Here is a 57,671-nt window from a genome sequence, read left to right on the forward strand (position 1 = left end):
ATTAACAGGCTTTCAGATACGAGTGACCTCGATGATACGGAGAACTATAACTTCCAGTCGTCGTTCGGATTAAGTCCATTCAAAGGGAATTATCTCAGGGTTACGGGAGGTTATTCTTTCAGACATGGTCCTTCCCCGTTCGGCGTTTTTACTGCACCGACAATAATACTCGTAACAAACAACAGGAGAGACTATTCAAACATAATCGATGACTGGGAGATCACTCCTAAACTTAAATACAGCCTTAAGATAGGCCTCGCAAAACAGACTGATATTGCTGACATGTTCTTTGCATCAAGCAACTATACAACAGTGCATACAGGTGGTTATCTGGTGAAACACGGCATAGACCCGCAGGATGACATAGATTTCTATGGAGCTACAGGCGTGCCGCTTAACCCTAACCCTTTCCATTATTATTCCAAAACATGGAGCATGGATAATTCGTTGAGTTACAGCTCGGACATATTAGAGCCCGACGGGAACGGTTTGACAATAGGCCAGCAGTACAGATGGGAAAAGGTTGATCTTCCTCCTTCAAAGAATCTCGGGCTTCAGCAGTTTGACAGAACGCCAATTCACAGAAAATTCACATCCCTCTATTTTCAGGATGTCCAGAAGTTCGGGCCATTAAACCTTAATGTTGGCGGCAGATGGGAACAGATTACATCTTTTTTTGATGATTGGGATGACGAGTTCTCGCCGAGGGTTGCAATCAACTATGAAATTGCCCCGGGTACATCATTCAGGGCTTCAGCCGGAAGGGCTTTCAGGGCGCCTGAATATAGCCACATACATTTTCTTGGCGGCGAAAATAACAAATATTATGGCAACCCTAATCTGAAATATGAAACAACATGGTCATACGAAATGGGGCTTAAGTTCCTTACAAAGTATTTAAGCGGAGATATAGCATATTTCTACTCTGATTATTCAGATGCGGAAATACCGATTCCATTCCTTGCAACCAATCCCAAGTATATAGACCTCAGAGATCCCAGCAATCTGCAGTTCTTCAAGATTTATCAGAAGAACAGGGAAATTATAGGAAATGATATTGCAAGGGAAATAGACCGCATCGTTGAATACTACACTAAGAAGAAATTTGTGCGTGCAGACGGTACTGTAATTGATAAAAAATTCTTAATTGAGAACTCGCAGAGGGGCTTTACATGGGTTAACAGAGGCAGTTCCGCATATCAGGGCTTTGACACTAACTTTGATGTTTCAAACCCGTGGCTTCCTGACCTTATGCTGAGCGTAAGTTATCTTTTTACCAGGGCAGTTGCAGGAAACCCCAATCCATTTGATTTTTCTCAGGGGTCTGCTCCAACGCCGACATTGGGTGCCAATGCGACCGGCGGAAAAAGAAAAGCCGTTCCTCTTGATCTTCTCGAAAGGCCCGGCGAGAAGCTTGTAGATGTTCCTACTCATACGGCAAGAGTCGGTGCTTCCTACAAATTCCCCTTTGGTCTTCTTGCCAATGTGAGCGGCAGATTCAAAAGCACTACATTATACAAGACTCCTTACGGGGTTGGCGGCGCCATAAAACAGCCTGAACACTGGGTTTGGGATTTATCGTTTGTACAGTCATTGTATAATGAAAAAATGAAACTGAAATTTGCAATAGAAAATGTTTTCAGCAAAAGTTACTATGAAGTGGGGCTGATTCCATCAACGGTTGCCCGGTATGAGCTGGGATTATCATGGAATTTCTAATCAATAATATAAAGGTGACAGGGATAGTTTTGGCTGCTAAAAAAAATAATGTGGAGAGCATTATATGAAACTAAAAGATTTTAAAAAACTCATATGGTTAATTCTATTGTCAGTCTTAACAGGGGTTGGGATGCTTATCGCTGCAGCGCCTTCAGATGCGGCAAAGAAGAGCGAAAACCTTTTGTTCAGGGTAGGGGAGAACAGCCTTAGCATTGGTTCGCTTGGCGGTGAAGTTGCAATTTCTGACCCGACTAACCCTCTGTATGGAGCAGGAATAAGTTTTGGTGCAAGCGATTTTCTTGGTAATAAAAATACTGGTTCTCTTGACGACAGGAGCTTTACTCTTTACCAGATAGATAATGCGATAAAAATTAAAAAAGATAAAGATGGCAATCCGAGGATTCTTGAAGTTATGCCGTCAAAGAATACAACAAGTATCCTCATGGGAACTGTGGCGTTTAAACCGAAAAAAAAGAAGGGGACTATTTTTAAAGATATCGTATTCCCTTCTGAGAACACCTATGCCTCAATGATAACAGCCAATGAACAACATGATAATATTATTGTTTTGCATATAGATACAGATGGTGTTCAGGACAAGTATGGAGTACTTCATGGAGAAAAATTTCCAACATATTTCATTAAAGACGTAAAATTTAAAAACTATAAACTGTCAAAAGCCTATGGAGCAAAAGGGGTATATTTTAAGAATATACGGCTTCCTGTTTTTACCACTTCTGCAGACCTTCCTGAGAATCTCCCGAATGGCGCTCAAGTAGTCCTTATTCAGGTTCTTCAGGTTCCGAGGGTTTCTGTAAGCCTTAATGCACCGTCAAATTTTAAAGCAAAAAATAGTCCGGTAGTTGCAGTTGGACCTGCGGTTACATTTTCTGCTACTAACACTTTACTGGGAGTTTCAAATAACCCAACTGCCCCCGGTTCTTTTGCCGGCACGATAGAAGTACCCTATTACACTGGTGTGGTAAGTGCACTTGGAATAAACATCGACGATCTTCTTTTATATAAACAAAATGGCAAGAACTTTGAACCTGTTATCACTGCAACCATTTCTAATAATTTAGATACTGCAACGATTTCTGCCAAAAATCTTGTTGAGGTTGAGGTTATTACCACAGGGGAAGACGTTGTTACCAAGACCAAGACCTATTCACTAGATTTCGGAACCTATCTGGTTGTTGCACCATCTTCTAGCGAGACAAATTCTCTCCCGGCGATTCTGAGTCTAAGCGCTGAAAATAAAAAAAGCGGCAAAGTAGAAATTAAATATATTCTTTCCGATGCGGAAAGTGATCCGTGTGATGTAAAGATCGAATACAGAAAAAGCCCTGTGACTGATAACACAGGATGGACAGAGATCGAAACACTAACTGGCGTAAAACCAAATTCAAAAAAGAGCAAGACATTTACATGGGATTCATCTGCCGACCTTTCGGATTTTACAGGTTTTTTACAGGTAAGAGTAACTCCGAGCCAGCAAATAGATTCAACATCAGTCAACGGAGCATGGAGAGTAAGCAGCACTTTCAGCGTAGATAATGGAGGAATAACAATCAGCGCTCCCACAGGTCTTAAGGGAACTGTTGTAAACTTTGTTGAAGATGTAATTTCAAACGACATAGATACTCCGCCTCAGGTCGTTTTAAACTGGAATGCAGTAGATACTGCATCGGGCTATAATATTTACAGACAGGCGCGTTTTAAGAACGGGATAGAAGATGCTCTTAAGGTAATCAAGACTATTGATAGCTCTGCAACTACCACTTTTACAGACAGCAAAGACAATGGTACTCTTGATGCGGCTTTCTTTGAGGCATTTTATAGTATAACGGCTTTCGATGCTGAAGGAAATGAGAGCAAATATGCTAAGAAGCTGCATGTTGCAAGTATAGTGTTTGGAAGCTATGGATATTACGGTACGGAATAACGAACCGTAGTTTTTTTCTTACAGGGAGGTGAAACGTTAATCCGCTTCACCTCCTTTTTTTATGGCTTTAAAAAATATTTTAGTTGATTATTTTTTCCTACCAAGTACAAACCTGCTTGATATAAGGAAAATATAAATATCTATGAAATCAATTTATTCCAAAATACGGAGCAGATTTATTCTGACGGCATTGATATATGTTTTAATGGCGGCAATGAGTACGGTCCCGCTTTATGGAAAAATATATAAAAAAGGAGAAAACAGTCTCAGAATAGGCGGCCTGGGCGGAGAGGTCCTGATTTCCGACCCTACAAGCCCGCTCTACAAGGCAAGTGTTAGTTTTGGAGAAAATGGGCTTCTAAACAGCGAGAAGGAAAGAAAGTTCATTCTGCTTCAGATCGATAATGCCGGAGAGATTAAGAAAGATCAAAACGGCAACCGCAGGATACTGACAGTCAAACCCACAAGCGACACTACAAAGATCATTAGAGGACGTGTGACTCTTCTGCCTTCAGAAAGTAAAAAGAAAGCCCTGCCATTTGTTTTGACAAGGCCTTCGCTTAGAGCGAACAAGACACATTCCAATATACTTACTCTTTATATCGATAGCGATGAAGATGGTATTGCTGATAAATTCCCAATTTATTTTATAAAGCACCTGAAATACAAAAATTATACACTTCCAAAAAAATTCGGGGCAAAGGGGTTTTACTTCAAAAAAGCAAGATTACCCATAATCACTACATTTACAGATATTGAGATAGATGATAACTGGAAGATAATTAAAGTAAAGGTCGAGGAACCGCCCAATGTGTCCATAGACATGAAAGCGCCTTCCAGAACAAAGCTTGATAAAGTTAACTCGAAAGTAACTGTAATTGCCGTTGGACCTCCTGTGACAGTGGATGCAGTGTCATCGCTGAGTGCGAACGCTCCTAAGAGCTTTACCGGCACATTAACAGTTCCTTATTATGCGGATGCAGTGGACGCTTTGGGTGTTAGCGCTACGGATTTGCAGCTATATAAAATAGAAAAGAACAAGAAAAGTAAAAAGTACGAATTCATTTCCGCAACAGATGATCTTTCTGTCAACGGTGATGATACTATTTCTGCAAATGGAACTTTGCCCTTTACTACCTATCAGGCGGTGGTTGTATCTGACACCAGCATGACAGTTCCGGAAATACTGGACGTGAAAGTTGTTCCTGAGAACAATGGGAAAGTTTCCGTGAAATATAAACTTGCAGATGCTAAAAAGAAAAACCATTCTGATGTCAGGATAGAATACCGGAAAAATCCTACTACTGATCCTGATGCAGGATGGACTGTAATAACAACAACGACCGGAGTTAAACCTAAGGCAGGTACGTTTAGAACAGTTGTATGGGACACTTTATCTGATACTGCGACAGAAAATTTTTCAGGACACGTGCAGGTGAAAGTAGTTCCAGAATATGAGATTACAACCGGGGAAAAGATAGACGGGGCAGGGAGAGTATCCGAGACATTCCGGATAGATAATTCCGGGGTAACCATAAGCGCACCGGAAAATCTTCACGCGACTGTTACTAATTTTTCGGAGAATGAGATTTCAGGAGGAATAGAAACCAATCCTCCTGTGGTAACTCTTACATGGGATGTTTCCTCCGGAGATATAGCAGGCTATAATATTTACAGGAAGGCACGCTACAGAGCCGGAATAGATAATACATTCACCATAATCAAATCCATTGATGATCCTGCCACAACTGCGTTTACTGACAGCAAGGATAATGTGACTCTTAGCTCTTCTTTTTACGAGGCAATCTACAGAATCACAGCCTTTGATTCCGAAGGAAATGAGAGCAAGTTTTCAAATGAAAAGAAAGTCACAAGCATAGTTTTGAACTAATAAGAAACATTCTCTTCTCAAAGATTTTCCCTTTCTTTTTTATCACACAAAATAAACATTTTTTTGTTGATTATTTTTCTAAAATGTTCAAATTAGTTTCTATCCTTGGTAAAGTATTTTTTTCACACATCAATTCATAGAGTTATTAAATAGAGCCATTAAATTTTTTTCAGGGAGGTGCCATGCAGGAGATAAAGCAAGATTTACAGAGAGTAAATGACGCCCTTGTAAACAAGATAAAAGTCAGGGGAAATCCTGTTGCCATTTCATTTATAAAGGACAAGCCCTTTCCCGGTTATGAACCGGTGCAGGACTGCCCCTGCTCCATAGTCCGCTATGCCATGGATGAAGGGAAGATGGTTTACTTTGATGAAACCCACAACGACTGCCTTGTAGGCGTGCACCATGCGGGGATTTTGCCGGGGAAATCTGAGATAACAACCGGGCATTATCTTTCCGGAACAAGCAACTTCTTTACTGAAGAAGCCGCGATGCGGAATAAAGGCGCATCATATTCTTTACCTCAAGGCCTTGTAAAAGGGATTGCTGCTGCGCCTCTTTTAAAAGTTCCGGAAGATGTGAAGATAGAATGGGTGGTAGTTGTCTGCACACCTTTTCAGGCTAATAATGTAGCAGGCTCTGTGACATGCCGCGACGGAGCCTTTCCTTACGGCGAATTAGGCGCATCTCTATGCGCATCCCTTTTTGCAACACCATGGTATGAGCGCAACATAGTTTATACGCCCGGGGATTTTGGCGGGAGAATGCACAACAGGATAAAAAAGGAAGAGATGCTAGTGATAGTTCCCTACAACATGCTCCATTATATTGTTGAGCTTATGGATGACATGCGTATGGATATCAAGCTTTCAAGGGAGATGACAAAGCCTTCCCATTCTGATTTCTGGAAAGGAAAAAAAGGGGAGATTGTTATTGAAAAAGCCCCTCAGGAAAAGGCTGACCTTGAAGGGGTGAAGTTCACGATGGAATGGGATGATGAGGCAAAGGCGATGATGAAAGATGTTCCTGATGGAATATTGGAAATGGCAGTTGGCAATGCAGAAGAATATGCAAGGGAGCAGTCCTACCCAAAAGTCAGCAAAAAATCCATTGATGAACTTATGAAAAAGCTGGGGTTCGAATTTTAATGATTTAAAGGAGCGCATGATGAAATTTTACAAACTTATAATGCCTGTTTTATGTCTGTGTTTGATTTCAGCCTTTCAGGTACCCTGTCATGCAGAGGAAAGACATGCTAAGGAAATCGCGAAAGGGGTATATGTAATACCTGACTTCGGGTTTTCGAACTGCGGTTTTATCGTTACAGACGAAGGTGTTGTCGTGGTGGATACAACTCTTTCCCCATATTTTGGGAGCGAGATACTAAAGGAGATAAAGGCGGTAACTGACAAGCCTGTAAAATATGTAATAAACACCCACTGGCATACTGACCATGTGGGGGGGAATGAAGTATTTGTTCCTCAGGCACACATAATAGCCCATGAATTTACTGCAAAGGTAATAGCCCAGAGGAAAGCAGACCAGGATGCGGGAAAAGTTGATGAACAGCTAAAGGCATTGGGAGAATTCAAGTTCACCCCTCCGGATATAACCTTTGATAATGAAAAGACGCTCCAGATGGGAGATAAGACAATTGAGCTTAAATTCTTCGGCGGCGGCCATACGGCAGGAGACATCATCGTTTATCTTCCAAAAGAGAAAGTGCTTTTCAGCGGAGACCTTTTCATAAAAGGTTCGGGGCTTCCTGATTACAGGGATGACGGCAATATTGACAGGCAGATAGCATCGCTAAAAAAAATGCAGGAACTCGATATAGACAAGATGGTCTGCGGACATCTGGCAGCAATGGGTTCAACGGTTTATACTGCTAGTAAAAAAGACATTCAGGACTCAATAGATAAGCTTGTCGCATTCAGGGCAAAAGTAAAAAGTTACGTTGACCAGAATATCCCGCCTGAAAAAGCAGCAGAAGAAATAAAATTTCCTGCCGGCGAAAATCCATTTTACAAGCAGAAGTTCAGCAAGGTTGTGATCAAAGCCTACAATGACATAAAAAATGCGCAACAATAAGGCACAATAATAAAGCGCAATAAAAGGAGCATATATATGAAAGAAGATATGAATGAAAAAGATAAAAAGGTAAGCCTTGATTCTCCTCTTTCAAGAAGGACATTCCTCAAAACATCAACCGTTGCTGCAGCCGCACTTTCTTTAAATCCTATGGGACTGCTTTCCCGCGCCGGAGATGTTGCGGGTGCTGCCCCTTCAAAGTCCATAGTATCAGTTATAAAAGACACGAAGTCTATTACTGATGGTTTTGTAATAGATGGTGTCCGGGTAAGAGCCATGGTGGATGAGGGGATAAAAGCGATAACCGGTACAGGTTCAATAAAAGAAGCATGGCTTAAGATATTCCCTGATTTAAAAGAAAAAGAGGTTATTGGGTTAAAGGTCAATACCATCAACAAGAGAATACCGGCGCATCCGCAGGTGGCTCTCGCGATTGTCGACAGCATGGTAGATGCGGGTATCAACAAGAAGAACATACTTATCTGGGACAACCTTGAAAAGTGCCTTACCGATGCAGGCTACAAGATTAATACCACTGATGAAGGATACCGCTGTTACGGTACATATCATGGTTTGGTGGGACCCAACAACCGGATAAAAGTCCAGCCGGCCGACCCCATGGATGTGTACAGGCAGTGCCTTGACATGGATGCCAAGGTTTACATCAAATCCGAGAACATCGAGCGACATCACAGCAAGATACTTTCCCAGCAGATAGACTATCTCATAAATGTTCCGGTGCTTAAATCTGCCGAGTTTACAGGGGTGACGCTTTCGCTAAAGAACATGTACGGCACAATCAATCTTTCAGAGCAGGCTACATTTGGCATATTTCAGGCTGACATGCCTTCTGTGGTGGAGAAGATGCATGCGCATCGCGCAGACCCACAGATTGCCGAGGTAAATTTCAGCGAGCAGCTTATGAAGAAGACCAAGCTTGTTGTCCTTGATGCGTTGATGGGAATCTACGAAGGAAGCGCCCATGTGGATCCGCAAGGAGTAAACCACAAAATCATAATGAGCACTGACAGGGTTGCCGCAGATTTTACAGGCTACAATCTCATCAATGACAGGAGAAAAGAAAAAGGACTTCCGGCAATAACGACAGAACATGCAGGTCATATATGGTCTGCGGAGAAAATGGGAATAGGGAATGCTGATCCGGCAAAGATAGATGTCAGGAGTTCAGTTTTACAGGCTTAATGTTAATAAAGGGATAATTGAGACAGGCTTGGCTGTCCCGCTCTGGCACTAAACAGCAGGTGCCTAACGGGGAAGCTACCAGTCATGTGAATATGATTTATAATTAGAGAACGCAGGTTTGGCAGTTCCGCTTAGGCTTAAAACTACATGCGCCTGCCGCGGAACTGCCAAACCTGAAAACTAAAAAAAGAATAAGGGGATTCCATGGGTCCTGAAGAATTCAAGCACAAATTTGCAAGCCTATTCGAAGATGTACTGAGAATGATGAAGAGTGAAGAGGTTGTGGTCGCTGAAAAGAATAATGAGAAGCTGAGGCTTAGAATTTACACGAGTAAAAGTTCTTCCATTCCTCTGGAAAAAGTGACTGTCATGTCGCTTGAAAATGGATGGGTAAAAAACATCAAAAACAAGAGTATCGTAGATGAATGCGAATTTATCGTAGCTGCCTTCAGGCCTTCATCGAATATCCCGCTTCCTGTTTTTGCAATGGAGGCTTCATTCCATTGTGGAAAATATGACCACCTGAATGCCGATCTTTTCCTCCTTTCAAAGGATCCCGCTTACAGGGCTGTGTTCTGCGAGCCTGTGATGAAGTTGCGGAAAAAGCATGACGGACTTGAAGGACTGCTTTCGGGTGTGAGAAACCCGATGCTTGGCGATTATACATCAGGGGGAATGATGGCAGGAGATTTTTCTGAGTCATCAAGGAGTATAACATTACCCTGGGTACTTGATTATTGCGCGCTTTACAGGGAGTTTGTGAGAAGCTTTGAAAGCATCCCAGTTTTAAAGGAAAAGGCAATAATCGAAGAGGGGAAACAGGTCGGGGAGATGTTCCGTTCCATGTTTAAGAAGGCAACACCGCGCATACTTTCTGACATACCTAACCTTTGCAGTGAGGAAGCGGGAAACAAACTTGGGAAATTATTGTTTTAAGAAATCACAATAAGGAGAATGGTTATGGATTCTATCTCAAGAAGAGGTTTTACTGAGAAAGCATTGAAAGGCGGGGGAGCGCTCGCAGTTTTGACTGCGCTGGCTTTGCCTGAAAAGGTGATGGCGAACAAGATGAAGTTTTCATTGAAAAATGAGAGATTCTTAAACCGTAATGATCTCAGTGATGCGCTCAAATCCCTTTATACCACCTATGACAGTACAGCCCCCTATCCGCACAAGTTCAATGAAACAATAACCAAGGCAGTGCTTTCAGCCCTTGATTTCTGCATTCCCCTGGGGATAGAGAAGGACTACGTTGACCATTACCTTATGACCATGGCCCCTGTTTTCAAGGGAATTAAGCTGGCGGTTGAGAAGGATGGTCCTGAAAAGGCATTGCGCGGATTGTTTGAAGAAACTACCACCTCCTATCAGCTTTTTGAAAGGATAAACGTAAAGCCGGGAGAGCGTTCGTTCCCATGTCCCTATAAAGGGAAGCTCGATGATTGCAAGGAATGGATTGGCAAATATAACGGAACATTCAAATACGAGTGGAAGGATGTCTGCAACAAGTGGTGCGTTCCCGCATGGAACGGCGCAGCAAAAGATATAGGTGTGAAACTTGAAATCATTCCCGGCGAAGAATGTCGCGTTAAGTTAGCGTAATAAAGGAGAAAAATCATGAATATTGATAATAATAAATCCGTATCGCGCAGGAGTTTCACAAAGAAGGCTTTAGGCATAGGATTTCTTTCTTCGCTCGCAATTATGAATCTTCCCGGCAGTGCTGATGCCTGGCTTGATGAGAAGATAATGGAGAGGGACGACCTTGCAGACGGGATAAAGGAGCTGATCAAGACCTATGACACTACAAGCCCATACCCTGTAAAATTTTATGACGGGCTTGTGAGGGTTCATTTGAGGAACCTAGACTTTGCCGTGAAAAAAGGGCTTGCCAAGGAACACGCAGACCACTACTCTTCGACACTTGCCCCGATGATAGAAAAGTATGTGAAAAATGCAATTCCCATAATGGGGAAAGATATTTTCCTATGGGCTAATTTTGAGAGAACAAGCTGTTCATACCAGCTCTATGAGCATATAGACATAAAGGAAAACGAACGCTCTGTCCCATGTCCATTCAAAAGTATCCTGGAATACCAGAACAGCACCGTGGGGACTTACAGCATTAAATGGGGTGATGTCTGCAATAAATGGTGTATCCCGGTGTGGGAGAATTTTGCCAATATGGTACAATTGAAGATTAAAGTTGAACCGGGTGAAACATGCAGGATAACGCTTGTTTAGACTTTAAATAAGAAAAATTGTTATGGACGCCAGAGAATTATTGTCTGCCAATATCATAGCAGTGGGCAATGAAGTTTTAAGCGGCAGAGTTCTTGACAGAAACTCCCACTGGCTTTCAGGGATGCTTTCAAAGAAAGGCTTTGAGATAACGCACCGTTCTACGGTTAAAGATGATCTTGATGCCATATCTAAAGAGATAAGGCTTTCGCTAAAAGGCTCACCCTCTCTTCTTATAATAACAGGAGGACTTGGCCCGACTTTCGATGATAAGACATCAGAGGCGTTGTCTCTGGCATTAAAAAGAAAGCATGCAATTCACAAAGATGCCCTGGCACAGGTTAGAAAAAGTTACAGGAAATTCTTTGAAGAAGGAGCTGTAAGCTCTCAGGGTTTAACTTCAGAGAGAAAAAAGATGGCATTTATGCCTCTGGGTGGAATACCGCTTCCAAACAATGTAGGAGCAGCTCCTGCAATTTTGGTGCGATTTGGAAAAACAACCATAGTTTCGCTTCCCGGAGTACCAAAAGAGATGAAAGATATAATGGTGAATTCTGTTTTGCCTTTGCTCAAGGAAAAGACTTTAGGAGCTGCAATCGTTGAGAAAACGATATTAACTCCATTCAGGGATGAGTCAAAACTTGCACCGCTTATCGAGCGAGCCATGAAAAAAATCCCGCGAGTTTATATCAAGTCCCGCCCGGATAAATTTTCAAAGGATACGAAAATAAAGGTCACTATCTCTGCAAAGGCATCTGATAAAAAAAGAGCTTCCCTGCTTATTGAAAAAGCTGTAGAAATGTTGAAATTGTGATGGCAATAAATCATATGATTTATTGCGGAGGTGAAAGAAGATAAGTACAAAAGTTTATGGCAACACCACAGGTCTTAAAGCAGCAACAGTAAATGAGCTTGAAAAACTATACAGGCGCAGAACCCCTCCTGATAAAATAGTATCTCCTGAGCTTGCAAGGGCTATCTCCGAAATATCATTTGAATTACGCCGGCAGGTTGGTGTCCTCATTAACCGGAAAGGCGAGATCGAGTATGTGGTTGTGGGAGATTCGGGAAGTGTGATGCTTCCTGGTCTTGGGCGAACACGCGAAGGGGAAAAAAGATTCAGGGGGCTTCGCCTTGTCCACACGCATTTAAAAAATGAACCATTGAGCCACGATGATCTCACAGACCTTGCTCTTCTCCGATTAGATCTTGTTGCCTCAATAGAGGTTGGTGCAGACGGTCTTCCTATTATCTTAAGGGCTGCTCACCTTCTTCCATATAATAAGAACGGTTCCAACTGGAATTTCATAGAGCCTGCGCATCCGGCCAATGTCAATGTCAACTTCAGGGAGCTTATCTCATCACTTGAAGAAGAGTTTGCAAGAAAGACTCCTTCGGGGAGAAAATCGGCAGGACGGGACAGGGCAATACTTATCTCTGTTGCAAGGGACAGGTTCACAGATGCAGAGTATTCTATGGAGGAGCTTAAGGAGCTTGCCAAAACAAGCGGCGTTGAAGTTGTGGATTCAGTGATCCAGAGGGTGCATGATTTCAACCCGAAGTTTCTCCTGGGGAAAGGGAAGCTTGCTGATCTTGTTACACGCTGTATGCAGCTTGAAGCGGATATTCTTATCTTTGATCAGAATTTAAGCCCTGCACAGGCAGGCTCAATAGCTGAGTTTGCCGACATGAAGGTCATTGACCGCACCCAACTTATCCTCGACATATTTGCCCAGCGCGCCCACAGCAGTGAAGGAAAGATTCAGGTTGAGCTTGCACAGTTAAAATATACGCTTCCTCGCCTTGCAGGAAAAGGGGTAGAGATGTCGCAGCTTATGGGAGGGATCGGAGGAAGGGGCCCCGGTGAAACAAAACTCGAAGTTGACAGACGTCGCGCAAGGGAAAGGATAAGCTTTCTTGAAAGGAAGATAAAAGTGCTTGGGAAGGAAAGGGCTGTCCAGAGGTCAAAGAGGAATAAGACCGGAGTGCCTGTAATTTCAATAATAGGCTACACCAATGCTGGGAAATCAACTCTTTTAAACAACCTTACAAAGAGCAGTTTTAGAGCTGAAGAGAAAATGTTTGCAACGCTTGACCCTGCTTCGAGAAGACTGAGATTTCCAAGGGAAAGGGAGGTAATAATAACAGACACAGTAGGATTTATCAGGGACCTGCCCCCAGACCTTATAAATGCCTTCCGCGCAACCCTTGAAGAGCTTGCAGATGCAGACCTCCTCCTCCACATAGTTGACATTTCAAATAGCTCATATGACCGGCACATAATCTCGGTGAACAAAATACTTTCCGACCTTGAGCTTAACACAAAGCCCATCCTTCTTGTTTTTAATAAGATAGACAGGCTTGATGGTCAGATGGTGAAGAACATCTGTTTGGCTCATGAAGACGCAATTCCCGTATCTGCGAAAAATCCTGATACCTTCTACGGTCTACTTGATGCAATCCAGAATATCTTCTGGAATGAAAGCGGCAATCTTCTGCTCCTAAACAGCAGGTAGCCTTTTTACTATTCTGCTGGTTTAAGAATCTTCTCTGTCTTGTAGCCTTTCTCCTTGTAATCTATGATTCCGCCGGTGAGATTATAGACTTTGGTAAACCCCTTTGTGCTTAGAGTTTGTGCAGCAGCAGCGCTACGCCTCCCGCTTCTGCAATATACGACTATTTCTTTGTCCTTAAGGTTTTCAAGTTCACCGATTCGGGTTTCAATCTGATCTAATGGGATAAGCTTTTTTACTCCGGCAATATGTTCGTCGTTATACTCAGCCTCGGTCCGCACATCCAGTATAAAAAGGGATGCATCTTTTGAAAGCTTCTCATTAAGTTCTGATGAAGCTATGCCCTTATATGCCGGCTGTTGTATTTCTTCTGTTTGGGCAAGTCTAGTTTGAAATGCAATTATTGCCGCAACAATTAATATTAGACAAAAAATTCTTTTTTTCATTTATATACTTCAGATTTTTATTTTCTGAAGCTCCATTTTAAACCTGTTGTCCTTTGGATTAACCTGCATGGCCTTTTCAAGATACTCCTTTGCCTTCTGAGAATCTCTTCCCTTTGCCCCGGTATATGAATATGCCCTGCCCAGCCAGTAAAGTATTTCAGAATTATCAGGAGATGATTTTAATGCTTTTTCAAGTTCAGCAACTGAAGGCGCTATTCCTCCTCCTACGAACTCAGGTTTGTAGAGGGCCTGAATCCCCCTGGCTAAAGAAATTAAGGGATTCCCTGGTTCGAGCTTTGCCATTGTTTCAACCTCTTTTGTAGCTTCACTGGTTAAGGGCATTATCTTCATTACATCAAGCATGCCTCCCCCATAATGCCTTACTCTGTAAATCAGTGTCCTCATAAGGTAAAAATGCGTATCAAAAGTGGCTTTCTCAAAACTGCCGGCTTTTCTTAGTGTTTCAAGTGCTAAATTCACGTAGAGTTCCGATTCATCCCAGTCGGCACCCTTATTATCCGGAGATTTAAGCTCATAATATTCTGCAAGCTTGAAATATATTTTCCCAAGCTCAGCAACCCCTTCAGGGTTTGTAACCCCTTTTAATTTTTCCGCTTCTGCCTTTAGTTTTGGAGCATCAAGGGTGAAAATTGCTTCATCTAAATTTGATGAAATAGCGTTTTCCGCAGAGGTTTCAACCGGGCATAATAAAAATAATCCGGTTAAGATGGACAATGACAACATTAGCAACGGCAACAGTCTTAATCTCGTACGCATCAATATCTCCCTTAAAATAATTGTTTCTGAATTTTATTTTTATCTTGATAATCAGAGTTAATCAAGTTGAAAATATCTGAACAATTACCCGGGCAATAGCTACAGACTGTCAATGATTTAATCTACTCTGCATCAACAAATAAAAATATGTTGAAATAAAGTTAGACTTTAGAGTTGGGGTGCTTGAAATTTTAATCTATATAAATTAATTTTAAGTCAGGAATGAACCATCTTTAAAGTCAGTTTTAACTAAAGGAGATGGCTATGAAGATATTAAGCGTATTGTTGGTCATGACACTGATTGTAAGCGGATGTCAGTATTTTGATCGTTTAACTACAAGGGAAAAGGCAGGTGCAGGAATAGGGGCGCTGGGCGGCGGTTTGCTTGGCCTTATTGCGAGCGATGGAAACCCATGGAAAGGCGTATTGTTAGGATCAGTGGGAGGCGCTCTTGTAGGTGGAATTATCGGGAACATCATTGATTATGCTTCTAAAGAATCTTCGCATAGAAGCACACCTGTTAAATACTACCGAACAACAAAAGATGGATTGAATGAAGAAGTATATGCAACTCCATCAGAAAAAAAAGGAAACTATAAAGAGGTCAATGTTAAGTATTATCGAAATGGGAAACTAACAGGGGAAGAAGTTAAAAAAGAATACGAGTAATAGTTGCTGCTATGGCAATATTCCTACTCCCGGTTCCCAGATGTACATGAATTTTGGCGAGAGAAGCTCTGAGAGTTTGCGCCACTCAAAAAGGCTGACACCCTCATAGGACATGGGGGTGTTCTGGGATAGAGAGTAAATATTGTTCCTGTATGAATCCGGCCGCTGGTACATTACAACTTTTGCTTTTTCGAGATTTGCATTCTTTTTAGCTTTTTCTATTACTTCATCAAGATATGAAATCCCGTCAATAAGCCCTGCATTTAGCGCCTGACGGCTTGAATATATCCTGCCGTCTGCAAGCCTTTCTATTTCAGCCCGTGCGAGCTTCGGCCTGCCTGCTGATATGGCATTGAGGAACTCTCCGTAAAGGTCAAGAGTGATGTCCTTCATTATCTTTAGCTCTTCTTCAGATGCGCTCCTTAAGGGCGAGCCCATGTCCTTCTTATCCCCTGACTTTACCGTCCTGTCCTTAATTCCAAGTTTGTCGAGAAGTCCCGTAAGATCTATATTCTCAAATATCACACCAATGCTTCCTGTCACTGTAGTGGGATTGGCATAAATGCCGTCGCATGCCATTGAAATATATAAAGCTCCGGAAGCTGCCACATCCATCATTGAGGCATAGACGGGGATGTGCGTATCCTTTTTGAATTTAAGTATTTCTCTGTAGATGATGTCGCTTGCCGTTACAGTGCCGCCGGGACTATCGATCCTAAGGACTACCGCTTTTATCCTGTCATCTTCTTTTGCCATGCTCAATATTTCTTTTACCAGGCTCACAGTGTTTTCTTTTTTTACGAGGCCTGAAACATAGACTGCTTCTTCTGATACGATCACTCCGGAGATATCGAGAATAAGAATTTTATACTTTCCTTTACCTTCCAGCTTTGTTTCTTCAAGGGGCTTTTCCTCGGAGAATAGAGGAAAATTAAATGTACAGCCGGATGCGCATAAAAGAATAGCGGAGAAAACTATCAATGTAAAAAAATTGGATTTATTCATTTGTTTTAAAGAATAGCAGAATGTTCATCCTGCGGTCAAACCCAAAAAAGTATTGACCTGTTACGTCTTAACGAATAGTATATCCGTATAAACGGATTAAAGGATTAAAGGATTAAATGATATGGAAAGAACATCGTTAATCTTAAAAGCACTTTCTGAGGAAACGCGTCTCCGCATTATGAATCTTGTAATCGATGGAGAGATATGTGTTTGTGACATAATGACAGTGCTCAATATGCCCCAGTCTACAGTTTCAAGACATATAGCTTATTTAAAGAACGCAGGGCTTGTGAGGGGGCGCAGGCAGGGTACATGGATGCATTACTCGATTATAGAAAATGATATCACTAATGATAGAGGAAATGAGGGTTATAGAGGGAGTGAAAATGATTTTGCAAGGGATGAAATACTTAAATGCCTTAGGGTGTTGATGTTAAAAGACCCTGTTGCTATTGAAGACTTAAAGAGACTTAACAAATTCCGCAGAGAAAAGAATAAATGCGAATAAAGGAGAAAATATCATGGATGCACTAACCAAAAAATTATCGTTCCTTGATCGTTTTTTAACTCTCTGGATCTTTCTTGCAATGATAATAGGCGTTGGACTTGGGTTTGCGATGCCGGGGATAGTCCAGCTTATAACAGGTTTTCAGGTAGGAACAACTTCAATCCCTATTGCCGTAGGTCTTATATTGATGATGTATCCTCCCCTTGCCAAGGTAAAGTACGAGGAGCTGGGTGAAGTGTTCGGCAATTTTAAGCTACTTTCACTTTCTCTTGTGCAGAACTGGATAGTCGGACCTGTTTTAATGTTCCTTCTGGCCATTATCTTTCTCAGAGATTATCCTGAGTATATGGTGGGGCTCATAATGATAGGCCTGGCCCGCTGTATTGCCATGGTGATAGTTTGGAATGAGCTTGCAAATGGAGACAGAGAGTATTGTGCAGGGCTTGTCGCATTCAACTCTATTTTCCAGGTCCTGTTTTTTTCAGTTTATGCGTATTTTTTTATCACAGTTCTTCCTCCTCTTGTTGGCCTTAAAGGCGCTATTGTGGAAATAACAATAAAGGAAATAGCAAAAAGCGTGTTTATCTATCTTGGCATTCCATTTATTGCGGGAGTTATAACCCGTTTTACTCTCCTCAAGATAAAAGGGAAGGAATGGTATGAGCATGTTTTTATTCCCCTAATAAGCCCTCTTACACTGATAGCACTTCTTTTCACCATAATTGTCATGTTTTCCCTTAAGGGAGAGTACATTGTAAGGCTTCCCCTTGATGTTTTAAGAATCGCAGTACCTTTACTTTTCTATTTTGTAATCATGTTTATTGTTTCCTTTTATATGGGGAAGAAGGTGGGGGCAGACTATTCAAAGACCGCCTCTCTCTCATTTACTGCTGCAAGCAACAACTTTGAACTGGCTATAGCAGTTGCAGTGTCAGTTTTTGGTATAAATTCTGGTGAAGCTTTTGCCGCTGTGATAGGCCCCCTTGTTGAAGTGCCGGTATTAATCAGCCTTGTAAATGTGGCCTTCTGGTTTCAAAGAAGATATTTTTCCGCGCCACAGGAAGTTTAAGAATAATATCTAAAATACTTGTGAAAAGAGTTTTTATTTTTTAGTAAGAAGGTCATTAATGACTGAGCTAATCAAAAAACTGTACGTTGAGACAACATCTCGCTGTAACATCAGCTGTGCCATGTGCGTCAAAAGCTTTAAGAGGGGTGAGGAAGGAGATATGAGCCTCAATACATTCAAGAGGCTTCTCCCTGTCCTTCGCGAAGTCGAATATGTAAACCTTAACGGCATCGGTGAGCCACTGATGAACCCTGAATTCCTTGAGATTTTGAAGTTTGCCAAGGATAATATGAAAAAAACTTCTAAGACAGGGTTTACTACAAATGGGATGCTTCTTAATGGGGAGATAGCGGAAAAACTTGTCCTGGCAGGACTTGATAAGCTTGTAATTTCATTGGACAGTGTAGATCCTGAGAATTTTTCCGGCATAAGGGTAGGGGCCTGTTTCAAGCAGGTTGAATTGAATATAGATTCTTTAAATATGGCAAAAAAGAAACTTGGCAGGGAGAACCCCGTCCTTGGATTTGAGCTTGTTGCCACAAAGGAAAACTTCCACGAAATACCTCAGGTTGTTGAATTTGCCCATAGGAAAGGGGCAAAGCTTTTAATATTTTCACATATATTTCCATACTCACCTGATATGAATTTAAAGAAGCTTTTCGAACCCCTGTCAAATGACTCCTTTGACATTTACAGGGATATAAAGGAGAAACTTAAGGAGAAGGGATTAGATATAAAAAAATATGCAAATTTCAATTTTCTGCTCCTTAAACATAAAAAGGATGAATTGTCTGGGATTCTTTGGGACATAATGGATAAGGCATTCAATGAAGCCAAGAAAAAAGAGCTGTTCCTCAATATACCGAGGCTGATAGAGATAGACGGGGACAAGATTTATGCTGAGGCTGCTAAGGTTTTTTCTGATGCTTTAAAGCTTGCTTTAGAATATAATATTGAGCTGATTTACCCTCCTATAATTCCGGAATTTACAAGGGAGTGCAAATTTATAAAGGATGGGACCTGTTTTGTCGGATGGGACGGAGATGTTTCGACCTGTCTGCGTGTCCTCCATGAAAACAGGTATTTCGTAAATGGCTGCCAGAGGGAAACTTTCAGAACGAGTTTTGGGAATATCAATGAGCAGGATATAATTGATATCTGGAAAGGGAAAAAATACAGCACATTAAGGGAAAAGGTTGCAAAGTTTGACTTTCCAAACTGCCTTGACTGCTCGGCTTACGATTCCTGTGGATATTTTAAGGATAATTTCAACTATGATTGTTATGGAAATGAAGAACCCTGTGCGGACTGTCTATGGAGCAAGAAACTGCTCCATTGTTTGTAAATTATTAAAATGCCTGTAAATTATGAAAAAGAAAACGCGCATATTGTTTGCATGCACTAACAATTCCTGCCGGAGCCAGATGGCTGAAGGCATTGGGAGGGCTTTAGGCGGAGATACTGTAGAAGTCTTGAGTGCCGGTACGGTTCCAACATCAGTAAATCAGCTTGCCATAAAGGTAATGAAAGAGGTCGGCACTGACATCTCCGGACAGAGGTCGAAATCAATAGAAGAGATCAATCTTCAGGAAATAGACTATGTTGTCACTCTATGCGGGGATGCCCGTGATACATGTGCCATGATCCCGGTAGGTTCCTTTAAAAGACTTCATTGGGATATAATTGACCCTGCCTCTGCCCATGGGGGAGAGGAAGCAGTCCTTCATATCTTCAGGAGTGTAAGGGATGAACTTCGGAAAAGGATAGAGTTATTGATAAAGGAAACAGGGGGCTCCCAGCTTCCCCTTTTCTGATTCCGGGGCACCTTGTTTAATACCATTTTACATCTCTTTGTCTTGACACAATAGACTATAGAAGGTTATATTTATCAGGTAACGCAGGGGGGGTAGTTATATTTAAGGGGAGAGAATGCGCAAATTTTCACTGCTATTGATAATTTTGATCCTCTTGACAGGGGGTTGTGCCTGGGAAAAGCTTTCATCAGATTATTGGGATAATAACAAGGTCTATGTTTTAGAAGGGCCGCCTTTGCCTCCTGCCGATTATGAATCTGACATAGCTGAAGCTGACTCCAATGATTTGCAGGTTGACACAGAGCCTGTTCCTGAAGTTACACTCCCTGAAAATCCGCCCAACAAGGAATTGGAAGAGCTCTTTGTCTCTTCAGATGAGTTCTACAATAAAGGTGTCAAATTTACACAAGAGGGAAAGTGGGAACTTGCAGAGGATGAATTCGAGAACGCACTCGAATTGCTTCAAAACTCTGAACTTAAGGACAACTATCCTGATGAAGTAAATAACTTCTATAACCAGCTATCCCGGAATGTGCTTGATATACTGGAAAAGAAAGAATCAGAAGATGTTAAGACACGTGAAGAGATTCTTCTTGCAAGGATAAGAGCAAAACCCGAGGAAGAGAGGACAATCAGGGAAAAGGTAATGCTTGACTTCAAGGAAATAGACTATGATCTCCCTTTGGAGATAAATGATAAAGTGATCAAGTATATTGAATTTTTTTCAACTGACGTAAAAAGTAAGTTTCAGACATGGCTTTCAAGGTCAAATGCCTATCTTCCCATACTTAGAAAAATCCTTAAAGAAGAAGGCCTCCCCCTTGACCTTGCCTATCTTCCCCTTATAGAAAGTGGTTTTAATACAAGGGCTTATTCTAAGGCAAGGGCTGGTGGAATGTGGCAGTTCATTCCCGGTACAGGGAAAAAATATGGTCTTGATATTAATTGGTGGGTTGATGAACGCCGTGACTTTGAAAAATCAACACACAGCGCTGCGGCATATTTAAAATTTCTTTACGAGTCATTCGGCTCATGGTATCTGGCCCTTGCAAGCTATAATGCAGGAGAGGGGAGGGTTGCAAAATCCATCCAGAGTCAGGATACAGCAGATTTCTGGTCGCTGCGTCTTCCCCGGGAGACCATGAACTATGTACCAGCTTTTATAGCCTCTGTAATTGTGGCAAAAAACCCACAGCGTTACGGACTGGAGGTGGAATATGAAAAGCCCCTTGAGTATGATACTATAACGCTTGACCGTCCTATAGATCTTGATTCTGCCGCAAAATGCGCAGAAACAGAAAAGGAAGAGATCAAACACCTTAACCCTGAAATAACTTACTGGTCAACACCGCCTGTTGCGAGCTATCAGCTCCGCATTCCGGGTGGGAAATCTGAAGTATTCGCTAAAAATTTTGAAGAAATAAAAGACTCCTTCAGTCTTGCCTTTGTAAAATATACAGTTCAGAAGAATGAAACCCTGAAATCTATCTCCCGCAAATTTGGCGTTCCTTCTGAAGCAATAATTGCGGCAAACCATATAAAGAAGCCTTCAACGATACTTGCGGGTACACAAATATTAGTTCCAAACAAATGGGCAGGTCAGGGGAAAAAGACTACAGCCTATGCTTCTTCTTCTCCGGTTAAAGGAAAGAAAGGTGAGCTTTCAGTCCACACTGTAAGAAATGGCGACACTTTATTTGATCTTGCCCGCGCCTACGGAACATCAACGGAAAGTATAATGAAATGGAATAATCTTAAGTCATCAGCCCTTTCATTAAATCAGAAACTCAAGATTTATTCTGGAACAAAAGCGGGAGAGTCGCAAAAAACTGCAACTAAAGTTGCAAGCAGCAAACAGGCAGCAAAGACAAAGCAGGATAATTATATCCTTCACAGTGTCAAAAAAGGAGAAACACTTTCCGTCATAGCAAAGAAATATGGTGTTACAATTCCTAAGATTATGCAGTGGAATAAGATTAAATCTGCAACAAGCATCCAGCCAAGCCAGAAGATAATCATCTATCCTAACTTAGTGAGCTCGCTCGAAAGAGACGGATGAAATATCTTTATTGATTTTCCCTGAAGCTTATCTTTATCAGCGGCGGGGTTACTAGCGTTGTAACCATCACCATTATTACGACAGCACTGAAGATGGAATCGTCTAAGACTCCAATCTGTTTTCCGATTGAGGCAAAAATCAGTCCAACTTCTCCTCTTGGAACCATTGCGAATCCTACGCATAATCGGTTTATCCCCTTGCCGACAGCAAATCCGCAGACCTGTTTTCCTGCAAAGGCTGCGAGAGTTATTCCAGCCGCAACACCAAGGACTTTCATATCAGTGAATGTTTGAAGATTAACCTGTACCCCCATAAGGACAAAAAATATTGGGACAAGGAATCCTGAGATAGGTTTAATGATGTCTGTTAATGGTTCGTCTGTTCTGAAACGAGAAAAATGCACTTCATCGAGGATAAGACCTGCGGCAAAAGCGCCAACAATAGGTGCAAGCCCTATCATGCTCGCAATATAAGAAAAGATAAAAGCTGTGCTCAAAGCAAAGACAAGCTTTGTCCCGTCAACCTTCATCTTTGCAACATATTTTGTAAGTATTGGGGCGGCTTTAATCCCTATCAATATTCCGAGACAAATGAAGATTACTGACTTAGCAGTTATTAGGAGAACGGATGAAACACTTATGGTTCCGGATATTACAATTCCAGTGACTACACTTAAGATGACGAGCCCCATTACATCATCTATTACTGCGGCGCCAAGCACGATCTTTGCCTCTTTTGATGAAATCTTCCGGAGGTCTTTAAATACCCTTGCAGTAATTCCTACACTTGTGGCGCATAAAATTGCGCCAATGAAAATATGCAGATTGGTGCTGCCTGAAGGATAAAAATAGAGGCTGACAAAGTAACCAAGTATAAATGGGGCAATAACACCTACGGTAGCAACCCAGAGCGATGTCCAGCCCACCTTCATCATTTCGCCGAGGTTGGACTCAAGTCCCACTTCAAAAAGCAGAATTACAACTCCTATCCTTGAAAGAATGTCAATATAGGGGTCATGAGCAATTGGTTTGAAAAAATCTATACCTGTAAAGTAAGGGAGATTTCCTATTAGAATGCCGGCTAAAAGTTCGCCCAGAACAGCCGGCTGCTTGATTTTTTCAAATAATTCACCGCCAATTTTGGCTGCCACCAGGATTATAACAAGCCATAACAATATCGGGGTTACAGGGTCAATATGGGTATCCATCAATTTTCTTTTATCTTTCCATCGAGGATGACTATTTTCCGGCTTGCGTGCGTTGCATTTTCAGGGTTGTGCGTCACCATTATAATTGTATGCCCATGTTTATTCAACGTATCAAATACAGCCATAATCTCATTGCTTGTGCCTGTATCGAGGTTTCCAGTGGGTTCATCTGCAAGGATTATTGGCGGATCGTTAACAATAGCTCTTGCGATTGCCACCCGCTCCTGTTCGCCCCCTGAAAGCTGGTTCGGGAGTCTTTCAATCTTTTTTTCCAGCCCGACCTTTGCCAGCACCCGGAGGGCTTTATCAGATTTTTCAGCTTTGCTCCCTTTCTGTATGGCAAGGGGGAGCATTACGTTCTCTATGACATTAAGATAGGGGATAAGATTAAAATCCTGAAATACAAAACCAAGATACTCGCTTCTGTAGGCTGCTATCTGCTCATTGGAAAGAGAATATATGTCCATCTCATCAATGAGAACATTTCCCCCGGAAGGGTGATTCAAGCCTCCCAAAACAGAAAGGAGCGTGCTTTTGCCGGAGCCTGACTGTCCCATTATGGATACAAACTCTCCGTCATCGATTGTTACGTTTACTCCGTTAAGAGCAAACACCTCCTCGTGACTGCCTGTGTATTTTTTCTTAATGTTTTTAATTTCAATAAAATTCATATCATAATGACCTAAGTGCGGCTGATGGGTCAAGCCTTGAAGCCTTTCTCGCCGGATAATAGCTTGCAAGGATTCCTGCGACAATAGAAAGTCCTACTGAGCTTAGGGCGAGATATGGGTTAAAGGAAATACCTCCTCCTGAAAAATCCTTCAACGCAGTCATAACAATGTAGGCTGCTCCTATGCCGGCAGCATAACCAATTATGCCCGCAATGGCTCCCACAGTAACTGCTTCAATAAGGAATATATGCATTATACTTTTCTGCTGGAACCCTATGGCTCTGAATATTCCTATCTCTCGTTTTCTTTCATTTACAGAGCCCATCATTGTAACAAAAACAAGGAGCGTTCCCACAAGTATAACTACACCGGAAATACCGGCAGCAAAATTTCTGAAGTGATCGAGCGTTTCTATTCTCCCCCGCACAACCTCTTTTAAAGCTGTTACCCTTGCCTGCGGGAGGATCCCTGATATCTGTGAAACGATATCCTCTATAGGGCAGTTGTAACAGTAAGCACTTATTTCAATTAAAGAGATTTTTCCGTCTTTCCCGAGGATTTTCTGCGCAAAGGGGAGGCTTGTGAATATCATCATGTCATCCTGTGAACCGGTCTCCTCAAGAACTACAGATGAATAGAGACGAAAGTCTTTTCCCGGTATATCCTCTCCGGGAGATATTCCAAGTTTGCGGGCAGCTTCGTATCCTATAATAGCAGCATTTTCAACGCGCATGTCAGATAGTATGACAGGTTCTCCGTTATTTTGCGGAATGTCGGCGCTGGTGCCCTCCATATCCATATCGTGTTCAGGCATAGGTGCTTTATAATTTGGAGAGGCTTTTCTCCACCATCTCTTAAGTCTCAGTTCCTCTTCAAAGTCAATCCCTGCTATCGGTACATTTATACCGGCAAAATTTACTACTCCTATTATCTTGGGGGCTATAATACTTATGTTCCTGCTGTTTTCAATATTACGGATCTTGTCAAGAACGGCTTCATCCATTTCTTTTTTTTCGAGAGACATCTCGCCTAAAGCAATACCTCCGTAGCTTAAGGTAAGGCCGTCAGACTTTGGGATTACAATGATGTTTGCTCCGTATTCATCAAGTTTCCGTCCCAGGCTTTCTCCCATTTTCTCGGTTACAGTTACAAGTGTTACTACGGTAGATACAGCAACAAGAAGTCCAAGTATTATGAAGAAAGTTTTTCCTTTTCTTCTTTTCAGATTTTCAAATGCTATGTCTCTAAGTCTCATCCTTCTGCACGCTCCTTAACAATCAACACTTCTCCTTTATAACCGCCTGTACCTGCCTTTGCTATTGCAGCTACGAATTGCTGAGGATCAGTCCTCTTGCTGTCAAAATATACAAGTGCGCTGTTGGTTGACAAATCAACGTCAGCTTTTATGACACCGGGTACGCTTTCTATGGCTGCCTTAACTCTTGGAGGGCACGACGGACAGTAGAGTCCGTCTATCTTAAGGGTCGCAAGACTGTATGACTTTAATTCATTTACTTTATAAAGGTAAAATCCTGCTGATGCAAAAAGGATTAAAGCCACTGCAAGGGATATAACTCTTGCAGTAGTGTTTTTTTTGCCTTTGCCGGTGTTTAAAACCTTTGCTCGCTTTTCAGGGTAATGTATCATTTCAAGAATTTAACTTACTGAAAGTAAAAAGCTCCTTCCTCAATGTTCTTCCTCAGGATTACCAGATTTTTTCCATTAATCTTTCTGTCAAGAGGAGCAGGATTACATCCACCCTTAACTTCATTGATTTTGGAAGATGGGAATGTCTGTCCACAGCGCCTGCAAACCATTAAATCGCCATTCTGATAATATCCAAGTTTCCACCTGAAACATACATCGCAGGTGTCAAAGGCGGCCCTTATCGCCCCGTCTGAGCTTTTAACTATGAAGAAGCGTACAGGAGAGGTTCCTTTATTATAAATAAAATAATGGACTTTCCCGTCTGAAACTTTGTCAACTGGGTATGTGAAATCCGCCCCATCTGCAAGTTCAACCTTTTCAAATTGCGTTATGTCGAGGGGCGGGACATTTGGTCCTGCTGTTGTTGCCTTCCATGGGGAAAGAAACATCAGAACTCCCGCAACAAATAAAATAGCAAATAACTTATTTTTTCCCATATTGTATCTCCTTAGCTTTTTGAGCAGCATGAGCCGCCACATCCTTTTGTTGATCCTCCACTATCTTTTGCCTGAAGAATTTCCGGGTTGTATATCTGAATGTCTGCAGCATCCTCTATCTCTGTAAGCCATGCCTGAAAAAGATCTCCTTTTTTGCTGTCCGGCGTATCCTTTGGAAACACTTTGGAGGTTAGAAACTTTTCCAGCATAATGTTCTTTCCGACATCATTGCGAAAATCGTCAAAGCTCCTTCCATCTTCTTTTAGACTTGCATTGAGGCTTTCCATATTCATGTTATATTGCTTGAGAATACTGTCTATCTGCTGATTGATTTCTGCATCAGAAACCTGTATTTTTTCCTTTTCAAGTACATCATTTATCAGCATCTCAGTTATCATTTCATCAGCGAGATCTCCTGTTAAGCTGAGTTTTTGCTCCTCGGTGAGCATTGGAAGCTTATTCTGTTTTTTTATAATGTTTATTGTGTTAAAAAGTTTTTTGTTGAATTCCTCGTTAGTTACCCTCTTTCCGTTTACTGCCATTGTATAATTCGCTGAAAACTCTTTTCTCTTTGCAGCTTCTCCGGCAAGGGTTTTTTCATCTTTAAGTTTTACTAGAGTTGCCTTGTAATTGCCTGCTTTGGCAACTCTATCAATAAGCTCTTTTGTTGATATCTTAGAGGGATTGAATATGATGGAAGCATTCTCTCTTGCAAGGCTGACATAAACCTTCTCAGTTTTTCCTGGGATAGAAAGGGCAGTTTTTATTTTTTCAACACAACTTCCGCACGTCATTCCTTCTATTTTTAATAAGGCTTCATTCTTCCCGATTAGTTCCTCCTGTGCTGAAGCTTCAGACTCAGGAAAGCCCTTTAACGTTATTGCCTGCCTAAGAACCAAGAGCGCAGTAATAAACAGTATTGCTATTATAACGATATTTTTTTTGTTCATTTACTTTTTCTCCGGAACAGAAAACTTTCTTATGTGATTTACCAGATCCCATATCTCGCTTTCCTTCAGTTTATCCTTCCATGAAGGCATGGGTCCTTTGCCTGTTGAGATCTTCCAGAAAATTTCTCCATCTGTCATTTCGTCCATCATTTCTTTGTCAGTGAAGTTTGACGGTTTAACCGTAAGGTTTGCTCCTACCACACCTTTGCCATCGCCCTTCTCGCCATGACATATAACGCACTTTTCCTTATAAGTTTTTGCCCCTCTTTCAATTGAAGTTGTATCCGCCTGTATGGGATTTTTAATCGCCTTTACATTGTCCGGAGCTATCCACCCCATATTATGGGAATATGCGAGGGTTGTAATTGTTAACAGTATTATTGATGAAACCATTAAATGCTTAGATTTCATGGCTATTTTTCTCCCTTTTATTTTAGAAAAATTATTTAAGTTCATGCCAGAATTTTGCAATGTGTTTCTTTTCATCAGCAGTTTTAAATAAAACTATGACCCCGTATTTCCCTTTTTTCTGCATATTAAAGTCACAGCTGTAGTGATTCATTTCTTTTAAAAACTCTGCCCATTGTATCTGGTCTTTCTGATCAGGATCTATTATTTTTACTCGTACAACTGCATTATCAACAACTTTTCCGTCAGTTCCTTTCATTTCAAGCGAAAAAAAGTGTGTTGCCTGTGGGGTCATCTTCATTTTGGCTGGATCAATCTTCATGTCTGTCATCATTTTTTTATGCTCGTCAGCAGTCTGAACACTGTAGTTTAATATGTAACCGTCAACTGTAAGAGTGCTCATAGGTCCCATATTCATCATGTCATGCTGAGTTTCAGCTTTGGCATTTGCCGGAAGAAATAAAACTGTACAGAGAAACGTAATAGCTATTACACCAAGCAACCCTTTCTTCATTTTGCTCCTCCCTTAGATATTTAGTTAACTACTTTCAATTATCTTATCTTTAATAATAAATGCAAGATGAATGCCAAATCTGTTTACTAATAATAGTTGGAGTTAATATGTTGAAAATGTAAACTTATTAGTTGATGTTTGGGATTGAAATCCAACATTTCTATAAAAAAATTTGTATCAAATGCTGCATGAAGGTTTCATTTAATGCTACAGAAAAAAATGGGAAGCCTAAAAAGGTTTCCCATTTTTTATTACTATCTGTTTGTCAGAAAAAATTTTCCCTATTATTTTATTTTCCCTGAGTGTTTGGTCCGTACCATGATCCCGGTCCGGGACAGAACCATCCGCCTCCGCTTTGCGGACTACTCTGTGCATTTGGCTGTCCCTGGAAGTATCTCATTCCTCCTCTGGGGCCATAGCCTTGCCCGCGCGGTCCATAGCCGCCACCTCCGCAGCATCCATAATAATACTGCCCTTCTGCCGGAGCCTGCTGTGCAGAAGTGTCAGGAGCATTCTTTGATGCTGACTCATCAGCAGCAAAGGCCAGCATGAATGTCCCAAGTGCTGCTACGCAAAAGAGAACCATAATAATTAATGTTGTCCTTTTCATCTTGTTCACCTCCTCCGGTTATTTTTGATTTGCTGTTCCGGAATAAGAAGTTTATTTCGGCTTATACTTTTTAAGACAACCCATATGCTTATAAGGTTCCAATGAATTTTAATTACCTTCATTTTTCTCCAGGTTTTTTCTCAGTGTATCGAGGTCTGATTCAGCTATTGTCCCGATTATTATAAACCTTGTGCCGCTGTTGAAGAATGCCCTCAGATTTTCTCCGCTCTGTTCCAAAAGCTCACAGTTTGCAGGCGAACATCCTCTGCCCATGCGCATCCGTCCCCTCATCATTGTCCTCGGTGAAAAACCTTCGTCACATCTCGGGCATTTTTTTGGCCCCTCAAAGATTGATATACTTGTCAGCCCGTCAAAATAACGGATGTGTGCCATTTCAACCCCGCACTGGCATTGATAAGTGTAGATGCCATCGAGAACAAAACCGGGTGGAAGCCAGCCGGGTTGTAAAACTTTAAAGCCGGCATGCTTTGAGAAATCATCAATTGATGTTATTTTTTTAGGGCCTTCGCTAATATCTATTATTCTAACTTCGCGTGGGACATTGAATGCATTTTCAGGGACAGAAGAATTAAAATCCACGCTGGTAAAATATGTCACAAGCTGCAAAGAATTATCAGGATTATAAAGTTTGGAACTCAATATTGCGTAGTTGGATTTATCGATCCAGAGCTTCTTATATGGCCGGCCGGAATATTTTGAACTGACTTCAATAAGATAGGTGTCCCGCCCGGCAACTTTTTCTTCTCCCTCCTGAATGACCTTATAATTTTCAAATAACAGTTTCTTCTTGTCTTCCGTATTTTGAGGAGAAGCTTCCGCTAGAGTTCGAAACACTATCTTTTTTACCCTGTCATAACGTAACAGACTGTTGTCTTTATTTATTACAACAATGTTTGAAGCCCCGGCTCCTTTATATTCCATCCTGCACATACCATGCTGCCTGTAACTTACATTAGCCTCGTTAGAAAAGTCATAGGGCTTCATGTAGGATATGGTTTTTGATGTCCCGGTGAAATCAAGCATCCCCTCAGTGCTGAGGGCTTTTTTGAGGATTTCTTCGCCAGTCTCTGCATATATTTCAAAAAAACAGCCGGTCCAGACAAATATCTGGATAATGATGACGGGAATAAGAAAAGACAACTTTCTGAATATAATATCGTTGTTACAATATATTGGAGGTTTCACTATTTTTGTTCCTCTGCTTTTGCTATTATGAAATTTAAAGCAATCCTGTCAGAAAGCGGGTCATTCATTGATGCTTCCATGTATTCTTCCATATACTCCCCCCCGCCTGAAGTGCTTAGTGACCTGGTTTGGTTCCAGTAAAGAAATCCTCCTGCGAGCAGCAGGATAAATGCCAAAACTCCGAAAGCAGCGGCTACGCGTTTTCTAAATGAAAATGAGGCGAAGTAAATGTCGAGATTACTTAAGGCATCAGACAGGGATAAACGCTTTGAATGTTTTTGTTCGATCATTATCTCATTTCTGATGGCATTCCACATTCCTTCAGGTTCTTCCTCGAAATCTATGTTGCCGATCATATTGTTTATGCTTTTAAGATATTCAAATTCTCCATTGCACCTTCTGCAGGAGGAAAGATGTGATTGAAGTTTTCTGATCTCCTCAGCATTCAGGGCATCTGAAAGATAAGGGTTTATTTTTTTTAGTGTTCTCCTGCAGTTCATTGATTTCCCTCTTTATTCTGATAATACTTAAATTTTTCAGCTATTTGCACTCTCCCCCGTGAAAGGCGTGACTTGATTGTCCCTTCAGGAAGCCCTGTGATTTCAGAGATATCCTCTATTTTTATTTCTTCTATGTAATGAAGTATCAGAATTTCCCTGTAAGTTTGGTTTATTTCTGAGAGACAGGTAAGAAGTATTCTTTTGTTTTCATTGACAATTAATTTTTCTTCCGGGTTATCATCTGGTGACATATGATCATCCGGGCTCGAATTGTAGCCCTCCATCCTCTTATTTGTATATTCCCCTTTATCAATAAATAGTTTTAACTCATGTTTTTTTTTGCTAATTACATCTTTTATAAGGTTAGATGCTATTCTCATAATCCATATACCGAAGAGTTTCTCATCCCTTAATGACTTTAACCCTTTGAATACTCTTATAAAAATATCTTGAGTTGCTTCTTTGGCTATTTCATGGTTTCCAACCATTCTCAGGCAGTAGTTATATATCCTTTTCTTGTGTTTCAGGAAGATTTGCTCAAAAGCTCCTATATCTCCGGAACTTGCCTTCCTGATAAGGTCAACTTCAACATTCCCATCCTGTTCAGCCATTTCTTCCCTTTGTTATTAATAGACGGTCGGGAGCAAAAAAAGTTCCTTAGCTATTCCTAACTATTTGACTAATTTTACATTTTATGTTATCAGGTTCCTAATTAGTTGCAATCCATTTGGGGGTCCTGCTCAAAAGATTTTCGAATTTTTTTTAAGGAGGCGTAGATGACTATAAAAAGGGAGGATTTGGTAGAGAATAATACTATCAACATCTTTTGTGGAAAGTGTAATGGTAAGTCTCCACATAATATCCGTTCAGTTAGTGAAGATAAAGTTAAAATTCATTGTAACGGATGCGGGAAAAACTCAACCAGGCTTGTCCGCCGCTTATTGAATGAGAAAGAACCTGGCATAAGGAAATCTAAGAAAAGAACAAGCAGTGACAGACTTTCCGGCATTTACAGAGAGGAATCATATTACAACAAGCTTCTTAGCAGCAATCCTAAGCCCTATATCTTCAGGGAGAGCTATATTCTTGATGATATCATTTCCCATGACACCTTTGGTCTCGGAAAGGTGGTAGAGCAGAAAGGCGACAATAAGATAATTGTCCTTTTCTACAAACATGGTGAAAAGATGCTTATCTGCGGAACGGACTATAAGTAAGTAAAGAAGGAAATAGATGGAAATTTTTCGTTCATTTATTCGCTTGACAACTTTGAAAGCTCTCATTAATAGAATAATGTGAAACTTTATCTTCGGAGGGGAATGGCATGGCAGAATATTTTGTATATCTCAGCTATCCGGATAGCAGGGCTGTAATTCATCTGGCGACGTGCCCAGATTGCAAACCTCATAACGGAACACCTACAGATTACTGGTCAGGTCCGTATAATAATGTGGAAAAAGCAAAGGGGTATGCCTTCGTAGCATTAAAGAAGAACATAAGCGGTTGCCCGAAATGCACGAACATCGGTAAGGTAATTAATCCGCTACCGATGGATTCTTTTGACTGATTAGAAATTGCCATAAAATAGAATCTGCTGCAAAGATCTTAAATTGAATTTTTTAAACATTACTTTTAAGATTCTTGCAGCAGTTTTTTTTAATTCCCTTTTAATGCGGGTATAACAAGAAATACTGCTGAACAGATCAAAATCCCGGCAACAATCCTGTTGAAGTAAACCTCATTTATTTTGAGATGAAATATCGAACCGCATATAACCGCAGCAATCAAGGATGGTAAGAAATATAAAGCAGATGTTAAAAGTTCCTGTGTAAAAAGCCCCTGTGCTGTATACACGCCGCACCTTAAGATGTCGTTTATAAAAAATATTGCAATAAGCGTTGACCTTAATTTTCCCCTGTCTTCTATCTGGCTTTCAGTATATATGGCAATTGGAGGACCCTGCTGTCCTGTCACTCCTCCAATACTTCCTCCTGCAAAACCACAAAGTAATCCAAAAGGTATATTTGGCGTTTTTTTTATTGAAAATCTTGTTGATGCAGGGAACAATATTTTTATGGCAAATATGAATATCAGCGCTGAAAGAATTATCCTCAGGCTATTCTGACTTGCATATGCAAGTATCCTGGAACCTACCATTACTCCGGCAAAGGAGCTTGATATCATTATGACTAATATGTCTTTTTTTACCTGGCCCCATATTTTGATTATTATTACTGCACCAAAAAAAACCTCGAATATAAGTTCCAGAGGGACTACTGTTTTGATGTCGATAAGTAATGAAAGTAATGGAACACAGACAAGAGCTGCACCAAGACCTGTAACCGCTTTTAAACCGAATGAAATGAAAACTATGAGACTTCCCGCTATTAACTGATATGAATTCATTGTTCAGTCAATATCTTATACAGATTCTAATCTGTGAGAGATATCCAATTATTCTAGGAATCAAGTTTTGACTTTTCATTGACGACATGCCCCGCTATCTCTTATAAAAGTATATACATGAACTCTATTTCTATTATTATACCGGCCTATAATGAAAGTAAACGGATTCTTCCCACGATTGAAGGTCTTGTGGATTTTTTTTCCGGCTTCATGTCGAAGTATGAAATAATAGTAGTTGATGATGGCAGCACAGACGGGACCTCTGAGCTGGTGAAGAAATTTGCATCAGGGGTTTCAGCGAATATCTCTGTTGAGCGTCTTGATTTAAATTGCGGCAAGGGGATGGCTGTGAAAAGAGGGGTTGAGAAGGCAGAAAATGATATTGTCTTTTTTGTTGATGCAGACCAGTCATATGGACCTGAGAATATAGCATACGCGGTAAAGGAGTTTGAAGATCCTGCTATTTCAATGCTAATAGGAGACAGAAATCTAAAGAACTCCCGGATAATAAATCCCCCTCCATTACTGCGGACTATTTCCGGAAAAATATATTCCCTTCTTGTGCAGTCTCTTGTACTTCCCGGAATAACTGATTCGCAATGCGGATTTAAGGCATTCAGGCATGAATGTGCGGTCAACATATTTAAGAGAGTTACCATATTCAGATTCGGGTTCGACGTTGAAGTCCTCTATATCGCAAAGAAGCTTGGTTACAAAATAAAGAAGATGCCCATAACATGCAGGAATACTATTGAATCAAGGGTGCGCCTCATAAACGATTCCCTCAGAATGTTTTCTGACCTTTTTACAATTAGAGCTAATGACAAAAAAGGACTCTACCTCTGACTTTGTTGTTTTAATAATCATACTCACTTTAGCAGGTGCATCATTTTTTCTTAACCTTGGGGATATCCCTTTCTGGCAGGATGAAGGAGAAACAGCGGTAGTTTCATCAAATCTGTTAGAAAATAAAATTCCTGTTGCCTGGGATGGGAAAAACCTTGTTTCATCTTTGAATGGTGCAGATTTTAATTCTGACTTTGTCTGGACCTGGCATCCATGGGTTCAGTTCTATGTTACTGCTGCATCATTTTTGGTTTTTGGGAAGTCAACCTTTGCAGGAAGGATCCCTTTTGCATTATGCGGTTTTCTTACAGTTTGGCTTCTTTATTTTGTTACAGTTAAACTGACGGATAATAAAAAAATAGGCCTTCTTGCAACCTTTTTTCTCGCCACGAATCTTCAGTTCATTCTGTTTTGCAGACAATGCCGGTATTATGCACTTCTTCCATTATTCACTCTTCTCATGGTTTATGCCGTAACTTTTCTCGAAACAAGAAAGGGGTTTTGTATCTTTGCCTGCTCTGCTGTTCTTCTTTTCCATTCAAATTATGCCTCATTCCCATTTATTATGTTAGGGCTTTTTTGTTATCTGGTGATGTACAGGGATAATAGGAAACTCAAGAATTTTTTTTATTCCCTGATCCCCATAGTGCTTCTTACTGTACCCTGGTTTATATATGCAAAAGCATATCTCAGAAAACCTCAATCACCATCATCAGGAAAGCTACATGAGTATATTGTTCAACTTACTGATCTTCTTTATCTGGTGAATCAGGTTGCACTACCTCTTCTTCTGATGTTACCTGCAATTTATTTTCTTTTTAAAAGAAAAGCAGATTACAAAAATGCTGTGATGGTTTCGCTGGCTGTAGTGCTTCCTGTGATTTTTCTTCTCCCATTCGTAAGCTATACACAATACATAGTAGGGATGAGATATGCCACTGGAATTATTCCTCTGCTATGCGTGATTGGTGCATTGTCTGTTGCTAACCTTTACGGTGTACGCAAATGGCTTGGAGTTTCAGTGTTTCTTATTTTTATTCTTACCGACCTCTTGGTGTGGGTTCCTGCCTATGGTTTCAGATTAGCAGCAGGTGAAAGCGGGAAATATAAGATTTTCCCTATTACAGAGGAAATAAAAACGGCACTCACCGGAAAATCTGTGTATTCCGATTTTTTCCATGAAATCATGTATCACTTTAAAAGCCCTATAGAAGGTATCTCAGATTTTTTAAAATCAAAGAGCGAGCCCGGGGATGTAGTTCTTACCAATTATGAAAGAGACCCGTTAATTTTTTATACCGGAAGGAGAATGGCGTATATACTTTCAGATGATGAGATCTTCTGCAATTCCATTCCGGCAGCACCTTATGATCCGTCGCTTAAAAATAAACTACCTGATTATATATTTTCAATTGAAAACATTGACTGGATAGTTGAAAGATCAAATTATCCGATACGTCTTTTTGATTTCAACGCATTAAAGGAGAGGCTTGAGAAGGATGGTCTAATAGAAAAGGTTTATAAACTTGACTACCCCGATCTTCCATGGAGCAACAGAGAAGATATCAGGTACCATAAATTTAAAACTCCGATTGGATATCCACAGGTTACGATTTTTAAATTAAGAAGACATTAAGTTGAATGTGTCCGGCGGGTGAAATACCGTTGGAATTATACCTACTTTTGTATAGACAATCCATTCCCGTCTGATATTTTGTTTAGAGTTTCATTTTGAAGAATGGGATCATTAAAAGTCATAGTAACCGCGTACTTAATTCCGGAAGTAAATGGTTTTAGCATTTCTGGATTAAGTCCCTTTGATGCTAGGATTATCTTAGAAACATTTTTATTAAGCAGGTTATCGAAAGCAGAAACTGCATTGGCAGTTTGGTTCTTAGTAAAAACTGCCTGCTGCAATCCCATAAGCCAGTAGGATGACAATTCGTAACCAAACCCCTCTATTACTTCCCCTTTTTTATCAGGTGGAATATCAGAAATAATGCTTAGGCATTTCGGCATGATTCTCTCGAGAGGTAGACGGTTGGATGTTGACACAAAAAGCTCTACCTCCATAATATAACGTGCAAGTCCTCTGTACGCTGATGACCTGTTTCTTTCGTCAGTAATCTTAATTAATTTTGATACTTTGCTTATTTCCCATATACATTTAAATCCATGATCCAAAGAAATATATTTAGAATATTCTCTGGCTGCTTCGTTAATATATCCTTCATAACAAAAGCCCTGGTAAGCCTCCGGAATGACTGTTATTGCTTTTTGGACCGAGACTATATCATCTTTAAACTCATCAAAGATTCCCTTGCCGATTCCGAAATAGAGCCTCGACTTGAGAAATTCATCTCTTCCTTCTGCAATTCTCTCTATAATAGTAGGTTCTTTTAATGAGTAGGATGCAAGCTGTCTTCCGACCTCCGGGAAGTTAATTAATGCGGCCTCCCTTTCAAGCTTTTGCACAAGGATTTTCAGTTCTTCTTCACTTCTTACTTTCAGAAGGTAGTTGGGAATAAGCTCCCAGTAACTGTAGCCGCGGTTAACAGTTCCTGAAAGAAATTTTGAAGGCTCGATATAAACTGAATTCTCTTTGAATCCGGCTATCATTATGGATGCCAATATTATTATAGGCAGATACTTCTTAGATGTACCGGAAAAACGGTTAATTAAATTTTTAATTCCCCAGGCAGCGAAGAAATATAAGAATGGAATAAGCGGAAGATAATAACGGTATTTTGAAATAAAGAACCATTCCTTTTCAGGGATTGATGGGTTGTAAAATCCACTGAAGAAAAAAATGAATAAAAATGAAGCAAGAAAAGAAACAGGAAATAAACAGAAAAAGTTATTATGCTTTTGAAACAGTTTTTGTATATAGAATATCAGAGAAAATCCTATGACACACAGAAGAATAAATGTTGCAATCTTACCAAAGATGGGGAATCCATTAATATAATGAAGAGAAGAAGGAATATCATTTATAATAATCTGGATTATTTTGTCAGCAATATGGGAAGGGCTGAAATTCAAATCCATCCTGCTTGTAAAAACTTTTGAGAAAAGAAGAGCCTTCCCTCTGACAGGATCAGTATGCTGAAGTCTATAAAAAATCCATGGAGAAAAACCGGCAATAAATGAGATCAGAAGATAACAAATATTCTTTATGGTGAAAATATTTCTTTTTACCACTAATACGGCCAACATGACAGCCATGAGAGTAATGGCATAAATATAGTCAAAATATATTCCAAGACCTGCTATTATTCCAATTGCGACCAAATTTTTAACATAATTTTCCCGGTTTTCATCTTTTTCAAGCAGGGATGCTGTTAACCACACAGTTGAGATCGTAAAGAGATTTGATTCGCAATGGTTTGCCCATGCGATTAATTCGCCTCTGCATAAAAGATCTGATGAAAATATATAGAAACCGGAAAAGATCAGCGCCATTAAAGAGTCAAAATATTTTTCTATTATTTTAAACCAAAGGGCAAGAGTGATTAGTGAGAATATCAGGGGTATCAATTTAAGAGAAATAATAGATTTTCCAAATAAAGCAAAAAACGGGACAGCAATTAATCCATAAATCAGTGTTCCCCCTGAATGAGGATATGCCTGGTAGTTGAACATTCCCATAAGCAGTTTCCCGCTAAGAATATCATTTGCAAGGCATCCATTGGTTGTCTCCTCATATGCAAGGAAAGGTTCGGTTGCTGTTAAAAGCTGAGTAATCTTCAGCAGGCAAAAGACTGCCAGTACTGACCAAAATACTTTCTTTGACTTTTTATTGTTTTCAGTTAGCAATATTTTCAGAAGGTATAAGATTGTTCTGTTTTAAGAAGCTTATTATTTCACTTGTGGCAACACTATTTCCGTCCGGGCTAAGATGCCCCCATCGATATAAATGCATGTCTTTCCTGTTTTTAAATGCCGGTAAAAGATCAAGCACCGGAATATTAGCCTTCGCAATATATTTTGCAAGCTTAGAGTTTAAGCCTTCAATATTATAATCCTTTTCCTGCAATTTGTATTCATAGATAAGTCCTTTGTAAATTTCTTCATAAACCTGAAAGCCGGCTGGGATTATTACAACTGCGAACTTTGCTCCGCTTTTTTCCGACTCCTCTTTGATGTCGGTAATTAGCTTTATTGTTTTACTGAACAACATTTCCTCTTTTTTCGGCATTGGATCTCTGAAGAATTCAAAATTTCCTCTGTCTAAATATCCATAGGGATCTAGTACTTTCCAGTTAAAATATTTCTGCAAAAAAAGTTCTGACCTGTTCTTTATTAAGAAGAACAAAAGACTTCTTTTCTCAAGGAAATTCCCCGCTTTATATAAAGATAACTTAAAGATATTTCTTTTTAATTCCTTGCATGCCATATTCTCAATATATCTGTCATAAAGAAAGCCGTTAGACTCAACCCGCCTCCGTTTTATTCCGCCTATCATGTTGTCAATAAGATCGTTTCCGGTATAGAAAGTTAGAAGGACAAGATTAGGATGTGTCAGTTTTTTTGTTTCTATAAGCATTTCAAGTTCCTGATCAGTTCCAAAACCTGGGACACCGGCATTGATTATGTTTATTTTTGGATTTCTATCTTTGTTTTTGAAATACTCCGCGAGTTCGGCTACGTAATTTTCCTTGTCCTCTGTTCCCTCTCCAAAAGTGAATGAATCACCTATGGCAAGTATGGTATAATTGTATAATTGATCATCACTTGTAACGTTTTTTCTAAATCCAAAAGGGTCAGTTGTTATGATGTGTCCCTGAAACTTGGTGTTGAGATTAGGAGCCATTTTGTATCCGGTATTTGGATTGTTCACATAAATGTTTTTCTGCTCAAAATCAGGAATATTTTCTCTTAACATTTGTCCCGGGCATAACCGTAATATTCCTTCCCCAATTAGCATGAATGCAAAAATGGAAAGTAACATCGTAACTATATTGACTGCAAGTTTCATAAAAGAAGTATATCTAAAATATTTTTTTCTACTCAATCTTTTTGCACCTGAATATGAAAAATGTTAGTATATAACAATTATTATATATTATTAATATAACAGCCTGGAAGGTAAATGGTCATTAAATTATGAATGGGAAATCAATACTTATTGTTGATGACGAACAGGAATTCAGGGAGTTCTTGTCTGAATTTCTTCGCAACAAGGGATTTGTTACTGAACAGGCATCGAGTTTTGAAGAAGCAGAAAAAAATATTCACGAAAAAGACTTCAATCTTGCCCTTATAGATCTAATCATGCCTGGCAAAAGTGGTATTGAAGTGATGAAGATGCTTAAGGGTAATCTTCCCGATATTATTACAGTAATAATGACCGGATACGCATCCATAGAAACTGCCGTTGAAGCAATGCGCAGCGGTGCCTTTGATTATGTTACAAAACCTTTTAATCTTGAAGAAATATTGCTTACTATAAATCGTGCGTTGGAGCTTAAACAATTACGCGGTGAAAATATTCTGCTTAAAAGCCAACTCAAGAAAAAGTATGATTTTGAAAATATTATTGGCGACAGCGAACCAATGCAAAAAATATTTAGACTGATAGAAAAAGTAGCTGACACAGATAGTACGGTACTGATTAAGGGGGAAAGTGGAACCGGTAAGGAACTTGTAGCACGTGCTCTTCATTATAACAGTAAGAGAAGAAACAATCTGCTTGTTCCTGTCAACTGCGGTGCCATACCTGAGGAACTACTTGAAAGTGAACTATTCGGGCATGTCAAAGGAGCTTTTACAGGAGCGATAGCGGATCGACCCGGCAGATTTGAAATAGCCAATGGTGGGACTATTTTTCTCGATGAAATTGGTGATATGAGCCCAAAATTGCAGGTAAAACTATTGAGAATATTGCAATCCAGGGAATGTGACCCTATTGGGAGTACAAAGACCAAGAAGGTTGATGTGAGAGTAATAGCCGCAACAAACCAGAACCTTGAAGCGCTTGTTGAAACAAAGCTTTTCAGGGAGGATCTTTTTTACAGATTAAATGTTATTCCCATCTATCTTCCTCCTCTCAGGGATAGAACCGGTGATATTCCTCTGCTTGTTAATTACTTTCTTACCAAGATGAATGCAGAAAAGAAGTGTTCCATAGATGGAGTTGATGATGATGTAATAGAATACCTTACTAAATATTCCTGGCCTGGAAATGTGAGAGAGCTTGAGAATCTGCTTGAGAGGATTGTCATAATCAATTCCGGTGTTAATTGTCTTAAATTGGAACATTTTCCTGAGAAGATCAGATTGTTGAAACAGAAGGATAATAATTACAATATTTCACTTCCAGAGGATGGGATCAACCTTAATTCTGTTTTAGACAAGGTTGAAAATAACCTGATACTGCAGGCTCTTGAGAAAAGCGGATGGGTTAAAGAAAAAGCAGCCAGGCTTCTTAATATAAATAGAACTACTCTGGTTGAAAAGCTAAAAAGAAAAGATTTTATAAAGAAAGAACAATAAGGGATATTCCGGCTTAATTAAAGATCAGTCAAAATTTTTTTTTTAAAATTCTCGAATTCTTTTTCATCGATTGCGCCATCTGATTTCAATTTTGACAATGTCTTCAGTTCTTCAATTGCCTGCTGAAGGTCTATAAGGTTTTTTTTGTTATATTGATCATAATGACAGGGGAGAATTCTGGTTGTTGCCCATTTCATTATGGAACTCATATCTGGCGGTAAAGCTTCATCGCAACCATCTTCACCAAGAAATTCTCTGCATTGAGCAACAAGTGAGTCATTTAACGGTTGTGATGACTTAAGTCTTTCATAAGCCTTTTTTAACTGTTCTACTAGTATCTTATTAGCTTTTATAAGATTGACCTTAAGAACCGCATTTCTTATTACAACATCTATTTCATCAAATGTGAATGGCTTCTTTATATAATCATATGCACCGGTTTTAATCGCTTTTAATGCTGTATCAAGCGTTGCATAGCCGGTTATTATTATTACCTGGCAATCAGGGTTAGAGTCGAGACTTTTTTCGAGCACTGCAAAACCGTCGGCTCCGGGCATTATAAGGTCGGTTATTACGAGATCGAACTTTTCTCTGTCAATATATTCAATTGCCTCCCTTCCGTCATATGCTGTCTTTACCGGGAAGCCCTTATTTTCAAGAAACGATTTAAAAAGTTCCCTGAAGTTTTTGTCATCATCTGCAACTAGAATTTTTATCTCAGTTTTATTAGTAACAGTGTTAGCAGTCATTATTGTTCATTCCTATATTTATATAAACTGTCTGGCTTTCTTAACTTTCGTCTAAGGTGTAGGGAACTTAAAGTTAAAATTCGCCAGAATATTGGCATTGAATCAAGATATTGACGATAAAAAATCATACAAGAAAATTCATCGCTACTACATACCTATCAGAAAAATAAGACTATTTAAAGGCTAGAGATAACTTTTTGTTGTTGGCATAGCATTTGCACGTAGCAGACTGAAATTTATATATGATGAAACAGTTGATGAAAAAATTATATACCAAAAAAATATTGTTTGCGTATGCAATACTAATAATTAGCATTGTTTTCGTTGTTCCAGAAATTTCGTATTCAGGCGAATCAAAAAAAGTACTTTCATTTAAAGCTGCAGATCACGGGAATTTTTACAGAATAGTGTTTGTCCTTAGCGCGCCGGATAAAGCTGAAATTAAAAAACAGGATGAAAGTGGACAGCTTGAAGTGACTTTCAAGGAAGCTGAAATAGCAGATAACCTATCTTTGACTTTGAGCAATAAGTATATCAAAAGCAGTTCAATTATCAGTCCATCACCATTTGTGTGGCAGTGCGTGTTAGTAGATAGCGGAATTAACATAGCAAAAATGGTTTTGGTAAATCCTGACAGGGTGGTATTTGACTTTAAGAAATCTGCTGTCCCGAAAGAGATTATACAAAATGTAAAAGCTGAGGTAAAAAATATCTCCAACCCTTCTAAATCCAAGAATAATCAAGAGCCTAAAAAGGATGTTAATGTTCAGAAACTAGAAAATAAAAAAAGCAAAGAAGATATCAAGGTAGCTTCATCAGTTAGTTCTGCGCACATTAGTTCTCCGCAAAATAAAATAAATGAAATTAAGCAAAGTAAGCTTATAGAAAAAAATGGATATAAAGAATATCCACAAAAAGTTAATACTTCGCCATTAATTGATTTACCAAAGACATCTGCAAGGACAGTAAATATTCAGCAGCCAGAAGACGTTCAAAGTTTAATTCCTGCAAATGCTCCGCCGCTCGTTATCGATGCTGTAAAGGACTTTAAAGCAAAGAAGTACGCCGATGCATTCCGCAAGTTTAATCAGGCAATAAGAGAAAACAATGGTACGAAGTTTGCAGCTGTATCACATGTCCTCGCTGCAGAATCTCTCTTAAACATAATGAAATTACAAGACAAAGAGAGCTTTACTAATGCATTAAAGTTTCTGAATTCGGCGCTTTCATTAAGCAATGATAAAATATTGCAGGCCAAAGCTTATTATCTGCTGGGAAACGCTTATTCCAAGATGGGTTTCTATGATGAAGCATCTGCTTATTATAATATGATAGATAAGAAATTCCCTTCAACTTATTATGCGACTGCGGGAATATTGGAGAGAGCAAACCTTCATTTTGAGAAAAAAGAATTTGATAAGGCATTAATGCTTCTTAACTCAATTCAAACAGAAAGCCTTGATGCTAAAATGCGAGAACAATTATTCCTCCAAATGGCCTCAGGTTATTTCAAAATTGCCAATTATAATATGGCATGTGAGTGTTTCGAGAGAGCAACAACACTCTCGTCTGGTTTTGTATCAAAATCCGTTTCGGAAGATAATTGGCTGCAATATGCTCAATCGTTGTATAAAGTTGGACGGTATAGCGAATCAAAAAACATATTGTCAAAATTTATTATTTCAAATGATGCAAAATCCTTGTCTGTTGCCGGAGCAAAAATAATAATGGCCGATGTGGATTTGGCTGAAGGGAGAGAAGCAGACGCGATTAACAGTCTGTCTCAGTTAGCAAGAGAGTTTGCAGGTACAAAATATGCAGGTGAGGCAAAGCTGAGAAGAGCGGAATATAATTTTAGGAGAAACCACAATTTAGGTGTAGCAATAACAGACTTCAATGATATTGTTTTTTCAGATTATCCATCTGACTTAAGGCGCAAAGCTTTAAGCAGCGAAATCAGCGCCTTTTGTGAACAATCTAAGTATAACGATGCATTGAAGATTCTTTCAAAAGTTAAAAGTACTAAGGACGGGAATATGACAGATACCATTAATGAGTGTATCGGAAAAATCATTAATGAAGGAGTTTCATTTTATTACCTTAGTGGCAACCACAGCAAAATTGTTGAATTGTATATTGCAGCTAATGAGATAAGCAATGTTCAAAGCAAAGGTATCGAAGCTGCAGCGGCCTTAAAACTTTGTGAATCATTAATTGAATTATCTTACGTTTCTGAAGCAAGGAGAATACTGGAAGGTAGTATGATTCAATCTGGCATAGACGAACAAAATCGGGCTATATATCTGGAGTCAATTTCCTATATGAAGGAGAACTCTTTTGCTAAAGCAGAGGAGAGTTTAAGAAGATTTTTGCAGGAAAATTCTGATACCATAAGTCAGGAAAATGGGACTATGTTTCTCGCAGAGTCCCTATATGAACAGGGAAAGTATGAAGGATCGCTCCAAATTCTGAAAGAAACTAAAAAAGATGGTGTTAAAAGAAAATATCTTGAAGGAAAGAATTTTATGATGATGTCTCAATATGGTGTGGCAGTTTCAAGCTTCAAAAGGGCTTTGGAATATATTGAAAAATTACCTGATAGACAGCCTCTTTACGAAGATATAGTTTTTTGGATGGCGTATAGCTGCTATAAGCTTGATGATTATGAAGAGGCATTATCTAATTTGAGCCTTATTGATACATCTCTTTATAAGTCAAAGGAAAGTGAAGTGGCATTGCTGAAGGTACAGATACTGAACCAAATGGGTGAACAAAAAAGAGCACTTAAAGTTGTTGAAGAAGATGAAAATAAAAATTCCACTATGCCTGAACTCAATGATGAGATAAAAGAAGATATTTTATGGAAATTAAAACATGAAAAACAGTTAAGAAAGATACTGAAGAGAGGTCAAAGTTAAAAAATGAATCAGCATAATGAAAAAAGAGAACTTGAGATCCAGTCTGAAAGATCAAAAAAGCTTAGGGCTATGGGAGAACTTGCGGCAGCCATGGCGCATGAAATTAGGAACCCTCTTGGAAGCATTGAGCTCTTTGCCTCAATGATTAAATCGGGGATGCTTGAAGGCGAAGAGATAAAAAAATTCTCTGAACATATTCTGGTTTCAGTTAAGAAACTTGATTGTCTGATAACTAATCTACTCATTTTCTCTAATTTACCAAAGCCTGCATTGTTTAAGATTGACCCAAATAATTTTATTGAGGAATTTTTTGGATCTCTTAAATATTTCCTGGAGCAGAACAACATAGAACTGAAAAAAAATATCTCTTCAGAACCAGCCAGCATACTTGTAGATCGTGAATTTTTTAAACAGACACTGCTTAATATTGTTATTAATTCATTACAGGCAATGCCTGAGGCAGGTATTATTTCTGTAAATACTTATTTAAGTGCTGCTAATTATGATTTTTTAAAGACCTATTATGTGATAGAAATATCAGATACTGGATGCGGTATATCTCCTGATGTGATTGATAAAATATTTAATCCTTTTTTTTCTACAAAGGAGAAAAAGGCGGGAATAGGACTGTCTATAGTAAACAACATAATGGAAACGCATAAAGGACTGATAGAGGTTGAAAGCAAGGAGAATAAAGGAGCATTATTCAGATTAAAATTCCCATTAGTTATTATGGAGACTTGAAGTGACCAGGGCTATCCTTGTTGTAGATGATGAACCGGAAATGAGAATTGCCATATCCAAGGCAATAAGCATGGGTGGTTTCAGAGTTGAATCAGCTTCAAATGGTTATGAAGCTATAGCTAAAATGAAACAGTCTTTCTTTGATCTTATTCTCACTGATCTTAGAATGCCTAAAATGGACGGAGTAACACTTCTCGGTCAGATAAAATCTCTTTCTCCGGAATCTTCTGTTGTTCTAATTACAGCTTATGGCACCATAGAAAATGCAGTGGAAGCTATGAAACTTGGCGCTGACGATTACATACTTAAACCATTTTCATTTGAGATACTAAATAATGTAATTGAAAAAGTATTAGACAGAAAAAATGAAGCCTATAGGTCAGGAACTGACGCGGATATTCCATATAAAAAGGAGATTATTACAAAAAACTCCGACATGGCGAAGCTTCTGTTATTTGCAAAATCGATAGCTGTCAGCAATGCCACAGTCCTTATTCAGGGAGAGAGTGGCACAGGAAAAGAGCTTCTTGCGAGGTATATACATCAGGAGAGCGACAGACGTAACATGCCTTTTGTTGCCATAAATTGCGCTTCTCTTCCTGAAGGGCTTCTGGAAAGTGAACTTTTTGGTCACGAAAAAGGTGCTTTTACCGGAGCGGTTGCACGAAAAGAGGGAAAGTTTGAACTGGCTAATGATGGTACATTGATGCTTGATGAGATTACTGAGATGAAATATTGCCTTCAGGCAAAGCTTTTAAGAGCAATCCAGGAGGGAGAGATTGATAGAGTTGGCGGAAGGAATCCCGTAAAAATAAATACCAGAATTATTGCTACTACCAATAGAGATATTAAAGAGTGCATAAAAAATGGAGAATTCAGACAGGACCTTTTTTATAGATTGAATGTTATACCACTAAGAATACCATCGCTTTCTAAACGTGTTGATGACATTCCTTTCCTTGCTGAATACTTTCTAAAAAAATCTTGTGAACGCAATAAGAGGAATTTACTTAAACTAAGTTCAGATGCTTTAGCATCTCTTGAAAACCACTCATGGCCTGGAAATGTAAGAGAATTTGAAAATCTTATAGAAAGAGCTGTGTTATTGTGTGAAGGAGATAATATAGAACCTGAACATCTTTTGTTTGATTATAATGACGATTCTTCTTGTGAGGAATCATCAGATTCATTAGCAGACGATATTACAATTCATGAAATGGAAAAACGTCTGATAGTAAATACTCTCAAGAAGGTAAATGGTAACAGAACAAAAGCTGCTTCTATTCTGCAAATAAGTATAAGAACGTTGAGAAACAAACTCCGGGAATACCAGATAAGCCAGTAGGAATTCTTTTCATCTCTGCGGGAAAAAATATCCTTCTTAAAGGTAAAAACTACCTTAAGCATTCAATTCAAAAATGATTAGCATTTTACTTCAGCTCCAAAAAAAGCTTTAAATCAATAGGTTGCAAGAATTGTTGTTTTGTTTTTTTAGTATCAAAAACGGCAAAGTGTTGTGGCATATTTCTTGCTATTAAAAGCTCCGGTAACTCTTAATGAAGGTAATGCAGATATGGGTGACAGTGAAATATTCGGCAAAACGATCGACATCCTGAAAAGCAGCATGGATATGAGAGCTGCACGCCATCTTGCTATCTCTTCGAACATAGCCAATTATGAAACTCCGAACTATAAGGCTAAAGATCTGAAGTTTGATAAAGTGTTGGCAGATGAAATCAGGAGCAATGATGCTATAAAACTTAATGTCACTAATCCTAAACATTTTATTCTATCTGGAACTCCCAGCAGTTCAACTGGTGTAACTGTGGAAGAGAATGATACGGCTAATATGGATAGGAACAACGGAAATACAGTTAATATAGACCAAGAGATGGTAAAGCTTGCTGAGAATGGAATTATGTATGATGCCCTTTCCCAGATAATTGCCCGTCAGTTCAATTCACTGAAAGATGTTATTAAGGGATATTAAGGAAGGAGGAAGTTAAATCATGGATTTTTTGACAGCGCTTCAAGTAAGTTCTTCAGCACTTGATGCCCAAAGGGTAAAGATGAACACTATTGCTTCAAACCTGGCTAATGCAGAAACAACAAGGACTCCTGAAGGAGGCCCATATAAGAAAAAAACCGCTGTATTGACAGCTACGGAAGTTAATAATGCTGGCGGCTTTAAGAATTTTAAAGATGCGCTTGAACAGAGTATTAAAGGAGTAAAAGTTTCAGAAATAACTGAGGATAATGAAAGTTATAAATTGAAATATGAGCCGGGTAGCCCGGATGCTGATGAGAAAGGCTATGTAAAACTTCCAAACATAAATTTAATGGAAGAGATGGTAAACATGATGTCTGCTAGCAGGGCTTATGAAGCTAATGTGACGGCAATCAATGCTACCAAAAGTATGGCACAAAAGGCTTTGGATATAGGTAAATAAAAAAGGGGATATAAGTGGTTGATTTAAAAATAGGCAGTCTTCCCTTCAAAGATTTGATTCAGGAAAAAAAGCTGAACAATGATGTGGCAACGACCAATGGTCCGTCATTTTCAGATACTATCAAAGATTTTGTAAAGGACGTAAACCAGTCCCAGAAGGAAGCTGATCAGGCTGTACAGAATTTCGCCTCTGGAGGAAACATCAGTATACACGAAACAATGATTTCTCTCCAGAAAGCAGATGTCTCATTTAAATTGATGCTTCAAATAAGAAACAAAGTGTTAAGTGCGTATGAAGAGATAATGAAAATGCAACTTTAGTTTTTTGGGAGTGTAAATGGCTTTAATAAATCAATTATTGAATCAGTTAGGAAATATTTTTAAAAATCTTCCAGTAGCAAACAGGGTATCATTTATTCTTCTCCTGTCAATTTTTTTGGCTGCTTTTGGTGCTGTTGTATTCTGGGGGACAAGACCGGATTATGAACTCCTGTATGCTAATCTTTCAGGGTCTGATGCTTCTTCTATTGTATCTAGCCTTAAAGAGAAAAAGGTTTCTTATAAATTGGAAGGTAATGGCAGCAGAATATATGTCCCGGCAGAATCTGTTTATGACATTAGAATGGAGCTTGCAGCTGAAGGGGTGCCAAAGGGAGATGGTATAGGTTTTGAAATTTTCGACAAGAATAGTTTCGGGCTTACGGATTTTGTACAAAAGGTAAACTATCAGAGATCTCTTCAGGGGGAACTTGAAAGAACTATATCCAGGCTTGATTCTGTGGAAACAGTGAGGATTCATCTTGCTATACCAGAGAAATCTCTTTTCCTTGAAAATGCAGAAGAACCTAAAGCATCAGTAGTAATAAAGCTCAAACCAGGGATGACCATTAACCAGAAACAGGTCCGTGGAATTGTGAACCTTGTTTCAGGTTCAGTTGAGAGGCTTAAGGCACAGAATGTTACTGTTATAGATTCACTTGGCAATATCTTGTCCAATAATGAAGCAGATGAACTTGGAATAGGAGAAAACACTCTTCAGATGGAATACAAACAATCTATTGAAAGCTCTTTTGAAAAAAGAATTCAAACTATGCTTGAAAGGGTTGTAGGGAAAAACAACATAATTGCCAGAGTAACTGCAACTTTGGATTTCCAACGTGTGGAGCTAACTGAAGAAAAATATGACCCTGATTCACCGGTTGTAAGAAGTGAACAGATTAGCGAAGAAAAAACTCAAGGGTCACAGGGGCAGTTAGGCGGTCAATCAAATAAGAGCAATGAAGTAAGGAATTATGAGATCAATAAAACTGTAAGTCATCAAGTTGCCCCGTCAGGAACCATAAAAACTCTTTCGGTGGCGGTATTGATTAATGGTTCTTATAAGGAAACCGGTGAAGCTGGAAAAAATGAATACATGCCGCGTACTAATGACGAGATGAAGAAGTTTTCAGATATTGTCAGGACAGCAGTCGGATTCAACCAGGACAGGGGAGATAAAGTAGAAGTCGTAAATGTCCCGTTTGAAACAGTAAATGATGAGAGTATTAAGCCTGCAGGATTCTTCAATAATGAAACGACCAACCTTGCTATTAAATACGGTGTAATGCTCGTACTAATGTTACTCACATATTTCCTCATAATTAGACCATTAATCGCCTGGATGACAAAACCCATAGAACCAGGTGGATATGCAGTTTCATATCCCATGAGTGTAAGTGAAATTGAAAGAAGGATGTCTGAGCCAGCGGCAATTTCGGGAGAAAGAGCTTCGGCTGCATATGGACAGAGAAATGCTGATTTTGGCGGAACGCAAAGAGATAAAGTGCTTGAGATGGCAAAAACAAATCCTGAAATTACAGGGAAAGTAATAAAGGGATGGCTTAATTCCAGGAGTTAATTTATGGTTTTGGTTCCACCGGATTCAAATAATTTAAGAGCTGAAGCAAGTAATTCAAAGAAAGCAGCCATTCTCCTATATATGCTTGGTGAGGATGTAGCCTGCGAATTGTTAAAAAATTTAAACAGCAATGAAATTAGAGAAGTTTTGGAACATCTTTCCAAGCTTGATAAAGTATCGCAGGCTGAAGTGGATATGATAATGGATGAGTTTTATAAACAAGCCTCATCCACAAACGTTGGAGCACTTAATCCTGACAAGGGTTATGCAAACAAGCTGATGAAAAAGGTAGCAAATCTGGTTAAGGAAACAGATGAAGACTTTGACTTGTCTTTTGCTTTTACAAATGAGGAAGGTCTGTCTCTTCTCAGAATGACTGATCCTGAACTTTGTGCCAATTTTTTAAAGACTCAGTATCCGCAGATTTCAGCCTTGATTATATCACGTCTGGAGCCATTGAAGGCCGCCAACATCATAGAGAAGATGCCAAAAAAACTTCAAAGTGAAATTATCACCAGGATGGCAAACCTTAAAGAAGTTGCCCCTGAGGTTTTGAACGAAATCGATTTCATATTAAAAAAAGAATTAAGTGATTTAGGGGGAAATCGCAAGAATGCCATAGGAGGAGTAAAACCGGTTGCTGAGATACTAAACCACCTGCCTAAATCAATTGAAAACAAAATACTAAGTGCAGTATCAGAAAAGGACAAAGATATAGCGCAGAAAATAAAAGAACATATGTTCACATTTGAAGACCTCATTCATGTTGCTGCAAAAGATCTGCAGGCTGTGCTGAAAGAAACAGACGGACAGAAACTTGCTTTAGCTCTAAAAGCGGCCAGTGAAGGACTTAAAGAAAAAATATTTTCTAATGTGTCTGAACGCGTCAAAGATATGATTAAGGATGATATTGACACAATGGGTCCGGTAAAACTTAAAGATGTTGAAAAAGCTCAGCAGGACGTAGTCTTGATTGCGAGAAAGCTTGAAGAAGAAGGCAAAATAACCTTTGGCGGGAATGCCGAGGAAGAAATGATAGTGTAAATATGAAAGGGAATACTGTGTCCACTTTGCCATTTAAGCTCGAAGATCTCGAGCCCGGGAAACGAAGAATAAAGGTTAAGAAAAAAAATCATGAGGTGTTTGAGAGGATAACAATACTTCAAAATTTAAATTCAAATGGTTTCAAACAAAATCAAAAAAAAGATCCACACAATGCTGGAGATGAAAGCAACAGTTCTCAGTCTGCAGACTTATATTTATTAACGGAAAATGAAAATGCCTATCAAAAAGGTCTCGAAGAAGGAGAAGAAAAAGCACTGAGGAAACTAAAGGAATTTTTTGATTCCTTAGGGCTACTTTCTCATGAAATGAAAAAGAAAATAGAGGAACTCGACGGAGAAAGTATGTCTTTCTCCATTCAAATGTCACTGAAGATAGCTGAGAAGATTGTTGGAAGCGAACTTTCTGTCAATGAGAAATCTGTAGAAAATGTTTTGAGGCGTGTACTTAAAAAAGTACCAAAATCTGGAGAAATAAAAATTTTAATGAATATGTCAGACCTTGAAAGATTTAAATCACTACATCCTAAAGTTGATGAGTTTCTCGGGGGAATAAGTGAAACAGTAGTATTCGAGGGAAGTGAAAAGGTTAAATCAGGTGGATGCTATGTACATACAGAAACGTTTTGCATGGATTCGTCTGTAGAGAAACAGCTTGAAAATATCGGTTCCAAACTTTTGGAAACGGTAAGTAAAAAAGAAAAATAAAATTAATGGTAAACTCAATGGCAATAGATTTTGATTTGTATAGCAAGGCAGTAGAAGAGGCAGAGAATTTCGATATTTATGGGAAAGTTACAAAAGTCGTCGGTCTTGTTATTGAAGGTTATGCACCGCACTCCATTATAGGATCTTCTTGCATGATTTATCCGCACGACAAGGATACTCCAATTCAGGCAGAAATCGTAGGATTTAGAGATGGGAAAGCCCTGTTGATGTCATTGGGCGACATAAGAGGGATTGGCCCAGGGAGTCTTATAAAGGTTAAGAACAATAAAGCATCATTGAAGATAAGCAGACAATTTCTTGGACGCGTAATAGATGGGTATGGAGATCCAATAGATGGTAAGGGACGATTATTTGGAGAGGAAGAGTATCCAATCTATTCTGAACCGCTGAATCCGCTCGAAAGAAATATGATAAGCGAAACCCTGGATCTTGGAGTAAGGAGCATAAATGGGTTGCTGACATGCGGTAAAGGACAAAGGATGGGCATCTTTGCAGGTTCAGGGGTAGGCAAGAGCGTACTTATGGGAATGATTGCCAGGAATACCATGGCGCAAGTAAATGTAGTTGCCTTAATTGGTGAACGGGGAAGAGAAGTAAGGGAATTCCTGGAAAAGGATCTGGGGAAAGATGGACTTAAAAGATCTGTTGTTATTGCCGCGACGTCAGACCAACCTCCATTAGTAAGGGTTAGAGGTGCATTTATTGCAACGACCATAGCAGAGTATTTTCGCGACTTGGGAATGGATGTAATTCTGATGATGGATTCAGTGACAAGACTTGCTATGGCGCAACGCGAAGTAGGTCTTGCTATAGGGGAACCACCGACAGCTAAAGGATATACTCCATCGGTGTTTGCAATGCTTCCTAAGCTTCTTGAAAGAGCAGGTCTTTCAAACGGGAAGGGAAGCATAACTGGAATGTATACTGTTCTCGTCGAAGGAGATGATTTTAACGAGCCAGTCTCTGATGCCATGAGATCTATTCTCGATGGGCATCTGTGTCTTACGAGGGAACTGGCGGCAAGAAACCACTACCCTGCAGTAGATATCCTTCAAAGCATCAGCAGATTGATGAAAGATATCTCTTCAAAGGAACACATAGAGACTGCAAAGAAATTGATAGAAGTTTTAGCAGTCTATAAGAAAGCTGAAGACATGATAGATATAGGTGCATACTCCAAGGGGAGTAATCCAAAAATTGACCTTGCAATCAAAATGATTGACAAAATTAACTCTTATTTAAAGCAGAACGTAGATGAAAAGGTGACAATTCAGCAGTCAATTTCTCAGCTTATGAATCTTTTCAAAGAAAAAACAGGTTGAGATAAAAGGAGGTCGCTATGCCTAGGCAATCATTTAAATTACAAAGGGTTCTCGAATACAGAGAAATGCTGGAAGAGCAGCTCCAGATGGAGGTTGCAAAAATAAAAACAAATCTGGCCGAACAGGAGAACGCCTTAAAAGCGAAACATGACAAGCTTTCTAAATGTAAGAGCAAACTAAATGAATTACAAAAAAATGCAACATCTGTGAATGATTATAAGACCTACATGGATTACATCGGTTATCTCCTTAAAGAAATCATGATACAGGAGAAGGTAATTATGGGAATACAGGAGACTTTGACGACCTCAATAGAAGGTCTGAAAAAAGCGTGCCAGGACAAACATGTTCTGGAGAAGCTTAAAGGGCGGGAAGCAACAAAAATCAGTCAGGAACACAGCAGGAAAGAACAGATATTTTTTAATGAGCTCGGTCTTAAATCGCATAGCGGGTCGGGCAGATCTTCTTTGTAAAATAATTTGAGGGATCAACTATGAGCATAATGAAAAATAATAAATTTCTTAAACTTGCAGTTTTTGTTTTGTTAATAAAAGTATTTCTCCTTGGTTTTTTTATTGTTCCTGCAATGATTGGAAATGAAGTTAAAGCAGAAAATGGTCAAAATAACGCAGGAAACATTAAGGTTTCAGAACAAACAGCTTCCATTCAACCATCTGAATCCGAGAAATCTCTTTCTATTTTTAATGAAAAGGAAAAGGAGATTGCAAGGAGATATTCTGAGCTGAAAGAAAAAGAGGAAAAAATAAAGATAGCAGATGAGGAGATAAAAAACAGAATAATTGAATTAAAAAACCTTAGGAGTGAGATTGAAGGAATGCTGAAAATCAAGGAACAAAAAGATGAAGAGAAAATACAGCATCTTGTAAAAATATACTCGTCAATGAAAGGAGAAGCAGCAGCTCAGATAATGGATAAACTACCAGATGATGTTATAACTGAGATGTTTTCAAGGATGAAGGGAGATCAGGTCGCGAAAATACTGGGATTGATTTCAAAGGACAAAGCAGTAAGGATTACAAGCAGCCTGACCGGAATGGAGCCTTGACGCTGATGAATTCTGTCTCGTTAAATTCACTTTTAGAGATAAACCCTAACATGAACTTGGCTGTCGGTGGAAAAATTGACGTAGCCAATTCCGGGGAAGATTTTAGTATTGAACAGTCTCTCGATACATCTGGTGAAACAGAAGGTATCCCGGATTTTGCAGATTTGGTTAACAAAATAATAGAGGATGCTCTTCAGCCGAGTTCCGGGAAAAATATAAAAAATATAAGTGATGATAATGTAGAAGATATTGATGAATCAATGAACGCTGACAAAACTGCAGCAGTGCAGTTGTTGGGGATGTTCCCGACAGAGGCTTTAATATTTGACAATACAGAAAATGCTGTTCCTCAAGAAGCAGTTCAAGAGCTTCAAGAGACTGGGATTCCGTTACCTCAGATAGATTTTAATACACATCTTAATACACAAACGACTGTTGGCACATGGAATGTTGAATATAATGAAATAACGGATGTGAAAAAAGATAATGTTCTTGATAAAGCAATTAATCTTGATGAAAACATTGTTAATAGAACCGTTGAAAGCATAGATTATGAATCTGATGCTGTCGCACCTGACAATAACGCTGATATATTAAAGGCTGAATCAAGCCAGTCACTTCCATCTTCCAAGAATCCATTAGCCAGTAATACTGTTTATTCTGGGATCTTTAATGCAGACAGCTCAAATATAGGAGATGTACCCAAAGCTCCAGCAAAAGAGATTAAAGATAAGCCTCAATCAAAGATGCAAGATGAAAATCAAAAGGTAAGTTTAGGTCAACAACAAACAAAGCCTTTTTCAATCACAATAGAAACCAAGAACACTGATATCCAGCAATTGACTCAAAAAAATTCTGGAAAAGATAGTAATGGAAATGGGGAAAAGGACTTTGCAGAATCAGAGAAAATATCTCAGTCTGCTGTATTAAATAATAGAAAAACTGGTTATGAGACTTTTAAGATTGAAACTTCTGAAAAACAAATCCAGATAGGACAAAAAGAAATAGATGGCAAGTTTCATACTGTTAAAGAACAGATTACTGATTCTGTTCATGCAATGTTGTCAAGCGATAAAAAGGAATTGAAAATAGATTTTTCCCCTCCGAATCTTGGAAGTATAAAAATTGAACTTGTAACTAACGATAAAAAAGAAATCATAATATCTATTATTACCAGGGACAGTGGTGTCAAATCAGCTATTGAATCTAATCTTTCAAGTCTAATTAACAATATTTCTGATAGCGGTGTAAGCGTTAAAGAATTTACCGTCTCTGTAGGAGGCAACAGAGATTCATACTTACAGGATGACGGTAATTCTAGAAATCCGGCAAGAGACGGATTCCTTAAGTCAGATGCATCATTATTAGAATCTGGAGCAGAGACACAAAAAATAAACCGTGTCAATTATTTGAACAGCGTAGTGGATCTCTACGTTTAACCTTATTTTTTTGGAGGAATCTAAATGACTATCTCAAACATATCCGGGATAACGTCTACAGCTCAATATGAGAAGCAGACTGATTCGACTAACTCACTCGGACAGGATGCTTTTTTAAGTATGCTTGTTACCCAGATGAAATACCAGGATCCGCTGGAACCGATGAAAAATACTGATTTCACAGCTCAGCTTGCGCAGTTTTCAAGTCTTGAAGCGTTAACTAATATACAAGATCAGTTTTCATCGTTAACTGCATCAATTGATTCACAGAATAATTTAATGACAGCGGCATTAATTGGCAAAGATGTTGAGGTGTCCGGAGATAGTATTGAAGTAAGCAATGGTAATGTTCCGCAGGTCAGCTTTGACCTAAGTGATAAAGCTTCATCAGTTGAAATATCAATTTACGATTCAACAAATAATCTTGTCCAAAAAACTAGCGTGGGTGCTGCTGATGAAGGAAGAAACAGCTTTTCCTGGGACGGCCTCGATTCTTCCGGGAATAAAGTAAATGATGGGTATTATACATTTACAGTATCAGCAAATAGCAGTGAGAATCTCCCTGTGAATGTTACTACTATTACAAGCGGTACAGTAACCGGAGTAGTTTTCAAAGAAGGGAAACCATATCTGCAGGTCGGAGGGCTGGAGATAGATCCGGACAACCTGCTGAACATTAAGTAAGAAAAATTTAATAAAGTATGGTGATTTCTAACGCTTTTTAGGAGGAAAAAAATGTTAAGTTCATTATTTGCAGGTATTAGCGGATTAAATGCCCACCAGGCAGCATTGTCTGTCATTGGGAACAACATTGCGAATGTAAACACAGTAGGTTTTAAGTCAAGCAGGACAAGTTTTTCTGATATTCTAAGCCAAAGTCTTTCTGGAGGCGGTCAGATAGGTAGAGGTGTAAAACTTCAAACCGTAAGTCCAATGTTTACACAGGGTTCTTTTCAAAGTACATCCAACGTTACCGATCTTGCTATTGATGGGAACGGGTTCTTTATAGTAGAGAACTCTAATGGCAGATTTTATACGCGGGCAGGTCAGTTTTCTTTTGACAATGACGGAAGTCTGGTTACAAACGATGGATCAAAAGTAAAAGGTTACACCATAGACCAAAATGGCAATACAAGCGGGAGTTTGACTGATATAAACTTGTCATCAACATCTTCTTCTCCAAAGGCTACTGAATCTATTACTATGGCGGTTAACCTTGATTCAAGTGAGGCAGTCCAATCTTCTTTTGATGCAACAGATCCAGAGAGTACATCTAACTTTTCCTCATCTGTTACTGTTTATGACTCACTAGGCAACGGACATCTAACGACAGTTTATTTTAATAAGACTTCAGAAAATAGCTGGGATTGGCATGCACTTGTTGATGGCAGCGACTTGACGGGTGGGACCGCAGGAATAATGCAGGAAACTGCTTCTGGTAGCATTACATTTAATGACAGTGGTGCACTTGATACGGAAACTATTAACGCATCTGATTTCGATTTTAACAGCGGTGCACAGCAGAACCAGTCTATATCATTGGATTTTGGTACAAGCATAACAACAGATTCAGGGAACGGGCTTGATGGTACTACGCAATTTGCTGCGGCATCGGCTACCAATTTTCAAGATCAGGATGGTTATAGCTCTGGATCTCTTCAGAGCATTTCTATAGATAGCGAAGGAATAGTGTCTGGTATGTTTTCAAATGGTGCGGCAAAAAATCTCTATAAGGTAGCCCTTGCAAGCTTCAAAAATGATGGGGGGCTTACCAGTGTTGGAGGTAATATGTATGCAGAAAGTAAAGATTCAGGACTTCCAATTATAGGGATGGCTAACTCTGCAGGGTTCGGTAATATCAATTCTAGCAGCCTGGAACTTTCAAATGTCGATCTTTCACAGGAATTTGTAAATCTGATAACTATACAGAGAGGATTTCAGGCAAATTCCAAGGTGATTACTGTCGGTGATGAAATGCTTCAGGATCTTGTAAATCTTAAGAGATAATTCTTAGTTTGGCCCTGTCAATTGCTGACAGGGCCTTCCTTTCATTTTTAATACTATTATCAAATACCATTAGCGTCAGCGGATTGACTTATAATCAGTAAATTGACGAATATATAAATTGTCTGGCTATGTTAATAGTCACATCTCTTAGGGTTTGTTTTCTGATTATCTTCTGATGTTAGTTAACATACTGATTGTTAATGACAATCAATTATATGTATGTTCGAAATATTTATTCTTATTTTATTCTAAAAAAAGAAACCTTTGGCATAACCCTTGCTTAATCACTTCTATCAAAGGGCACAGTTATATTTTGGAGAAATAAGGAGAATAGTATGGATGAAGAAAAAAAAGCAGTTGAAGATAAGGCAGCAGATAAAAAAACACCTGATAAGGATAAAGTAAAAAAAATTTCTGGAGAACCTGGCAAAGGTACCAAAAAGAAATTTTCGCTTAAGATGATTTTAATAATTTCAGGAGTAATCCTTGCTTTAGGTGGCGCATCTTTGGCTGCTATAACTTATTTTAAAAAAAGTTCTCCTGCAGAATCAGAAACAAACGTCACAAATGAGGATCTTTCTGCAATAAAAACGGAAAACTACAAATTAGAAACCTTTATTGTGAATCTTACAGATAGCGAGAGGAATAAATATCTCAAAGTTACTATGGAACTTGAAATTGCGGGTCTTAAGGCTAAGGAAGATATAGAAACAAACCTCTCAAAGATCAGAGATGTAATTGTTTTATTCCTTTCAGCAAAAAGTTTTGATGAGGTTAAGTCAATAGAAGGAAAAATAGATCTTAAAACAGAGTTGGTTAAAAGAATCAATGCTTCATTAAAATCAAGTGTTGTAAGGGAAATATATTTCACTGAGTTCGTTGTTCAATAAATATTAAGGGGAAGACTTGAACCAAATACTTTCACAAGAAGAAGTAGATGCCCTATTAAATGGCATAAAGTCTGGAGATGTAACGACAGAAAGCACAGTTAAGGACAACAGATATAGCGATGGTTGTCAACCTTTTGACTTTATAAAGAATAACAGACGTATGAAGGGCAGCTTTCCGGCTGTTGACATGGTACATGAAGTTTTTTGCAGAAAACTAAGAACGACAATCTCAAGTCTCTTTGGGAAAATAATTGAGAATATAAGCCTGAGAGATTCAAGAATATTAAAATATAAAGATTTTCTAAGAAGTATTCAGCTACCAGCAAGCTTCCATGTGATAAGAATGAATCCTCTGAGAGGACTAGGTTTGCTGGTTTTGGACTCTAAATTAGCTTTTTCGTTTATTGATTGCCTGCTTGGAGGAAGAGGAGACAACACTTTTACGGTAGAGGATAGAGAGTTTACAACCATAGAACAGAGTTTAATAAAAAAA

At 39.2% G+C, this 57,671-nt stretch carries 58 protein-coding genes (2 of these 58 only partly in view); 39 read left to right on the forward strand and 19 right to left on the reverse strand.

The features are described from left to right. The 11 genes from HZA77_04810 to hflX form a co-directional block, all read left to right on the forward strand. On the forward strand, positions 1-1,719 hold the 3' portion of the coding sequence (locus HZA77_04810) for a TonB-dependent receptor (protein MBI5374730.1). The gene continues 1,029 nt to the left of window position 1, outside the view; the window shows 1,719 of its 2,748 coding nt (coding positions 1,030-2,748); the start codon falls outside the window, past its left edge; it ends in the stop codon at positions 1,717-1,719. A gap of 64 nt (positions 1,720-1,783) precedes the next feature. Beyond that, entirely contained in the window at positions 1,784-3,664 is a 1,881-nt protein-coding gene (locus tag HZA77_04815; protein MBI5374731.1) for a hypothetical protein, read from the forward strand. Between the two features lie 142 nt (positions 3,665-3,806). Beyond that, positions 3,807-5,555: a hypothetical protein gene (locus HZA77_04820; GenBank protein ID MBI5374732.1), complete on the forward strand. Its 1,749-nt coding sequence runs from the start codon at positions 3,807-3,809 to the stop codon at positions 5,553-5,555. 182 nt (positions 5,556-5,737) lie between these two features. Further along, positions 5,738-6,703 (forward strand): DUF169 domain-containing protein, encoded by a 966-nt coding sequence (locus HZA77_04825; GenBank protein ID MBI5374733.1) that lies wholly within the window; start codon positions 5,738-5,740, stop codon positions 6,701-6,703. 16 nt (positions 6,704-6,719) lie between these two features. After that, positions 6,720-7,646: an MBL fold metallo-hydrolase gene (locus tag HZA77_04830; GenBank protein ID MBI5374734.1), complete on the forward strand. Its 927-nt coding sequence runs from the start codon at positions 6,720-6,722 to the stop codon at positions 7,644-7,646. 36 nt (positions 7,647-7,682) lie between these two features. Beyond that, positions 7,683-8,849 carry a DUF362 domain-containing protein gene (locus HZA77_04835; GenBank protein ID MBI5374735.1) on the forward strand — a complete coding sequence of 389 codons (1,167 nt, stop codon included), beginning with the start codon at positions 7,683-7,685 and terminating at the stop codon, positions 8,847-8,849. A 204-nt stretch (positions 8,850-9,053) separates the two neighbouring features. Continuing rightward, positions 9,054-9,785, forward strand: coding sequence for a hypothetical protein (locus HZA77_04840; GenBank protein ID MBI5374736.1), 732 nt, complete (start codon positions 9,054-9,056; stop codon positions 9,783-9,785). 24 nt (positions 9,786-9,809) lie between these two features. After that, entirely contained in the window at positions 9,810-10,451 is a 642-nt protein-coding gene (locus HZA77_04845; GenBank protein MBI5374737.1) for a hypothetical protein, read from the forward strand. Between the two features lie 15 nt (positions 10,452-10,466). After that, positions 10,467-11,093 carry a hypothetical protein gene (locus tag HZA77_04850; protein ID MBI5374738.1) on the forward strand — a complete coding sequence of 209 codons (627 nt, stop codon included), beginning with the start codon at positions 10,467-10,469 and terminating at the stop codon, positions 11,091-11,093. Between the two features lie 22 nt (positions 11,094-11,115). Beyond that, positions 11,116-11,904 (forward strand): competence/damage-inducible protein A, encoded by a 789-nt coding sequence (locus tag HZA77_04855; protein ID MBI5374739.1) that lies wholly within the window; start codon positions 11,116-11,118, stop codon positions 11,902-11,904. A gap of 40 nt (positions 11,905-11,944) precedes the next feature. Then, the gene (gene hflX / locus HZA77_04860) at positions 11,945-13,606 is read left to right on the forward strand and encodes a GTPase HflX (protein MBI5374740.1); all 1,662 of its coding nucleotides are present in this window, start codon (positions 11,945-11,947) and stop codon (positions 13,604-13,606) included. A gap of 8 nt (positions 13,607-13,614) precedes the next feature. Here the strand turns inward: hflX and HZA77_04865 are convergent, their stop codons facing one another. Both HZA77_04865 and HZA77_04870 read right to left on the reverse strand, forming a co-directional pair. After that, complete coding sequence (locus tag HZA77_04865) at positions 13,615-14,049, reverse strand: rhodanese-like domain-containing protein (GenBank protein ID MBI5374741.1); 435 nt, start codon at positions 14,047-14,049, stop codon at positions 13,615-13,617. 9 nt (positions 14,050-14,058) lie between these two features. Further along, on the reverse strand, positions 14,059-14,826 hold the full coding sequence (locus HZA77_04870; GenBank protein ID MBI5374742.1) for a hypothetical protein: 768 nt from the start codon (positions 14,824-14,826) through the stop codon (positions 14,059-14,061). A gap of 264 nt (positions 14,827-15,090) precedes the next feature. Between HZA77_04870 and HZA77_04875 the strand changes: the two genes are divergently transcribed. Further along, positions 15,091-15,495 (forward strand): hypothetical protein, encoded by a 405-nt coding sequence (locus HZA77_04875; GenBank protein MBI5374743.1) that lies wholly within the window; start codon positions 15,091-15,093, stop codon positions 15,493-15,495. A 9-nt stretch (positions 15,496-15,504) separates the two neighbouring features. Here the strand turns inward: HZA77_04875 and sppA are convergent, their stop codons facing one another. Continuing rightward, the gene (gene sppA, locus HZA77_04880) at positions 15,505-16,500 is read right to left on the reverse strand and encodes a signal peptide peptidase SppA (GenBank protein MBI5374744.1); all 996 of its coding nucleotides are present in this window, start codon (positions 16,498-16,500) and stop codon (positions 15,505-15,507) included. Positions 16,501-16,621: 121 nt separating this feature from the next. On the opposite strand from sppA, the gene HZA77_04885 reads away from it, so the two are divergent. From HZA77_04885 to HZA77_04905, 5 genes are all read left to right on the forward strand, one after another. Next, entirely contained in the window at positions 16,622-17,008 is a 387-nt protein-coding gene (locus HZA77_04885) for a winged helix-turn-helix transcriptional regulator (GenBank protein ID MBI5374745.1), read from the forward strand. Between the two features lie 13 nt (positions 17,009-17,021). After that, on the forward strand, positions 17,022-18,077 hold the full coding sequence (gene arsB / locus HZA77_04890) for an ACR3 family arsenite efflux transporter (GenBank protein MBI5374746.1): 1,056 nt from the start codon (positions 17,022-17,024) through the stop codon (positions 18,075-18,077). A gap of 58 nt (positions 18,078-18,135) precedes the next feature. Then, positions 18,136-19,422: a radical SAM protein gene (locus HZA77_04895; protein ID MBI5374747.1), complete on the forward strand. Its 1,287-nt coding sequence runs from the start codon at positions 18,136-18,138 to the stop codon at positions 19,420-19,422. A 22-nt stretch (positions 19,423-19,444) separates the two neighbouring features. After that, positions 19,445-19,891: an arsenate reductase ArsC gene (locus HZA77_04900; GenBank protein MBI5374748.1), complete on the forward strand. Its 447-nt coding sequence runs from the start codon at positions 19,445-19,447 to the stop codon at positions 19,889-19,891. Between the two features lie 115 nt (positions 19,892-20,006). Then, complete coding sequence (locus tag HZA77_04905) at positions 20,007-21,950, forward strand: LysM peptidoglycan-binding domain-containing protein (GenBank protein ID MBI5374749.1); 1,944 nt, start codon at positions 20,007-20,009, stop codon at positions 21,948-21,950. A gap of 7 nt (positions 21,951-21,957) precedes the next feature. Here the strand turns inward: HZA77_04905 and HZA77_04910 are convergent, their stop codons facing one another. The 12 genes from HZA77_04910 to HZA77_04965 all read right to left on the reverse strand — a co-directional run bounded on the left by HZA77_04910 (position 21,958) and on the right by HZA77_04965 (position 30,771). After that, entirely contained in the window at positions 21,958-23,157 is a 1,200-nt protein-coding gene (locus tag HZA77_04910) for a cation:proton antiporter (GenBank protein MBI5374750.1), read from the reverse strand. Then, positions 23,157-23,828 (reverse strand): ABC transporter ATP-binding protein, encoded by a 672-nt coding sequence (locus tag HZA77_04915; protein ID MBI5374751.1) that lies wholly within the window; start codon positions 23,826-23,828, stop codon positions 23,157-23,159. Before HZA77_04915 ends, HZA77_04910 begins: the two co-directional genes overlap by 1 nt. Before the next feature lies 1 nt (position 23,829). Continuing rightward, complete coding sequence (locus tag HZA77_04920) at positions 23,830-25,083, reverse strand: ABC transporter permease (protein MBI5374752.1); 1,254 nt, start codon at positions 25,081-25,083, stop codon at positions 23,830-23,832. Then, the gene (locus HZA77_04925; GenBank protein MBI5374753.1) at positions 25,080-25,475 is read right to left on the reverse strand and encodes a heavy-metal-associated domain-containing protein; all 396 of its coding nucleotides are present in this window, start codon (positions 25,473-25,475) and stop codon (positions 25,080-25,082) included. Before HZA77_04925 ends, HZA77_04920 begins: the two co-directional genes overlap by 4 nt. Positions 25,476-25,489: 14 nt before the next feature. After that, positions 25,490-25,972, reverse strand: coding sequence for a DUF2318 domain-containing protein (locus HZA77_04930; GenBank protein ID MBI5374754.1), 483 nt, complete (start codon positions 25,970-25,972; stop codon positions 25,490-25,492). An 11-nt stretch (positions 25,973-25,983) separates the two neighbouring features. Then, positions 25,984-26,922, reverse strand: a complete 939-nt coding sequence (locus HZA77_04935; GenBank protein ID MBI5374755.1) for a SurA N-terminal domain-containing protein — start codon at positions 26,920-26,922, stop codon at positions 25,984-25,986. Beyond that, positions 26,923-27,333 carry a cytochrome c gene (locus HZA77_04940; protein MBI5374756.1) on the reverse strand — a complete coding sequence of 137 codons (411 nt, stop codon included), beginning with the start codon at positions 27,331-27,333 and terminating at the stop codon, positions 26,923-26,925. Between the two features lie 31 nt (positions 27,334-27,364). Next, positions 27,365-27,844 (reverse strand): hypothetical protein, encoded by a 480-nt coding sequence (locus tag HZA77_04945; protein ID MBI5374757.1) that lies wholly within the window; start codon positions 27,842-27,844, stop codon positions 27,365-27,367. 289 nt (positions 27,845-28,133) lie between these two features. Then, positions 28,134-28,454, reverse strand: coding sequence for a hypothetical protein (locus HZA77_04950; protein ID MBI5374758.1), 321 nt, complete (start codon positions 28,452-28,454; stop codon positions 28,134-28,136). Positions 28,455-28,562: 108 nt separating this feature from the next. Then, positions 28,563-29,660: a hypothetical protein gene (locus tag HZA77_04955; protein MBI5374759.1), complete on the reverse strand. Its 1,098-nt coding sequence runs from the start codon at positions 29,658-29,660 to the stop codon at positions 28,563-28,565. Next, positions 29,660-30,160, reverse strand: a complete 501-nt coding sequence (locus HZA77_04960; GenBank protein ID MBI5374760.1) for a zf-HC2 domain-containing protein — start codon at positions 30,158-30,160, stop codon at positions 29,660-29,662. Before HZA77_04960 ends, HZA77_04955 begins: the two co-directional genes overlap by 1 nt. Further along, the gene (locus HZA77_04965; protein ID MBI5374761.1) at positions 30,157-30,771 is read right to left on the reverse strand and encodes an RNA polymerase sigma factor; all 615 of its coding nucleotides are present in this window, start codon (positions 30,769-30,771) and stop codon (positions 30,157-30,159) included. The genes HZA77_04960 and HZA77_04965 overlap by 4 nt, the downstream gene beginning before the upstream one ends. Positions 30,772-30,936: 165 nt before the next feature. On the opposite strand from HZA77_04965, the gene HZA77_04970 reads away from it, so the two are divergent. Together HZA77_04970 and HZA77_04975 are read left to right on the forward strand one after the other, a co-directional pair. Beyond that, positions 30,937-31,377 (forward strand): hypothetical protein, encoded by a 441-nt coding sequence (locus HZA77_04970; GenBank protein ID MBI5374762.1) that lies wholly within the window; start codon positions 30,937-30,939, stop codon positions 31,375-31,377. 107 nt (positions 31,378-31,484) lie between these two features. Then, positions 31,485-31,727 carry a hypothetical protein gene (locus tag HZA77_04975; protein MBI5374763.1) on the forward strand — a complete coding sequence of 81 codons (243 nt, stop codon included), beginning with the start codon at positions 31,485-31,487 and terminating at the stop codon, positions 31,725-31,727. Positions 31,728-31,816: 89 nt separating this feature from the next. Here HZA77_04975 and HZA77_04980 read toward each other — a convergent pair whose 3' ends face one another. Continuing rightward, the gene (locus tag HZA77_04980; protein MBI5374764.1) at positions 31,817-32,566 is read right to left on the reverse strand and encodes a sulfite exporter TauE/SafE family protein; all 750 of its coding nucleotides are present in this window, start codon (positions 32,564-32,566) and stop codon (positions 31,817-31,819) included. Positions 32,567-32,683: 117 nt separating this feature from the next. Here HZA77_04980 and HZA77_04985 point away from each other — a divergent pair, with 117 nt between their 5' ends. Next, positions 32,684-33,412, forward strand: a complete 729-nt coding sequence (locus tag HZA77_04985; protein MBI5374765.1) for a glycosyltransferase — start codon at positions 32,684-32,686, stop codon at positions 33,410-33,412. Then, positions 33,387-35,048 (forward strand): glycosyltransferase family 39 protein, encoded by a 1,662-nt coding sequence (locus HZA77_04990; GenBank protein MBI5374766.1) that lies wholly within the window; start codon positions 33,387-33,389, stop codon positions 35,046-35,048. The genes HZA77_04985 and HZA77_04990 overlap by 26 nt, the downstream gene beginning before the upstream one ends. A 41-nt stretch (positions 35,049-35,089) precedes the next feature. Here HZA77_04990 and HZA77_04995 read toward each other — a convergent pair whose 3' ends face one another. Both HZA77_04995 and HZA77_05000 read right to left on the reverse strand, forming a co-directional pair. After that, a complete protein-coding gene (locus HZA77_04995) occupies positions 35,090-37,228 on the reverse strand; it encodes a glycosyltransferase family 39 protein (protein ID MBI5374767.1) in 2,139 nt (712 codons plus the stop codon). Further along, the gene (locus HZA77_05000; protein ID MBI5374768.1) at positions 37,218-38,426 is read right to left on the reverse strand and encodes an SGNH/GDSL hydrolase family protein; all 1,209 of its coding nucleotides are present in this window, start codon (positions 38,424-38,426) and stop codon (positions 37,218-37,220) included. The genes HZA77_04995 and HZA77_05000 overlap by 11 nt, the downstream gene beginning before the upstream one ends. 92 nt (positions 38,427-38,518) lie before the next feature. On the opposite strand from HZA77_05000, the gene HZA77_05005 reads away from it, so the two are divergent. Continuing rightward, positions 38,519-39,907: a sigma-54-dependent Fis family transcriptional regulator gene (locus HZA77_05005; GenBank protein ID MBI5374769.1), complete on the forward strand. Its 1,389-nt coding sequence runs from the start codon at positions 38,519-38,521 to the stop codon at positions 39,905-39,907. A gap of 17 nt (positions 39,908-39,924) precedes the next feature. Here HZA77_05005 and HZA77_05010 read toward each other — a convergent pair whose 3' ends face one another. After that, positions 39,925-40,656 (reverse strand): response regulator, encoded by a 732-nt coding sequence (locus tag HZA77_05010; GenBank protein ID MBI5374770.1) that lies wholly within the window; start codon positions 40,654-40,656, stop codon positions 39,925-39,927. A gap of 242 nt (positions 40,657-40,898) precedes the next feature. Between HZA77_05010 and HZA77_05015 the strand changes: the two genes are divergently transcribed. The 17 genes from HZA77_05015 to fliM form a co-directional block, all read left to right on the forward strand. Continuing rightward, positions 40,899-43,574 (forward strand): tetratricopeptide repeat protein, encoded by a 2,676-nt coding sequence (locus HZA77_05015; GenBank protein MBI5374771.1) that lies wholly within the window; start codon positions 40,899-40,901, stop codon positions 43,572-43,574. 3 nt (positions 43,575-43,577) lie between these two features. Further along, positions 43,578-44,318: a hypothetical protein gene (locus tag HZA77_05020; GenBank protein MBI5374772.1), complete on the forward strand. Its 741-nt coding sequence runs from the start codon at positions 43,578-43,580 to the stop codon at positions 44,316-44,318. 40 nt (positions 44,319-44,358) lie between these two features. Further along, positions 44,359-45,663 carry a sigma-54-dependent Fis family transcriptional regulator gene (locus HZA77_05025; GenBank protein MBI5374773.1) on the forward strand — a complete coding sequence of 435 codons (1,305 nt, stop codon included), beginning with the start codon at positions 44,359-44,361 and terminating at the stop codon, positions 45,661-45,663. Between the two features lie 171 nt (positions 45,664-45,834). Beyond that, a complete protein-coding gene (flgB, locus tag HZA77_05030; protein MBI5374774.1) occupies positions 45,835-46,308 on the forward strand; it encodes a flagellar basal body rod protein FlgB in 474 nt (157 codons plus the stop codon). Between the two features lie 19 nt (positions 46,309-46,327). Further along, on the forward strand, positions 46,328-46,768 hold the full coding sequence (gene flgC / locus HZA77_05035) for a flagellar basal body rod protein FlgC (GenBank protein ID MBI5374775.1): 441 nt from the start codon (positions 46,328-46,330) through the stop codon (positions 46,766-46,768). Between the two features lie 14 nt (positions 46,769-46,782). Further along, the gene (fliE, locus tag HZA77_05040; GenBank protein MBI5374776.1) at positions 46,783-47,088 is read left to right on the forward strand and encodes a flagellar hook-basal body complex protein FliE; all 306 of its coding nucleotides are present in this window, start codon (positions 46,783-46,785) and stop codon (positions 47,086-47,088) included. Between the two features lie 16 nt (positions 47,089-47,104). Continuing rightward, on the forward strand, positions 47,105-48,664 hold the full coding sequence (gene fliF, locus HZA77_05045; GenBank protein MBI5374777.1) for a flagellar M-ring protein FliF: 1,560 nt from the start codon (positions 47,105-47,107) through the stop codon (positions 48,662-48,664). A 3-nt stretch (positions 48,665-48,667) separates the two neighbouring features. Continuing rightward, positions 48,668-49,708, forward strand: a complete 1,041-nt coding sequence (gene fliG, locus HZA77_05050) for a flagellar motor switch protein FliG (protein MBI5374778.1) — start codon at positions 48,668-48,670, stop codon at positions 49,706-49,708. A 2-nt stretch (positions 49,709-49,710) separates the two neighbouring features. Further along, the gene (locus tag HZA77_05055) at positions 49,711-50,433 is read left to right on the forward strand and encodes a hypothetical protein (protein ID MBI5374779.1); all 723 of its coding nucleotides are present in this window, start codon (positions 49,711-49,713) and stop codon (positions 50,431-50,433) included. A 17-nt stretch (positions 50,434-50,450) separates the two neighbouring features. Continuing rightward, positions 50,451-51,776, forward strand: a complete 1,326-nt coding sequence (gene fliI / locus HZA77_05060; protein ID MBI5374780.1) for a flagellar protein export ATPase FliI — start codon at positions 50,451-50,453, stop codon at positions 51,774-51,776. 17 nt (positions 51,777-51,793) lie between these two features. Beyond that, positions 51,794-52,249: a flagellar FliJ family protein gene (locus HZA77_05065; protein MBI5374781.1), complete on the forward strand. Its 456-nt coding sequence runs from the start codon at positions 51,794-51,796 to the stop codon at positions 52,247-52,249. Between the two features lie 20 nt (positions 52,250-52,269). Then, the gene (locus tag HZA77_05070; GenBank protein MBI5374782.1) at positions 52,270-52,842 is read left to right on the forward strand and encodes a hypothetical protein; all 573 of its coding nucleotides are present in this window, start codon (positions 52,270-52,272) and stop codon (positions 52,840-52,842) included. Between the two features lie 5 nt (positions 52,843-52,847). Further along, on the forward strand, positions 52,848-54,281 hold the full coding sequence (locus HZA77_05075) for a flagellar hook-length control protein FliK (GenBank protein MBI5374783.1): 1,434 nt from the start codon (positions 52,848-52,850) through the stop codon (positions 54,279-54,281). A gap of 24 nt (positions 54,282-54,305) precedes the next feature. Then, a complete protein-coding gene (locus HZA77_05080) occupies positions 54,306-54,965 on the forward strand; it encodes a hypothetical protein (protein MBI5374784.1) in 660 nt (219 codons plus the stop codon). Between the two features lie 51 nt (positions 54,966-55,016). Then, a complete protein-coding gene (flgF, locus tag HZA77_05085) occupies positions 55,017-56,288 on the forward strand; it encodes a flagellar basal-body rod protein FlgF (GenBank protein ID MBI5374785.1) in 1,272 nt (423 codons plus the stop codon). A 335-nt stretch (positions 56,289-56,623) separates the two neighbouring features. Beyond that, positions 56,624-57,178, forward strand: a complete 555-nt coding sequence (locus tag HZA77_05090) for a flagellar basal body-associated FliL family protein (GenBank protein ID MBI5374786.1) — start codon at positions 56,624-56,626, stop codon at positions 57,176-57,178. 16 nt (positions 57,179-57,194) lie between these two features. Continuing rightward, positions 57,195-57,671, forward strand: partial view of a flagellar motor switch protein FliM gene (fliM, locus tag HZA77_05095; protein MBI5374787.1) — the start only. It continues 534 nt past the right edge of the window; only the first 477 of its 1,011 coding nucleotides appear in the window; its start codon is at positions 57,195-57,197; its stop codon lies beyond the right edge, outside the window.

This window comes from Candidatus Schekmanbacteria bacterium (assembly GCA_016219965.1).
In the GTDB taxonomy this organism is placed as follows: Bacteria; Schekmanbacteria; GWA2-38-11; order GWA2-38-11; family J061; genus JACRJM01.

Coding starts and splice junctions, on each gene's coding strand:
- HZA77_04865 (MBI5374741.1), bottom strand. CDS start 14,049: ATGAAAAAAAGAATTTTTTGTCTAATATTAATTGTTGCGGCAATAATT.
- HZA77_04970 (MBI5374762.1), top strand. CDS start 30,937: ATGACTATAAAAAGGGAGGATTTGGTAGAGAATAATACTATCAACATC.
- HZA77_05080 (MBI5374784.1), top strand. CDS start 54,306: ATGACTATCTCAAACATATCCGGGATAACGTCTACAGCTCAATATGAG.
- HZA77_05055 (MBI5374779.1), top strand. CDS start 49,711: ATGAAAGGGAATACTGTGTCCACTTTGCCATTTAAGCTCGAAGATCTC.
- HZA77_05005 (MBI5374769.1), top strand. CDS start 38,519: ATGAATGGGAAATCAATACTTATTGTTGATGACGAACAGGAATTCAGG.
- fliF (MBI5374777.1), top strand. CDS start 47,105: ATGGCTTTAATAAATCAATTATTGAATCAGTTAGGAAATATTTTTAAA.
- flgC (MBI5374775.1), top strand. CDS start 46,328: ATGGATTTTTTGACAGCGCTTCAAGTAAGTTCTTCAGCACTTGATGCC.
- HZA77_04975 (MBI5374763.1), top strand. CDS start 31,485: ATGGCAGAATATTTTGTATATCTCAGCTATCCGGATAGCAGGGCTGTA.
- HZA77_05065 (MBI5374781.1), top strand. CDS start 51,794: ATGCCTAGGCAATCATTTAAATTACAAAGGGTTCTCGAATACAGAGAA.
- HZA77_04875 (MBI5374743.1), top strand. CDS start 15,091: ATGAAGATATTAAGCGTATTGTTGGTCATGACACTGATTGTAAGCGGA.
- HZA77_04990 (MBI5374766.1), top strand. CDS start 33,387: ATGACAAAAAAGGACTCTACCTCTGACTTTGTTGTTTTAATAATCATA.
- fliG (MBI5374778.1), top strand. CDS start 48,668: ATGGTTTTGGTTCCACCGGATTCAAATAATTTAAGAGCTGAAGCAAGT.
- HZA77_04885 (MBI5374745.1), top strand. CDS start 16,622: ATGGAAAGAACATCGTTAATCTTAAAAGCACTTTCTGAGGAAACGCGT.
- HZA77_04960 (MBI5374760.1), bottom strand. CDS start 30,160: ATGAACTGCAGGAGAACACTAAAAAAAATAAACCCTTATCTTTCAGAT.
- HZA77_05090 (MBI5374786.1), top strand. CDS start 56,624: ATGGATGAAGAAAAAAAAGCAGTTGAAGATAAGGCAGCAGATAAAAAA.
- HZA77_04950 (MBI5374758.1), bottom strand. CDS start 28,454: ATGAAAAGGACAACATTAATTATTATGGTTCTCTTTTGCGTAGCAGCA.
- HZA77_04830 (MBI5374734.1), top strand. CDS start 6,720: ATGATGAAATTTTACAAACTTATAATGCCTGTTTTATGTCTGTGTTTG.
- fliI (MBI5374780.1), top strand. CDS start 50,451: ATGGCAATAGATTTTGATTTGTATAGCAAGGCAGTAGAAGAGGCAGAG.
- HZA77_04905 (MBI5374749.1), top strand. CDS start 20,007: ATGCGCAAATTTTCACTGCTATTGATAATTTTGATCCTCTTGACAGGG.
- arsB (MBI5374746.1), top strand. CDS start 17,022: ATGGATGCACTAACCAAAAAATTATCGTTCCTTGATCGTTTTTTAACT.
- HZA77_04915 (MBI5374751.1), bottom strand. CDS start 23,828: ATGAATTTTATTGAAATTAAAAACATTAAGAAAAAATACACAGGCAGT.
- HZA77_04845 (MBI5374737.1), top strand. CDS start 9,810: ATGGATTCTATCTCAAGAAGAGGTTTTACTGAGAAAGCATTGAAAGGC.
- HZA77_05020 (MBI5374772.1), top strand. CDS start 43,578: ATGAATCAGCATAATGAAAAAAGAGAACTTGAGATCCAGTCTGAAAGA.
- HZA77_05015 (MBI5374771.1), top strand. CDS start 40,899: ATGATGAAACAGTTGATGAAAAAATTATATACCAAAAAAATATTGTTT.
- sppA (MBI5374744.1), bottom strand. CDS start 16,500: ATGAATAAATCCAATTTTTTTACATTGATAGTTTTCTCCGCTATTCTT.
- HZA77_04840 (MBI5374736.1), top strand. CDS start 9,054: ATGGGTCCTGAAGAATTCAAGCACAAATTTGCAAGCCTATTCGAAGAT.
- HZA77_04935 (MBI5374755.1), bottom strand. CDS start 26,922: ATGAACAAAAAAAATATCGTTATAATAGCAATACTGTTTATTACTGCG.
- HZA77_04855 (MBI5374739.1), top strand. CDS start 11,116: ATGGACGCCAGAGAATTATTGTCTGCCAATATCATAGCAGTGGGCAAT.
- HZA77_04985 (MBI5374765.1), top strand. CDS start 32,684: ATGAACTCTATTTCTATTATTATACCGGCCTATAATGAAAGTAAACGG.
- HZA77_04895 (MBI5374747.1), top strand. CDS start 18,136: ATGACTGAGCTAATCAAAAAACTGTACGTTGAGACAACATCTCGCTGT.
- HZA77_04940 (MBI5374756.1), bottom strand. CDS start 27,333: ATGAAATCTAAGCATTTAATGGTTTCATCAATAATACTGTTAACAATT.
- HZA77_05025 (MBI5374773.1), top strand. CDS start 44,359: ATGAGAATTGCCATATCCAAGGCAATAAGCATGGGTGGTTTCAGAGTT.
- HZA77_05075 (MBI5374783.1), top strand. CDS start 52,848: ATGAATTCTGTCTCGTTAAATTCACTTTTAGAGATAAACCCTAACATG.
- HZA77_05010 (MBI5374770.1), bottom strand. CDS start 40,656: ATGACTGCTAACACTGTTACTAATAAAACTGAGATAAAAATTCTAGTT.
- HZA77_04820 (MBI5374732.1), top strand. CDS start 3,807: ATGAAATCAATTTATTCCAAAATACGGAGCAGATTTATTCTGACGGCA.
- HZA77_04825 (MBI5374733.1), top strand. CDS start 5,738: ATGCAGGAGATAAAGCAAGATTTACAGAGAGTAAATGACGCCCTTGTA.
- HZA77_04925 (MBI5374753.1), bottom strand. CDS start 25,475: ATGATACATTACCCTGAAAAGCGAGCAAAGGTTTTAAACACCGGCAAA.
- HZA77_04980 (MBI5374764.1), bottom strand. CDS start 32,566: ATGAATTCATATCAGTTAATAGCGGGAAGTCTCATAGTTTTCATTTCA.
- HZA77_04850 (MBI5374738.1), top strand. CDS start 10,467: ATGAATATTGATAATAATAAATCCGTATCGCGCAGGAGTTTCACAAAG.
- HZA77_04815 (MBI5374731.1), top strand. CDS start 1,784: ATGAAACTAAAAGATTTTAAAAAACTCATATGGTTAATTCTATTGTCA.
- HZA77_04910 (MBI5374750.1), bottom strand. CDS start 23,157: ATGGATACCCATATTGACCCTGTAACCCCGATATTGTTATGGCTTGTT.
- HZA77_05070 (MBI5374782.1), top strand. CDS start 52,270: ATGAGCATAATGAAAAATAATAAATTTCTTAAACTTGCAGTTTTTGTT.
- HZA77_04945 (MBI5374757.1), bottom strand. CDS start 27,844: ATGAAGAAAGGGTTGCTTGGTGTAATAGCTATTACGTTTCTCTGTACA.
- flgF (MBI5374785.1), top strand. CDS start 55,017: ATGTTAAGTTCATTATTTGCAGGTATTAGCGGATTAAATGCCCACCAG.
- HZA77_04920 (MBI5374752.1), bottom strand. CDS start 25,083: ATGAGACTTAGAGACATAGCATTTGAAAATCTGAAAAGAAGAAAAGGA.
- HZA77_04930 (MBI5374754.1), bottom strand. CDS start 25,972: ATGGGAAAAAATAAGTTATTTGCTATTTTATTTGTTGCGGGAGTTCTG.
- HZA77_04835 (MBI5374735.1), top strand. CDS start 7,683: ATGAAAGAAGATATGAATGAAAAAGATAAAAAGGTAAGCCTTGATTCT.
- HZA77_04900 (MBI5374748.1), top strand. CDS start 19,445: ATGAAAAAGAAAACGCGCATATTGTTTGCATGCACTAACAATTCCTGC.
- HZA77_04870 (MBI5374742.1), bottom strand. CDS start 14,826: ATGCGTACGAGATTAAGACTGTTGCCGTTGCTAATGTTGTCATTGTCC.
- HZA77_04965 (MBI5374761.1), bottom strand. CDS start 30,771: ATGGCTGAACAGGATGGGAATGTTGAAGTTGACCTTATCAGGAAGGCA.